The following is a 44,106-nucleotide window of genomic DNA, read 5'->3' as shown; positions in this document are numbered from 1 at the left end:
AACCGGCCTCCCCGCTCCCAAGCAGCCCATGTGGCGCAACGCGGAAGCGGCCGAGTAAGAAACGTGGTTGGTCGGGAGGCACTCCAGCTGGGTGCCTTCCGCTTTCCTGTTGAAGAACATTCAGGGCGGCACGGAACCGACCCTGCACAAGACATGAGGGCCTGATGGCAAATCCGATCTTCCGGGAGAAGCTGCGCGCGGGCAAGTTCTTTGCCGTTCCCGGCGTTCAGGACATGATTGCGGCCGTGATTGCCGACAAGGTCGGCTTCGACCTCGTCTACGGCACCGGCTACTGGCTGACCGCTTCGGCCTGGGGCCTCCCCGATGCCGGGATCGCCACCTACACCGAGATGAAGAACCGGATGGAGACGCTGGTTCGCACGAGCAAGGCCGGGGTCATCGCCGATGGCGATACCGGATACGGCGGCCTGCTCAACGTACACCACACGGTCAAGGGCTACGAGGAGGCGGGCGTCACCGCCATCCAGCTCGAGGACCAGGAATTTCCCAAGAAGTGCGGTCACACCCCGCACAAGCGGATCATCGCGGCCGAGGACATGGTCGAGAAGATCAAGGTCGCGGTCGACGCGCGTCAGGACGAGAACTTCGTCATCATCGCACGCACCGATGCCTACCAGTCCGAGGGCATGGACGGGGTCATGCGCCGCATGGAGGCCTATGCCTCGGCGGGGGCCGATGTCCTCTTCCCCGAGGCGCTGGCCAACAACGATGAAATCCGCATCGCCTGCCGTGACCTGCCCCTGCCGGTCATGGCCAACATGTCGAACAGCTCGGGCGAACCCATGCCCTCTGCCGAAACGCTGGCCGAACTCGGCCTTGCCTATGCCATCTACCCCTCGCTGATGGCGCTCGCCGCCTGCAGCGCGATGGAGAACGCGTTGCGCGGGCTCAAGGAACAGGGCACGGCGAACCCGGACGGGCTGTTCAGTTTCAAGGAATTTTCCTCGTTGATCGGTTTCGACGAGGTCACTGCATTCGAGAAGAAGTGGGCGCAGATCTGATGAGCAAGGAAACCCCTGTCATGAACCGCCGCATTGCCGCTGCCGTGCTTTCAAGCTCGGGCGGCCACGCAAAGCCCTACGCGGAAAGCGCGCCGCTGGACGTGAAGCCGATCGACCTCGCCGACCCCAAGCCCGGCGAAGTTCTCGTCCGCATTGATGCCGCGGGCATCTGCCACTCCGACCTCTCGGTCGTGAACGGCGACCGCCCGCGTCCGATGCCGATGGCGCTGGGCCACGAGGCCGCGGCCACCGTCCTTGCCCTTGGTGATCCCGAGGAGCCGGGCCTCGCCGTGGGCGACCGCTGCGTGCTCGTGTTCCTGCCCTCGTGCGGCCAGTGCGAGGAATGCCTTTCGGGCGAGGGATACCTGTGCAGCGTCGGCGCAGCGGCCAACGGCAAGGGCGAACTCCTGCGCGGCGGCTCGCGCCTGTCCTGCGATGGCGAGACGATCCACCATCACCTGGGCTGCTCGGCCTTTGCCACGCAGGCTGTGGTTGACCGCCGTTCGCTGGTGAAGATCGATTCCGACATCTCGCCCGAAACCGCCGCCCTCTTCGGCTGCGCGGTCCTGACGGGCGTGGGCGCGGTGATGAACACAGCCCAGGTCCGACCGGGCGAAAGTGTCACGATCTACGGTCTGGGCGGCGTTGGCCTATCGGCCCTGCTCGGTGCGCTTGCCGCCGGTGCACAGCCGGTCCACGCCATTGACCCCTCACCCGCCAAGCGCGCTCTGGCGCTCGAACTGGGCGCGGCCACGGCGAGCGCTCCTGGCGAAGACGAAGCCGCCATGGGCAGCGATGTCGTGATCGAGACGGTCGGCAAGGCCGCTGTCCTTGCCGCGGCCTACAATTCGGCACGGCGTGGTGGGCGTATCGTCACCGTTGGCCTTCCCAACCCCGACGAGGATCTCTCGATCAAGGCCGTCTCGCTCGTCGCCGACGGCAAGACCCTCATGGGCAGCTACATGGGCTCGGCCATCCCGGCCCGTGACATTCCGCGCTACATCAAGCTGTGGCGCGCAGGCCGTCTGCCCATCGAGAAGCTCCTCACATCGGTGGGGCCACTCGAGGAGATCAACGAATCGATGGACAAGTTGGCCTCGGGCGAGGCTATCCGACAGGTGATCGTGCCGGCCTGGTAAGGCTGCGCGATCATTGATCCAACTCAAGTTCGCGGAAATTCATGCCGGTAGGCGGATATCGTATCCGCCTACCGGATAAAAACTTGATCTTTGCGGCCATCTGTAATGGAATGGTCATTCTCCGGTTATCGCACGAACCGATCAGGGAGTTTGACCGTTGGAAAAAGGTGTCCCCATCCGCTCTATCACGCGTTCGATTTCGGCGCTGAAGGCGATCAACCGTCATGGGTCGCTCTCCATGATGGAAATCGCGAAGGCCGCGGACGTACCCTACCCCACTGCCTGCCGCATCGTGCAGACCCTTCTCTATGAAGGTCTGATCGAACAGGAGCCGTCGCGCAAGCGCTATCGCCCGACCGCACTGGTGCAGACGCTGGCCACCGGCTTCCAGCACGACGACGAGTTGGTCCGCATCGCACGCCCGCACATCGTCGGGCTGACCAAGCGCATTGGCTGGCCGGTCTCGATCGCCATTCGCGTGGGCCGCGAGATGATGCTGCGCGACAGCACGCACTCGAACTCGTCGCTTACCTTCGAGCACTACTATCCCGGCTTCACGCTCCCGATTCTGGACAGCGCATCGGGCAAGGTGTCCATGGCTTACGCGCCCGACGAAGAGCGCGAGATGATCCTGCGCTTCATGCGCGTCTCGCAGGACATCGACCTCAACTACCTCGCGACCGCCGAAGTCAGCCTCGATGTCGAGCGTATCCGGGCTGAAGGTTATGCGGTCCAGGGCCGCAACCACTTCAACCTGACACCGGGCAAGACCTCCTCGGTCTCGGTGCCGATCTTCCGCAACGGGCACTATGAAGCCGCGCTGACCATGGTGTTCTTCGTGGCCGCCATGCGCCTTTCGCAGGCTCTCGAACTCTACCTCGACGACCTCAAGGGCACGGCGCAGGCAATCAGCCACGACCTGTCGAACCCGGTTCCGGGCGGCAACGCTTAAGGTCACCCCATTCCCTTTGATCGGATAGAAAAAGGGCCGGGAAAGCAGATCGCTTTCCCGGCCCTTTCTTGTTGGGTTCGCCCAATCTGCCAAGCCCCTTAGAGGCGCGCAGTGACCGCCTTGGTCTCGAGGTAGGCGTCGAGGCCTTCGTTGCCGAACTCGCGGCCCCATCCGGATTCGCCATAGCCGCCGAAGGGGATGTTGGTGCCAACGGCGCCGTGGCAGTTGATCGAGACGTGGCCCGAACGGATGCGCTTAACAAGGCGGTGCGCGGTCGAGAGATCCTTGGTCCACACGCTGCCCGACAGGCCGTAGGGCGTGTCGTTGGCGAGTGCGGCCAGCTCGTCGAGATCAGTGGTCGCGACCTTCTGGATCGCCATCACCGGGCCGAAGATCTCCTCGCGCGTCACGGCCATGTCAGGCGTGCAGTCGGTGAAGATCGTGGGGCGGATGAAGTTGCCCGGACGGTCAAGCTTCTCGCCGCCCGCCACGAGCGTTGCACCCGCCGCCTTCGCGCCCTCGATGTAGCTCATGACCTTGGCGCTGTGCGCGTCCGAGATCATCGGCCCCTGCATCGAGCCCATGTCGAGACCGTGGCCCAGCGTCATGGAGTTCGCGAAACCGGCCAGCCCCTCGACCAACTGGTCGTGGATGCTCTCATGCACGAAGATGCGCGTGCCGGCCATGCAGTTCTGGCCCTGGAGGAAGAAGGTCGCCATCGAGACGCCGGGAATGGCCAGCTCGAGGTCCGCATCGGGCATGACCATGACCGGGCTCTTGCCGCCCAGCTCCAGGCTCACGCGCTTGAGGTTCCCCATCGAGGCCGCGATGATCCGCTTGCCGGTCACGGTCGAGCCGGTGAACGAGATCTTGTCGACGCCCGGATGCTCCGACAATGCGGCACCGGCATCGGCGCCAAGGCCGTTGACGATGTTGACCACGCCTTCGGGGAAGCCCGCGTCGCAGATCATCTGGCCAAGAGCCAGGACCGAAAGCGGGGTCATTTCCGAAGGCTTGACCACGACGGTGCAGCCCGCGGCCAGCGCGGGGGCCATCTTGAGGATCGCGGTCGAGAGCGGGACGTTCCACGGCACAATCTGACCGGCGACGCCCACGGGTTCGCGCAGGGTGTAGGTCAGCGCCTCGGTCTCGTCGGCGATGTGGCGCGGCGGGGCGATGGTGGTGCCCTCGATGCGCATGATCGCACCGGCATAGTAGTCGATCATCTCAACCACGTTCGAGGTGGTGAGCCCGGCGATGAAGCGCGGCATGCCGTTGTCGAGAATGTCGAGCTCGGTAAGGAGCGTCGCGTTCTCTTCCATGATCCGGGCCAACTTGTGCAGGATCGCGGTGCGTGCGGCAACCGTCATGCGGCCCCAGGTGCCGTCGAATGCCTTGCGCGCGGCGGCAACCGCCTTGTCGACCTCGGCCTTGCCGCCGGTCTGGAAGGTGGTGAGCGCCAGACCCGTAGCCGGGTCGAGCGTCTCCATTTCACCGCTGCCCTCGACCCACTCGCCGCCGATCAGCAGCTTGTGGGTCTGGCCGAGGAAAGCCTCGGTTTGGGGCGCAATGGCGTGACCGTCGAAACGGGTTGCCTGGGTCATCAGACCTCCACCGTGCGCGGATCGTACTCGAACAGGCCGAGCGATTCCTCGTCCTTCATCTCGCCAAGGCCGAACAGCGAAGTGTCCTGGCCCTGCATGCGATCCGCGTTGTTGTTCGATTCGCCCTGAATGAAGGTGGCGCGTTCATGGCGCGCATCCTGGTAGCGCTTGAGGCCTTCGGCAATGGTGTTCGATGCCTTGAGCGCACGGGCGAGAACAACCGCATCCTCGATGCCGCAAGCCGCGCCGTGGCCGAGGAACGGCGTCATGGCGTGGGCCGCATCACCGATCAGGGTGACATTGTCGTCGATGATCCAGCTGTCGAGCGCGGTGCGCGCGTTGAGCGCCCACTTGTACATCGGCTGCTGGCAGGCCGCATCGATCAGGCGCTGCGCGTCGCCGCACCAGCCCTGGTAGACCTTGCGGATTTCTTCGGGGTCGACCGGCGTCGTCCAGCCATCATCCGTCCAGCCTTCCTGGCGCGCGAAGAACACGAGGTTCATCGCCTCGTAGTTGCGGATGTTGTAGCGCGTGATCATCGCGCCCGGACCGATGATGATGCCCGGGAAGTCCGAGAGGTCCTTGATGTCCTCGGTCACGGGCACCAGCGTGCGCCACGCGACGTGGCCGGTGAAGTGCGGCTCCTTGGGATCGAAGCGCTCGCGGATGACCGACTTCACGCCGTCCGCGCCGATAAGGAGGTCACCGCTGACGGTCGACCCGTCAGCGAGCGTGACGGTGGTGCCCTCGCTCGAGACGACAGGCGCGCCGCAGCGCAGGTCCACGCCCGACGTGCGGGCTGCTTCGGTCAGGACCTCGTGAAGGTCGGCACGGTGGATGGTGAGGTACGGCGCACCGTACTTGTCCATCTGGCCGGTGCGGTCCTTCTCGACGAGCGTGCGCCCGTCTTCCCAGTGCTGGATGCGCTGGCGGGCCGGCTCGACACCGGCCTTGGTCGCCGCCTCGCAGGCCCCGATGAAATCGAGGCCCTTCATGGCGTTGGGCGAAAGCGTCACGCCCGCGCCGATTTCACCGAACTCGGGCGCGCTTTCGAGCAGCGTCACCGCGAAGCCCTGCTGGGCAATCGCGGCGGCCGCGGTCATGCCAGCGATACCACCGCCGACAATCAGGATCTTCTCAGGACGGCTCATGGGTCTTCTTACCCTTCCAGCTGGCCGGGGATGTGGCTCTCGTGATTTTCGAGATACCACGCGGCGATTTCCTCACGGGTGGCCCACCAGACGCCCGGAAGCGACTTGGCGTGCTCGATGAATTCGCGCAGTGCGCGCACGCGGTGGGCGCGGCCCGAGACGTGCGGGTGCAGGCCCAGGTTCATGATGCGGCCGGTCTTCTCACCTTCGGCGTAGAGCACGTCGAGTTCCTCGATGAGCGCATCGCGGTACTGGTCGGTGGTGAAGTTCTTGCGCGTGATGAAGGTGAAGTCGTTGATCTCGTTCGAGTAGGGAACCGAGACGATCGGACCGTTGGGCGTGCGCAGCAGGTAGGGCTGATCATCGTTCATGATGTCGCAGTAGAACGTGCAGCCCTGCTCGGCGAGGATGTCGGCGGTCTGCAGCGTGCCGCGCAGCGAGGAGGACAGCCAGCCCTTGGACTTGCGGCCGGTGTACTTCTCGAACTGGGCGAGGCTGCGCAAGATGATATCACGCTCGGTCTCGGGATCGTGGGCGAAGTTGGTGAGCAGCTCGCCCTGCTCCCAGTTGTGGGTGAGGAGTTCCCAGCCACGCTCGAGAACGGCGTCGGTCATCGCCTTGCGGCGCTCGAAGGTAACGGCGTTGGTGGTGCAGCTGGCGGGGACGCCCAGTTCGTCGAACAGGTCGAACAGGCGCCAGATGCCGACGCGCTGGCCGTATTCACGCCAGGAGAAGTTGGGGAAGTCGGGGGTATTGCCCGGCAGGATGTCGGGAAGGATCGCCGGACCGCCCGCGTAATACGGCTTGTCGGTGTCTTTGGTGAGATCCCAGGTTTCCAGATTGAACGTCAGGATCAGGGCCACGCGCGCGCCGTTGGGCCACTTGAGTGGCTTGCGCTGCGGAAGGGGGACGTAATCATATTCCATGGGGCTAATCTCACTTGCAACGTGTTGAGGGACAGGGACCATATTTCAGGGCCCCTCCCCCACTCTTTCCGAACGAATGTCCGACTTACGGATAGGCGTGATCGCCTGCCGGTCAGACTCCGAGAACTTCGAGCACCGCCCTTTCGGCACTTTCCATCGCGCCTTCAAGGCCGCGCGCGCTCGTGGCGAGGTGTTCACCACAGAAGTGCATGTTGCCTGCGGGCTGCGCCATGTCGTTGACCCAGGTCGACTGGCCAGGTGCGAGGTACGAGACATCGCCGCCGTTGAAGCGCTCCTTGGCCCACGAGAAATAGGTGTGCGCCTTGACCTTGCCCTTCGCGGCAGGGCGCAGTTCCTCGATGCGCCTGACGATCATCTGCTTGACCGCCTCGGGGTCCATGCGATCCCAGTAGAGCGCGAGGTTGCCGCGGGCCTGGACGATGAAGCCGGTAATCTCGTTGGGATCCTCGCCGTAGCGCTGGGGCATGACGTTACCGAGGAGACCATCGGTCCACATGCCCGGAGCCAGGCCGTCCTCTTCCCAGAACGGGCTCTCGGCGGTGATGAAGGCCATCGAGATGGGCTGGTAGCCCAGCTGCGCGACCGCTTCGGCCTGCACGCCGTTCAGCGCCGGGTCGATCTTGACGTTGCGCAGAGCCGAGAGCGGCAGCGAGCAGATGACCTTGGGTGCGGTAAAGCGCGAGCCATCGGCACAGAAGACCGTGGTGCCGGCATCTTCCTGCACGATGCCAAGAACCTCGCGGCCCAGCAGGATATCGCCCTTGATCTGCTCGGCGAGCGCGATCGGAAGCTTCTGGTTACCGCCCTTCACCGCCAGCGATTCCATGCCGGCCGCCATCATCGTCTTGATGAAGCCGTCGTTGAATTCCATCATCAGCGACGAGGTGCCGTAAGCATTGATGCCATAGTACGGCGCCAGATCGTTCGCGAGGTGGATCGCGGCGTCCGAGAGGCCCTGGCCCTTGAGGAATTCGTGCAGCGAAACGTCGAGCGCGGCGTTGGCCGGATCGCTCCAGCGCGTCCAGTCCTCAAGCCTGCCGTTCTGCGCCACAAGCATGCCGACGAGTTCGCCGGGCATCACGCTCTTGTACTGCTCGGGGAAGGGATTGCCCGGGAAACGGGCCCATTCCTCGCGGGTCATCGCGGTATTCCCGATATAGACCTGCGAAGGCGGGCCGATACGGTAGCGGGCTCCGACCTCCTGCAGTTCGACACCAGCGCGCTGGGCTGCATCGATGCCACGGCCATAGCCTGCCGCCATCGAATTGAAGCCCATCTCCGGATAACCGGGCTGATCCATCAGAGTGAGAATACGGCCACCCACGCGCTCGCGCGCTTCAAGGATGGTCACCTTCATGCCCATTTCCTCAAGGAGATGCGCCGAGTGGAGGCCGGAGATACCCGCGCCCAGGATGAGCACATCGGGCTGTCCGGCCGAAGCGGAGGCTTTCATGGTCGGAGCCGCCTGCGCGAAGCGTGCTCCCGTCATGGCGCCAAGGCCCAGGGCCGAGGCCCCCAGCGTGAACTTGCGGCGATCAAATCCCATGAGAACCCCATACTCCTTGTCTGTCTCGACGTGCCGGGCCCTGATGCGGGCAGGCGTCACTTATGGACTCCTTCCTAATGCGCTCGAGCACGGCTCGAAAGCACGTCCATTGGCTCACCACCTGTCGGATAAGTTTTCGAGATCGTGCGTTGCGAAAGGCCCCCACGATAGGCATGCCGGGACACGAAATCCCGTCGACAAGCCGAGGAAGCTCCCACGATGCCGCGTATTTCCCGCAAGCTCTCCCTTCTCGTCGCGCTCGCCTGCTCGGTGGCTGGCGCTGGTCTTTCCGCGACGCCCGCCGCCGCGCAGATTCTCTCCGCGCCCAAGGATCTCTCGAAGTACCCCTTCCTGAAGGTCAAGGAGCTGCGCAAGATGTATGGCGATGCGCAAAGCCGCTATGTGAAGATCGGCGACCTCACCATCCACTACAAGGACGAAGGCCCGCGCGATGCGCCGGTCCTTCTGATGGTGCATGGCTCGGAAAGCTCGATGCGCACCTACGACCGCGAAACCGAGCTCCTCAAGGACCGTTATCGCATCGTGCGTATCGACCTGCCGAGCTATGGCCTCTCCGATGGCCCCACCGACAAATCCCTGGAAACGCTGCAGCCGACCGACATCCCGATCGGGGTGCTTGATGAACTGGGCATCACCAAGGTGACCTACGTGGGCGTCTCCAGCGGCGGCACCATGGGCATGTATCTGGCGGCGCGCCGTCCCGACATGGTCGAGCGCCTGATCTTGTCGAACACACCGTCGGATCCTGTCGACGTCAGCCACCTGGAGATGTCGCAGGAATTCCTCGACGCGGTCGCCAAGGCGCAGGAAACCGGTTGGCGCGGACCCGATTTCTGGGACCTGTTCCTGACCTACTTCGCCGGTGATGGTTCGCGGATTTCCGAGCAGACGAAGAAGGAATACTTCGACTTCTACCGCCGCTTCCCGGAGAAGCACCTCGTTGGCCTCATTGCCCGTATCGGTGATGGCAAGCAGGCCGCCGTCGAGATGGCCAAGGTGAAAACACCTACGCTCCTCATCTGGGGCACAGCCGACCCGCTGCTGCCGGAATCGGCCGCGGACGCGATCGCGCGCTACCTCAAGAACGCGCAGATCTCGCGCGTGCTGATGCCCGATGTCGGCCACTATCCGCCGCTGGAGGTTCCCGACCGCTTTGCCCAGCTCGTCGCCGCCTACGTCGAGGCCGGAACGCCGCTACTGCCGACGCAGGCGATCGCGCAAGATACGGAAGCCGCGCCCCAGCCCTGACCGTCCTGCGGAAGCGCAGGCGCTTGCCGCTTGCCTTCGCGCCTTCTCCCGATACGCCCACGAGGCCAGCGCGGATCGTTCGACAGGTCCCGCACCCACGCCTCGAACAGAACAAGGATTGCCCCCATGAGCAGCGACGAAGACCTCCTCGCCAACTACAAGAAGGCCTACGACAACAAGGTCGGCTTCGGTCAGCGCCCCGCGCTTCTCCTGATCGACTTCTGTCAGGCCTACTTCGAGCCGGGCAACATGCTCTACTCCGAGGTCGAGGACGCGATTGCATCGGCGCTGCGCGTGCGCGCCGCCGCGCGCGAGGCTGGTATCCCGGTCATTCTCACGAACGTCGTCTACCACCCCTCGGGCTTCAACGGCGGGCGCTTCTTCGAGAAGGCGATGCCGCTCCAGAACTTCACGCAAGGCAACCCGATGGGCGCCTGGGGCCCGGGTCTAGAACCCTTCGAGGACGAACTGATCGTCTCCAAGCAGTACCCGAGCGCCTTCTTCGGCACCTCGCTCGCCTCGACCCTGACGGCGGCCGGATGCGACAGCGTGATCCTGACCGGCCTTACAACGTCGGGCTGTGTGCGCGCGAGCTGCGTCGATTCGATGAGCCATGGCTTCCGCACGGCCGTCGTCGCCGAAGCCTGCGGCGACCGCCACGCGGGGCCCCACGACGCCAACCTCTTCGACATGAACGCGAAGTACGCCGATGTCGTCAGCGAAGCCGAAACCATTGCCTATCTCGAAGGCCTGAAGACGTCCTGATCGACTTCTCCAGGCGGCCCCGGCGAAACGCGCTCAGGCCGCCTGGAAGAATTCGAACCGGGCGCCCCATGGGGTCATGCACGCAAGAGCGCGCATCAGCCCATGGGGCCGCCACTCAAGCGATACGGGCTGCGAAAGCGTACAGCCTTCCCCCGCCATGCGGGCCGCAATCGCATCGATATCCGTGACCGCAAAGCGCAGCCCCGCCCAGCCTCTTCCGGGCCGGGGTACCCCACGAAAATCGCGCCCACCGCAGTCGAACGCGATCACCTCGACCGAGCCCTCCATGCGCCCATGGGGATGATAGATGCCGATCTTCATCGGGATCTTCGGCGCCAGACCCGGCGGAAAGCCCATACAGTTCGCGCCGTCCTGTGCGGCGGCATACCCTTGCGTTTCCTGAACCGGCAACCATCCCAGCGCATCGACGAAGAGATGCCGGGCCGCCTCGAAATCAGGGACGATCTGCGTAGAATTGAAGATCCAGGACGTTGCCCCGCCAATACCGGCATAACCTTCGAGCGGCGGATACACTCTTTGCATGGCTGCAACACAGATCCCGTCCGCGTCCCGCTCAACCACTTCGCGAACCGCCAGCGCGCCGAAGTCCCAGTCCGTGACCGGGGCCGGACACTGAAAGCCCTGCGCTCCAAAGGCCGCGTGCACGGCATCGAGATCATCGAAGGCGCGTATGTTGACGTCGAAAATTCCGCCGTGGTCCCAGGCTTGCGCTCCCTCACGATCAAGAGGAAGCGGAGGGCCATCCAGAGACAGAAAGCGCACGGCTCCCCGCTCCGAATCCGGGTGTCGGACGAGCACTTCACGGCCCGAAATGGCTGAGCCCACCCCCAGGAATTGCAGGACCTGTGGTGAGGCAGTGCCCTGAAATACTTCGATATAACCCGTGACAGCACAGAATCGCGTCGCACTTACCGAGGCATCGCTTACAAGCCCCAAGGCTTCCTGGAATCCATTGTCGCAAGAAATCATGCGCCAAAGCCTGACGCAGTTTCCGGATCGACCACCTGATCCACGCCGCCGTCACCACCTGTCGGATAGAGATGCCGATACGCGATGGCACGAAGCCAAGGTCGAATACCTGTATGCCCATGCACAGCACGCCCCCCGCCTGCTCTCGCATTCACCTCGGCACCGGCGCGACACCTGACGCGACCGTCCGCTGGAGTGATGGGATGAGCCCGCTACCGCACTTTGCGGCAGCCCCGGAAGCGGTGGTGGGCGTAATGTTTGCGAGCTGGCTCGAACCCGACAATGTTGTCACCTCAGAGCGCGGCCCGATATCGGCAGTTCGCTCAGGGGTGAAGCAAGCGTCTTCGCACTCGAGAACGCCAGTATGGCACAGCCATCGTCCACTAAGAGGACGTTGCGCAAACTCGCTCACGCAGCAGATTCTTGATAAGTGTACGAAATTATCTTGCCTGACAGACGTCCAACCATCCGACAGGCGAATAGCAAACAGAATTGACAACCATCTAACCAAGGTCGCGGCCAATCTCTCCACTGCATACGACGCATAGGTAAAACACCCGAAGCGTAGAGGCCTCCCAAAGAGAAGCCGGTATGCACAAGAGAACACAAGATCACCCGAAAACCGGATGCTGAGAGTTCAGGGACTATCGAGGCGTATGCACGTGCATTCGCCTCCCTTCGGTTAGCGAAAAACTGAATCCCGGTCGCTGGATACCGGGACCGTTACTTCAAACGCCTCCCCATGGGGCGCATCAAAGATCTAATATTGAGGGGTCTTCTATGAATCGTACTGCAAACACCATGCGGCTCGCCTCGACGCTGTCGACGCTCGCCGTTGCCGGGAGCCTGCTTTACGCAGCGCCTGCCTTCGCCCAGGAAGCCGCTCCGGCATCCGTTCCCGGCGAAATCGTCGTCACCGCACGTAAGACCGGTGAAGACATCCTGAAGACCCCGGTCACCGTCGACGCCGTCACCTCCGAGGAACTCGACGTTCGCGGCATCGTCTCGATGAACGACGTTGCGGCAGCTTCGCCGGGCATCAACATCAACAACTCGTCCTCGGGCCACGCCGACCGCTCGTTCCAGCAGGTCGTGCTGCGCGGCTTCACCCCCTCGACGACGCTGGCAACCACGGTTTCCTCGTTCATCGACGGCGTTCCCGTGTCCTCGCCCTCGCAGATCAACAACGTCTCGAGCCCCGCGCGCGTCGAGATCCTGAAGGGTCCGCAGAGCGCCTACTTCGGCCGTAACACCTTTGCCGGCGCCGTGAACGTCGTCACCCAGACCCCGGACGGCTACTGGGGCGGCGAAATGATGGGCATGATCGGTACGCGCGACAACTGGCGTCTGCGCGGCGCGGTCGAAGGTCCGATCATCGAAGACCTCATCGCCTTCCGCGTCACCGGCGAGAAGTACTCGAAGGGCGGTTCCTACGAGAACCAGAACGGCGTCACCCTCGGCGATCAGTCGAGCGTCATCGGCACCGCGACCCTTTCGATCACCCCGTCGGCTGACGTGTCGATCAAGCTGTTCGGCATGATGAGCGAAGACAAGGACGGCCCGGCCGCCCAGACCCGCCTCTACGCCTACGACGTCTTCGACGCGGACGGCAACCAGGTCCTCCAGGGCCAGGCCAACGGCGTGACCGACGCCGGAAACCCCTGGTTCTTCGGCACCGTGCCCAGCATTGCCAACCCGGTGACCGCCAACGTCCAGAACACCAACCAGATCCGCCAGTTCCTGGCGATCGACACCAACCGCGTCGTTGATGCCAACGATGGCGTCCAGGGCTACGGTCTGCGCCGCAAGACCACGCACTTCCACGGCACGGCTGACTGGGACATCGTCGACGGCGTGACCGCGACTGTCCTTGGTGGCTACAACAAGGAAACCTGGTCGACCATGATCGACCTGGACGGCTACGACACCAGCTCGCTTGGTTTCGACTTCCCGTACCTCATCGAGCGCAAGGTCGAGGACTGGTCGATCGAAGGTCGTCTCGCCTATGAGACCGATCGCTTCCAGGGCCTCGTTGGCGTCAGCTACCTGCAGTCGGACCTGTACCAGGGCCTTGGTGGCGGCTTCAACCTGACCGAGAGCGGCCTGAACCCGGGCGGCAAGAGCCGTTCGAAGACTGTCGGCATGTTCTTCGGCGCGACCTACGAACTGACCGACACCGTTTCGATCAGCGCAGAAGGCCGTTACCAGATCGACAGGCTCGAAGCCTATGCGGACGAAGACGGTGTCACCATCGTGGGCGACGGCAACGGCTACAACCCGTACCTCACCCCCGGCTACTACGGCCCGAACTCGCTGCTCGCGAACTCGAAGTACAAGAACTTCACGCCGCGCATCATCGTCGACTGGGACGTGACGCCGGACATGATGGTCTACGCTTCGTGGGCGAAGGGTGTGAACCCGGCGCAGTTCAACACCGCGATCCTCAACAACACCTACGCCATCCAGCTGGCCGCGTCCGAGGCCGGTGGCGAACTCGCGATCGAACCGGAAAAGGTCACGAACTACGAAGTGGGCCTCAAGGGCCGCAACCTCGACGGTTCGTTCCGCTACCAGTTCGCCGCCTACTACGCCCAGTGGCGCAACCAGATCAACACCGTCCAGATCGTCGTTCCCGACGAGACGGAATCGACCGGTTACTCGTTCGTGAACACCGCGGCGAACTCCGGCTCGGCTGATCTCTATGGCCTCGAAGGCAACGTGACCTGGCGTCCGCTGGACTTCCTGACCATCGATGCGGCTGGCGCCTACAACGAGAGCGACATCAAGGACTTCACCAGCCCGACCGTGACCGCCCTCACCGGCATCACGGACTTCAACGGCAACGATCTGAAGAACACCTCGAAGTACTCGGCCAACGTCGGCGTCACCTTCGCGGGCGACATTGCCGAGTGGGACAACGGCTCCTGGTTCGTGCGCGGTGACTGGAACTTCAAGTCGGGCGTCTACAGCAACGAGGCGAACCTCGCCAAGCTGCCCGACCTGCACCTGTTCAACGCACGTGCAGGCGTGACCCACGGCAACATCTCGGTCGATGTCTTCGTGAACAACATCTTCAACAACCACACCCCGGTGTCGGTCTCGGACAACTACACGTTCACGCCGAACTTCGCCTACACCGGCACCTTCTCCGCGCTCATGCTGGGTCTCAACGACCTGCGCACCGCGGGCCTGCAGGCTTCGATCAAGTTCTGATCCAGGCCGTCCGCAGGACGAACGAAAACGGCCCGGGAGCAGCAATGCTCCCGGGCCTTTTCGTGTGTGCAGGCCTGGCAAACGCTCATGGCCCCGGCCGATAGTTATTCAGGTATCAAAAAAGCCCGGTGCGATCCGCGTGGTCGCACCGGGCTTTTGGCTATCGGGACGTGTGAGCGCCTCAGTCCTGCGGCAGCTCTCGCGCAACGCGAAAGCCCAGATGATCGTTACGCGCGCCCGGCGGATCGCCAATGCGCTGGGCAGCGCGAACGCTCCAGCCCTGGAGGCTCCACCCGCCGCCGCGCACATTGCGCAGTTCGCACGGGCCCGTCAGCCAGGCCGAGCCATCATCGGGCGCTCCAACATAGCTGTCGTGGTGGCAATCCTGCGTCCACTCCGCGACATTGCCGATGACATCGTGCAGGCCGAAACCGTTGGGCGCGTAGCTTCCCACCGGCGTTGTGCGGTCGAGCACCTGCGCCGCGTTGGCCTTGTCAGCCGACAGGGCATTGCCGAACGGATACCAGGTCTGCGTGCCACCGCGGGCAGCATAGGCCCATTCGGCTTCGCTCAGCAGACGGTAGCTCGCGCCGGTCTTTGCGCTCAGCCATGCCACATAACTCTGCACATCGGCAAAGTTCACATTGATGACCGGACGGCGGCCACGCCCCCACCCTGCGTCATCCGGCCGGTAGCCGTTGCAGCCGCCATCGGCGACGCAGGCGTCCCACTGCGCGAACGTCACCTCGTAGCGACTGACGGCATAGCGGTAGCCGATGGTGACGCGGTGGCGCGGTTCTTCCATCGTGTCGAACATGGCAAGAACGCCCAGGGCGCGGCGTTCCTCCTCGCTCGATCCCATGATGAAGTTGCCGGGCGGCACCACGACCATCTCGGGACAATCGCGGCATTCGGCAAAGGCGCTGCCGGCCACGCGCGGCGGAAACACCGGCGCAGGCGCAGGGACCTTGGCGGGCACGTGTCCATTGGGTTCGGGCGGCGCTGCGCCGACAGGCGATGCGAGCGCACTTGCCCCAAGGGCAAGCGCAAGAACCGACTTCACTGCGGCCTATCCGCCAGCGGGGGATCAATCGCGTCCGCCGCCGAGTTCGCGCGCGCCGAGGCTTTCACCCGGTCGATCAACGCGATGAGACGCGCGGCATCGCGCCCCGTGGGCAGGCGATGCGGCTTGCCGCGCACGGCGGCGTGCATTTCGGAAAGCTGGTCTGCGAAGTAGTGCCCCAGCGTGCGCCCGCCCATGCGGCGCGGATCGATGAGCACGCCTTCGGGCGGATGGACCAGTTCCTCGCCGTTCCAGCGCAGGATCTCGCCATGCTCGATCTCGAGCACGCCCTTGTCGAAGTGCAGCACCTTGCGATCAAGGACGGCAGGCTGGTTGTAGGAGATGTGGACGCTCGCAAGGCGGCGGCCGGGATAGGCCAGCAGCACCATGGCCTCGTCCTCGCCCTGCCAGCCCGATTGGTGGCGCGCGGCCTCGGCATGGACGCGCACCGGATCATCCTCGCCCATGATGAGCTGCACGAAATCGAGCGAGTGCGGCGCGAAGAGCGAAAGGATCAACCCTTCCTCGGGCGTGCGCGTCGCCCACCAGGGTGCCTGGGGTCCGTCCCAGAACACGCAGGACGATACTTCAAGCGAACGGAATTTCCCGAAGTCGCCCCAGTGATCGACGATGTAGCGCACCGCATCGTTGTGGCGGAAGGTGTGGCCTACGGCGAAGACGAGGCCCTTCTCGGCCGCCAGGTTCGCCAGCGCCAGCGCGTCTTCTCCGGTCTCGGCAGCGGGCTTCTCGACCAGCACGTGCTTGCCCGCCTGCAGAGCAGCCATCGATTGGGCTGCGTGGAGGCTGTTTGGCGTCGCGATGAGCACGGCTTCCACCTCGGGCATGGCGAGCACGTCCTCGAAGTGAACGCATGCTACCGCCCCGAAAGGCTCGGCAGCCGCCTGTGCCTGCGCGGCATCGATGTCATGGGTTGCGACGATGCGTACGGCTTCGGGTCGCGCTTTCGCGGCGTTGAAGTGGGCACCGGAAATGCGCCCGCACCCGATGACGGCAAGGTTGAGCGGCGCGTGCGGCGCGGTCTGTTCGTTCATTTCAGGCATGCGCGGGCGTGGCCCCTCCCTGCGAGTTGGACGGATGTTCGTGGACGTAGCGCCAGATCATCACAGCCGCGACGAGCTTGGCGATGCCGGGCACGGTCGAATAGCTGACGATGATGCCGGCCAGAGCGCGCGGCGATTGCGGCATACCTGCGCTCGCCGCCGCCGCGTCAAAACCGAAGGCCGAGAGGATCAGGCCGACGATCAGCGTCCCGCCCATCGCAATGCCCGCCTTCTCGATGATCGACCAGATTGCCGAGTAGGACCCGGCGCGGTTCTCGCCGTACTCCTCGCGCGCGGCCGCAATGCTGTCGGAAAGCAGCGAGAGGACGATCGTGCCCCACCCCGCGTTGCAGGCAGCCATCAACCCGGCGAGGACATAGGCGACCTCGATCGGGGCATCGGGCAGGTAGCCCCAGACCAGCGTCACCAGGCCGTGCCCTGCCGCCGCGAGCACATAGGTCAGCTTCTTGCCGAGGCGCTTGGAGACCATCACCCAGAGCGGCGATCCGCCCATGACCGCAAAGGCCATGATTGCGGACATCACGCCGATGTCGTGCAAGGGTTCCTCGCGCGCCATCGCGTACTTCACGAAGAAGGGGAAGCTGGCGTAGCTGATGCCCGCCGCCACCGTCATGACGATGGCCGAAAGGCACAGGATCATGAAACGGCGGTCCGTGAAGGCGCGGGGCAGGTCGCGAGCGGCAAGCGGCGTTGCCACTTCGGCCGGTTCGGGAATGCGCGCGGCAAAGCGCCAGGCGACCAGAAGGCAGACAAGGCAGATGACCCCGATCGAGCTCATCGTGATGAGATAGGCCGGGCGGTCGGTGCCCAGCGCGTTGACCGCCATGGGCGCGACCGAGGAGGACATGAGTACGCCAAGCCCCGTGAAGGCATGCTTCCAGCCCATGAGCTCAGTGCGCTCGGCCGGGTCGGACGACATCTCCGAGAACTGCGCGAGATAGGGCACCGAGAAGGTCGAGTAGACCGCCATGTAGGCGCTGAAGGTCACGAAGACCCAGGCCACCTGGAAGGTCATCGAGGCTTCGGGCACGGCGAACACGCCCAGCATCGCGAACGGCGCGGCAAGCCCGCCGACCAGCAGCCAGCGCCGCCGGGGAAAGCGCGGCGCAAGCCGGTCCGAGGCCACGCCGATCCACAAGTCGAAGACAAGGCTGAAGAAGACCTTGGGCACGAAGATCGCGGTCCCCGCAATCGCGGGCGCCACGCCCATCACGTTCGTCAGGTAGAACATGAGGAGGAGCGAGGGCGCATCGCGGAAAAGCTGGCCCGCCACCTGCCCCACGCCGAAACCGGCCTTCGTCGAGGTCGCCAGGCGGCCCGGCAACTTCGCTGCAACAGTATTCATGTACGACTCCCCGCAGGCCCGGCTGATCGGACCGCCTTTGCCCGGAAGGTGCCCAGAGCGTCCTCCACAGACCCGAACTCGTGCGGTTTTACCCGCGCATCGGATAATCGTACAACGGATAACGAGGATAGCGCCCTCGCCCGCACGCGACCGGCGGGCCAAGCACCTTGGTCGAAATTTTCGTTCCTTCAAAGAGAGACCGCATGGCAACCACGGCAAACGACACGACGATCATCGGCGCTCTGGAAAAGGCGCTCGGCCCGGATGCCGTCATCAGCACCGGCGAGAAGCTCGAGTACTTCGCCAACGATGTTTACCGCACCGGCGAAAAGCCGCTGGCCGTTGTGCGTCCCGCGACGGTCGAGCTCCTGCAGGAGGCCGTCAAGCTGTGCGGCGAAGCGGGCATCGCGATGGTCCCGCGCGGCGGCGGCGCGTCCTACACCGACGGCTACGTGCGCCAGGAAGGTGGTCACGTGCTGTTCGACACCGGCGCGATCGACACCATCGAGATCGATGAGCGCAACGCCGTCGTGACCTGCGGCGCGGGCGTGACCTGGGCCAACCTCAAGACCGCGCTCGACGCCAAGGGCCTGCGTACCCCGTTCTGGGGCCCCTTCTCCGGTATCGCCGCGACGGTCGGCGGCAGCGTCAGCCAGAACACGCTGAGCCACGGCACCACCATTCACGGCATCTCGGCGCAGTCGGTGGTCTCGATGGACGTGGTCCTTGCCAGTGGCGCGCTCCTTTCGACGAGCTCGTCGAAGGCCACCCGCTTCTATGGCCCTGACCTCACCGGCCTGTTCACCGGCGACTGCGGCGTGTTCGGCGTCAAGGCACGCATTCGCCTGCCGCTCCTGCCCGTGCTTCCCAAGTTCGAATGCCTGAGCTTCGCCTTCGACAGCTTTGCCGACTACCACGCCGCCTCGCGCAAGGCCGCCGCAGCCCGTCTCGACGACAGCCACTTCGGCCTCGACCTTGCGCTCTCGCAGGGTCAGATCGGCCGCCAGGAAGGCATGGGCGCGCGCATCAAGATTGCTGCGGACATCCTGCGCAAGGCCCCCAACAAGCTGAAGGGCGTCGCCCAGCTGGTGAAAATGGCCTTCGCCGGTGAGAACCCGATGCGTGCTGGCGCCTACATGTGCCACTTCATCGTGGAAGGCGCAGACGACGACGAGGCCGCCCTCAAGGCCAAGCAGCTGCGCCGCCTGCTCGATGGTCTGGGCCGCGAGATCGCCAACTCGATCCCGACCTTCGTCCACTCGGTGCCCTTCGCGCCGCTCTTCAACGTGCTTGGCCCCGGCGGCGAGCGCTGGGTTCCGATCCACGGTGTCCTCGCCCACGACGAGGCCGTGGCCTTTGACGAGAGCTTCAAGGCGCTCATCAAGAGCTACCAGGCCAGGATGGACAAGCTGGGCATCTGGATCGGCACGATGTTCTCCCCCGTCGGCTCGACCGGCTTCCTTTACGAAGTCGCGCTCTACTGGCCCGAGGACCGGACAGCCTACCACACGACCACGCTGGGTGAGGAATACCTCTCCCAGCAGCCCCAGTTCGCCGCCAACCCGGACGCCAGCGCACTGGCCGACGAATTGAAGGAAGCCATCGTTGCGACCTTCCAGAAGCACGGCGCCGGGCACTTCCAGCTGGGCCGCGCCTATCCCTACCAGCAGCGTCTCTCGGCCGAGGCCAAGTCGCTGCTGGGCGCGATCAAGACCGAGCTGGATCCCAAGGGCCTGATGAACCCGGGCGCGCTGGGTTTCTGATCCGCGCGATCACGTACTAACAAAAAGAAAGCGGCCTCCCCGGATGCGGGCGGGGCCGCTTTTCTTTTGTAACTATTGCCCGCAACGCACTGTGAACGCACAAAAAAGGCCGGAAGCAGAACTCCCGACCCTTTCCTGTTTACGATGCCATCAGACCGTCGGCCTTACTGGCCGCCCCGCTGCAGAGGCTGCGGCGCAGCGGGTGCCTTGGGCGGCTCCCAACCTTCGGGCACCGGCGCGGGCTCATGGTCGTGGATGTAGTTCTCGATGCTCGAGAGCGAGGGACCGTAATCGCTCTCGGGCGCGTGCAGCCACTTCTCACCCATGTTGCGCGCGGCTGCCACGAGATCATCGGGCAGGCCGGCAATGCCGTCTTCAGCGGTGGTGAAGTTGTTGAAGTAGTTGATGTGGCCCTCGGCCTGACCCATGAGCATCCAGGGCAGCCACGGGGTGACACGGCTCCAGGCACCCACGTGCTGGATGTGCGTCACATTGGGGTTCAGCACATCCTTGCGGTTCACCGTGTAAATGAAATGCTCCGAAACGCGGTTGAACGCGCCCGAGGACTCGCGCACCCACTTATCGGGCGTGAGGCCGTTGGGGTACATCATGTCGATGTCCGAACGCAGGATCAGCGTGTCGTTCGGGCCCTCTTCCCATTCCATCAGGAAGGGCTTGCGCGGCGGCTTGTCCTTGTTGAGGCCACCGTACGAGGGCGGCTCGGGCGCCCACTGGCTGATCGTGAAGTTGAACGGATCATTGGCGATCGGCACCACATCGACGGTCTCGTCGGTGTAGGGGTTGTACCACTTGTCGATCAGCTTGCCGGTCTCGATGTCGCGGTAGAACACGATCTCGCGCAGCAGACGGCGGTAGGAGCCGTCTTCCTGGCGGACCGAGCGCACGACGCTGAAGCCCTCATTGATGAAGAGCTGGCGCACCGGCTCATTGGGGCGCACGCCATAGACCTTGCCCTTGAGCCAGCCCACCTTCTCCTTGGTGGGATCGATGTCGGCGTCGATGCGCACGTAGGTGTCGCGGTTCCACTCCGGATCCTTGAAATCGATCTTCGTCTTGAAGGCCGGGGTCTTGGGGCTGGGACCCTTGGCGCCGGTCGCGGCCTGCGCCAGCGAGGGCGCGGCGACGAGGCCCGAGGCAAGCCCTGCGCCAAGTCCGGCCATTCCCAGGCTCTGGCGACGGCTGAATTTCATATCATCCATGGTATGGTTCCCTTTAGGGGGCTGGAGAAATCGGGCGAGACCGGAATCGGCCCCGTCAATTGATCTAGACTTATACTTTTTGTGCTTTCCTTGATCCAGCGCATCGCGATAGGATTGCATGATCGCCAAGCGGATAGCGGACCGGGGCGACTATGCCGCTCCACGCACGGTCCGCAAGAAAACCGCAAGAGCCCGATGAACAGAGGAGTCGCATCATGCTCAATACCTTTCAGCAAGCCGACCATCCGATTCTGCCCAAGGCGACGGCGGATGAGGCTTCCCGCGAAGAGTTCGCCAAGAGCTTCAAGGGCTTCATCCAGTCCACTCTGCTGCCCGGGCTGACCCCGATCTACGAGACCCGCGTGTCCAAGGCGTTCGAGAAGGCCAACGGCCGTCTCCCCGAGAACCGCCGCGACATCCGCTCGGTCATGATCCACGACCTCTACTTCCAGCACTACGCCATGGCAAACCGCACGGCGCAGGAACTGCTGTGGGAATCGGTCAATGTCTCGATCGACCGCCAGCTGCCCGACCTCATCGAGAAGGCCAAGGAGCTGTCCGCGACCAACAAGGGCGAGCTGGTCATTCCCGAGGGCTTCGAGCCCCCGCGTTACGTTACCGCGCTCGACATCCACTGCATGCCCGGTGGCTACTGCTCGGAAGTGACCGAGGACGACGTTTCGGTCGGCGCGCTCTACGACCGCGGTGTGTACCTCTACTCGATGGGCTACACCGGCCCCAACAACGACGACATGGGCCGCTCGGTGGTGAACTACCTCAAGCGCAACATGCCCGACTTCAAGCCCAAGCGCATTCTCGACATGGGCTGCACAGTCGGCCACTCGACCCTGCCCTACAAGGAGCTGTTCCCCGAAGCCGAGGTCTGGGGCATCGATGTGGGCGGTCCCTGCGTCCGCTATGCGCACGCACGTGCGGCGGGCATGGGTCTCGACGTCAACTTCGCGCAGATGAACGCCGAGGAAACCACCTTCGGTGACGAGGAATTCGATCTCGTCGTCAGCCACATCCTGCTCCACGAGACCAGCGGCAAGGCCATGCCGCGCGTGTTCAACGAGGCCTTCCGCGTGCTCAAGCCGGGTGGCCTGATGATCCACGCCGACCTTCCGCCCTTCGATCTGATGGACCCCTTCACCCAGTTCATCCTCGACAACGAGACCTGGTACAACAACGAGCCGTTCTGGGGCGCGATGCGCGACATGGACCAGATCGGCCTCGCCGAGAAGGCCGGATTCGATCGTGACGCCGTGCGCTTCGACACTGCCCCGATGGCGGTGATGGAGTTCGCCGCAGCCGCGTCGGGCTACAGCCAGGAATCCTCCGAGCACGTCGCCGAACGTGACTTCACCGCAGGCGAATTCGCACCCGGCGGTGGCTGGGAAGTGCTCATCGCCAAGAAGGGCGAAAAGCAGGCCATCGCGGCCTGAGGCGCAAGCAAGGACAGATATACGATGGACAACACCACCCAAGAGCGCCCGCACGTCATTCGCCACGCCAAGGGCAAGCGCCCCGAGTTCTATGAGACCCCGGGCGTCGATGCCGCGATGTCGATGATCATGGTTCTTGCCAGCGAGCTTTCGGTCGTGCGCGACCGTCTCGACAGCGCCGAGCGCGTGGCCAAGGCCAATGGCCTTGACCTTGCCGCCGGTATCGAGGCTCTCGAACTCGACCAGGACGCCCTGGAAGAGCGCGAGGCACGCCGTCAGGACTTCATGCAGCGCCTGTTCTACCTGCAACTGAAGGACGCTGACGAAGCGGCCCAGGCCCAGACCTCGGAAGGCTTCGAGGCGACGATCCACGAGATCGCCCAGCCCTGATCGGGCGAAGGGGCCTACCGCCCCTTCCCCTCCAGACAACAAGAAAGGCCCGGCGGTCATCCCGCCGGGCCTTTCTTGTTGTCTGGGCCTTACGCGACCGAACTAGATCGCGTTGCCAAGGCGTCGCAGCTCCGGGCCGATCTCGGTCCCGATGCGGTGCGCATCGGGGAGCCAATCAAAGCCCGTGACAAGGAAGTTGTCGATCCCGACCTCGCGGTAGCGCAGCAGCGCCTGAACCAGCGTTTCGGGTGAGCCGACAAGGCACATGACCTGAAGGCGCCCTTGCGTCGCCTTGGTGAGCCCGGTCCACAGGCACGGATCCTCCGAGGCCGCATCGGCCTCGGCTGCGCCCTTTGCCGTGTCCTGCGCCGCCTTGCCGAGATCCCGGCCCAGCAGGCCATGCACGGCCTGGCGCGCTTCGACCGTGCGCAGGATCTGTGTCGCGCGCTCCCATGCGGCTTCATCGGTATCGGCGACCACGAGGCGCATCGACATCGAGCAACGCGGATTGCGCCCGTGTTTGGCCGCTTCGGTCCGCACCCGCGCAACCTGCGCCCCCACTTGCGCGACACTGCCTGGCCCGAAGGCGTAGACGTCGGCAAGCTCGGAGCCGAATTTTACCGCGAGCTCCGAATTGCCCGCCCAGAACACCGGGACCGACCCAGCCACCGGATGGACCTCGCTCCCCGCTTCGTCGAAACGGTACCAATCGCCCTCATGGTTGCACGGCGCCTCGCCCGACCAGATGCGGCGCAGGATGCGCACGTATTCGTTGGAGCGGCGGTAACGCTCGTCCTTGGTATGATAGTCACCGTCGCAGCGTGTCTCGATGTCCGAGAAAGCGGTGATGATATGCACGCCTGCACGCCCACCGGAAAACTGGTCAAGCGTCGCAAAGGCCCGCGCGGCCATGGTCGGGGCAATGAAGCCGGGACGATGCGCCACCATGAGCTTGAGCCGCGTGGTCGCCGCCGCCACCCAGGTCGCGGTGACAAGACTGTCGGCCGAGCGGGCGTTCTGCCCGATCAGGACACGGTCGTAACCGGCCGCTTCATAGCCCTTCGCGGCTTCGGCCACAAAGCTGGCATCATAGGCAGGCGGCGCTTCGCTCGCTTCGGACGCCCGGTAGGGGGCGACAAGCCCGACGAGTTCGATTTCGTGGCCGGACATGGCTCAGTCTTCCTTCTCGATACGGCGCGTCTCGAGCGCCTCCAGCATGGCCGGATCGAGACGGTAGAACAGCATGGCAACGATAGCCGCGAGCATCGCGGCGGCGGGAATGGCGGATTCGCACAGAAGAATGGCAAGCCGGGCGCTATCACTCTGCGCCGCGGCCTCCCCGCTCGAGGACGAGACATAGCCCATCATGCTGAGGAACCCGCCCATCGCGGCCAGCGCGGCAGCCGACGAGAGCTTGTCGAAGAGCGTGGTGAAACCGGCAAAGGCCCCTTCCCGCCGCTCGCCACTGGTGATGAAGTCGTAGCGCACCGCATCGGAGAGAAGCGAATAGGCGCACAGGATCATGCCGCCGCCCGCAAGACCGCTCAGGATACCGCGTGCGCTCACCAGGATCATGCTCTCCCCCGGGCCTGCGAGGAGCCAGCTCAGCTGCACAGCGGCAAACATCGCGAGCGCGGCGATGTAGCTCTCCTTCTTGCCGATGCGATTGGAAAGCCAGACCCAGGGCGTCATGCCCACCAGCATCGCGCCGGTTGCCATGGCAAAGTAGGTGCCGAGCGCAGAGTCCGGGAGGTCGAGGAAGGTGCGCGTGAAGTAGGCCAGACCCGCAGAACCGATAGCTGTTCCAAAGAGCAGGAAGACGTGGGCGATGGCAAGGATTCGGAACGGCACGTTGTGCCAGGCCAGGCGCACTTGGTGGGCAAGACTGCGCAGCGGGTGCGGCGCCTTGGCGAGATCGGCTGCGCGCGGCGTGGTACGCGGCGCCTCGCGCAGCAGCCAGACCGCGATCACGGTCGCGGTGAAGACCACCGCGCCCACAGCAAGGGCCACCAACAGATGGCTCTCGCGCGACGGGCCAAGCGCGCCCAGGATCCAGGCCGGAAGCGTGGAGCCGAGCAGTGTTCCCACCGCGTTGCCATAGGTGCGCCAGGCCATGAGCCGGGTGCGCTCCTTGGGGTCGGTGGAGCTTTCCACCAGCATGGCAAAGCCGGGAATGGTGAGCAGCGTATACCCGGTGGCGTGGATCATCAGAGCCAAGAGAACGAAAGCCTGGGCCAGCAGGATCGAACCGAAATCGGGCGCACCGAACAGAAGCGCGAGCCCCACCGGCATGGCAAGGCCACCTGCAAAGAGAAACGGGAGACGACGCCCCCAGCGCGTCTGCGCACGGTCGCTCCAGGCGCCGACCGCCGGATCGGTGATACCGTCGTAGATCTTCATCAGCGCAAACATGAGGCCCGCCGCCCCTGCGGAAATCGCGAGGCTGTCGGTCATGAAACGAAGGCCAAGGACGGTGACGAGGTTCTGGCCCGCAGCATGGCCCATCGGGATCATTGCCGAGCCGAAACGGATCTTCCAGGTGGCGCCGGGCGCGCTCGGCACCACGGCAAACTGCGGCTCGCCCACGGGCAAGGCCGCGTCGGCGGCCATCTGCGTTTCACTCGTCACACGCTTCTCCTCGCCCGTCTGTCGCATCGCGGGTTCGAGGCGGAGTGTGCAACCAAGCCGCCCCTCCCGGAGCGGCATCGCGGCTCTGTCCGATACGCGGACAGGCAGGGTCGAAATTTCCTGCAGGAAACCGGACTTCCAAACAATCGGGGCGCAGAACCAATCTGGTCCTGCGCCCCGCTAGCAATCTGTTGGAACGCCTCGCGGCGTCCGGCTCAGACGATTTCGGAAGCCTGCTTGAGGCTCTGGTACATCGACTGGCGCAGCATGTAGGCGCGGCGCTTTTCGTCGTCGTCGCGGATCGCCTGAAGGTTGCGGCGACGCTCCTCGTGGCCGTCTTCCTTGGCCCCGTTGATCATCGACATGTTGGCCTTGGTCTGCGTCTGCGTGAAGGTGTGGGTCACCTCGCGCCGCTGGCGGTCGAACAGCGAAAGGTTCGCGTCGGCCGCAGCCTTGCCCTTGAGCACCGGCTCGAGCTTCTCGAACAGGTTGAAGGCGTCATGGATGCCCGAGTTCATGCCGAAGCCGCCCAGCGGGTTGTTGAGGTGCGCGGCATCGCCGATCAGCATGATGCGGCCCTCACGGAACGACTTCGCGACACGCTGGTGCACGCGGTAGAGCGTACGGTGCTCGGTCTCGACGTCCGCGCCGCGGCCGATCAGGCGCTCGAAGATCGCGTTCTTGTTTTCTTCGGAACGCAGCTGGTTTTCATCGACCAGGCCATTGACCGGGACCAGAACACGCCACACCGAAGGAACGCGCAGCAGAACCAGCCACTCCTTGGGATCGCTGACGTAGTTCACGTAAGCGAGGTTGGGGAGGTAGTCGGCCAGTTCCACCTTGGTCGAGAGCGTCAGGAAGCGCTCGGGGTAGGTAAAGCCGTCGAATTCGATGCCCAGCCACTTGCGCACGACCGAGTTCGCGCCGTCAGCACCGATCAGGTAGTCGGCGCGGATGCGGTCGATGCCGGTCATGGTCTCGACCGAGAGATCGACGCCGGTGTCATCCTGGGCGACGTGGAGCAGGCGGCTGTTGAAGCGCAGGTCCGCGTTCGTGTAGCTGTCCAGACCATCGGCCAGCGCGCGGCTGAGGTGGTACTGCTCGCACTGGATGCGGAAGGGATAGCGGGTCACGTCCGAGATCTCGGAGAGATCGAACTCGATCGCCTCACCCGAGGCGCGGTCGCGCCAGTGGAACAGCGGCGCCTTGAGCCCGCGCTCGAGCAGCATCGAGGTGATGCCGATCTCGTCGAGCATCTCGAGCGTCGGGGGATGGAAGGTGGAGGCGCGCAGATCCTGCGCACAGTCCGGGCCGGCCTCGATCAGGACGACGGACACGCCGGCCTTGGCCAAAAGGGTCGCCATGACGGTGCCGACAGGACCGGCGCCGGCGATTGCGACTTCGCAACGCTCAACAGCTGACATTATACGAGAAAACTCCAAAGTACGTGGCACCCGGCCTATGGCGTGACTACGCGCCATGCTGGACCAGTGCGGATTGTATCCGACGCTCGGAACTGAGAGCGCGGGTGCCGATCAGGCGGTGGGGGCGGCCTCCTGTGCCGTATCCTCAGGCTCCGGCTCCGCTTTGCGCGGGGCCGTTGCCGTCTCGAGCCAGGTCTTGAGATCGCCACCGAACTTCTCCGGGTTCTCCCACATGGGGAAGTGACCGAGGTCCGGGTATTCGATCATCTTCACCTCGGTGTTGGTGAAGCGGTCGACAGAGGCGTTGGCCCCTTGCGAAATCACATCGTCGTAGGTGCACCACTGGATGAGCACGGGCACGGTCACCGCTTCGGCAACAGCGCCCACATCCTGCGTCTGGAACAGCTTGACGTTGGCCTGGATATACTGGGCCTGCCGCGCGAGCGCGCCGGGCCGGTTGTTCATGTCGTAGATCTGGTCGACCATGCGCTCGGTCGGCTCGAAGCCGGGGGGCGTCGTGTCTTCCAGCACAAGGCGCCAGAACGCGTGCGAGCGCCAATTGGGCAGCACCGCGTTGTGGAACTGGAGCATCCACTTGAGACGCCAGTCGACCTTTCGGGTCTGGCTGGGACGCTCGAGCGGAAGGATCGAGAACGCCATGGCCGTGGTGTGGCCGGGATAGGCGCGGTTGAATTCGAGCCCGACGTTGGCGCCGTTCGATGTCGCCACGACCGCGAACTTGTCATGGCCCAGCTGCTTCATCAGCTTGTCCATGAGTTCGGCCGAACGTGGCGTCGAGTAGACACCGCTCGGGTCCACACCGGTCATCCCGTAGGGAGACCAGTCGAAGCGCACGACGCGGAAGCTCTTTGCCAGGATCGGGGCCACATCGTCCCACTCGTGCAGGTTGACGATCGAACCGTGCAGGAGGACGACGACCGGCGCGTCCTCGGGACCTTCCTCGCGCACGTGCATGCGCACGCCGTCAACCTCGACGAAGCGCGAGGGGCCATCGACCCACTTCGCCTCAAGCTCGGCCGGGTCGGGTTCGCCCGCCCCCAGGCGAAGGGCAGCGACGCTGCCCCCCGCAAGGAGTGCGGCCGCGCCCAGCGCGCCGAAGATCAGGCGCCCAGTCTTCACGCTTCGGCCCGTTCGTAGGCCGGAAGGCCCAGCGTCGAGCGCAGCGTGGTGCCCGGATATTCGGTGCGGTAGCGGCCCTTCTGCTGAAGGATCGGAATGACGCCTTCGACGAAGTCCTCAAGGCCGCCCGGCATGTAGCTGGGCTGCAGCGTGAAACCGTCGCACGCGCCGGCATCGCGCCATTCGATCATCATGTCGGCCATCTGCTCGGGCGTGCCGATGAAGACATTGTGGCCGCGCGGGTTGAGCATGAAGTTCATCGCGAAGTCGCGAAGGCTCGTGCCCTTCTCACCGGCAGGCGTGACCATGCGGCCGACATCGGCCGTGGGAAGCAGGGTCTTTTCGAGGATCGCCTCGACCGGCAGCTTGGCGTTGGGGTCGAACGAGGTGAGGTCGCAGCACAGCGATTCCGAAAGGTACTCGATGGCGAGCTCAACGCTGGCCATGTCCATGATCGCCTTGTGGTTGGCCTTGGCCTCTTCCTCGGTGCCACCAAGGACGCACGACAGACCGGGCATGACGCGCGTACCATCGGGGTTGCGGCCCACGCCCGAGATGCGGCTGCGCATGTCGTTGCGGAAGTCGATGCCTGCCTCGATCGAGGGCGCCGGGCAGAAGATGGCCTCGGCGGTGCGCGCCGCGAACTCGCGGCCCGCCGGCGACTGGCCGGCCTGAACGAGGACCGGACGGCCCTGGTTCAGGTGCGGACCTGCACGGTCCATGGCGGCCCACAGCTCGCAAGCCTTGTCGACGACGTCGGCGGCGTTGCTGTAGCGCGTTTCCTTGGGCGGCATCTCGTCGAGACCGAAGTTGCCCGCGGTGTCGGGGTGGACCGAGGTCACGATGTTCCAGCCTGCACGGCCGCCCGTGATGCGCTCCATGGTGCCGAAGCGCTCGGCCAGCATCTCGGGTGTGTTGAAGGTGGTCGAGATGGTCGCGACGAGGCCGACGTGGTCGGTGACGGCGGCCATCGCGGTCAGCAGCGTCATCGGATCGAGCGTGGGCATCGCCATGCGCTCGGGCGTACGGCCACCGGCGCCGCGCGACTGCAGCTGGTCACCGAAGACGATGGCGTCGAAGCGGCCCTTTTCGGCCAGCTTGGCGACGTAGCTGTAGTAGTCCATCGAGAACACGCCTTCGGGGCGCGCACGCTCGTGCATCCAACCGGTGGGGTAGAAGCCGATGCCCTGCAGGAAGGCCCAGAGGTGGATTTGCTTGCTCATCATGCGATCTCCGGGATCTTGGCGCCGTCAGGCTGGTTCGAGGCAGTGGACGGAAGCGGCAGGCCGAGGCGTGCGCGCAGGTCGCCCTCCCCGCCCGGATTGGCGGCGACCAGCTCGGCGAAGAGCGCGGCCAGCTTGGGCAGCTCGGCCAACGGATCGGAGAGGCTCATGTGCACGCCCTCGATCTTGCCCTCGGCGAAGAGTGCAGCGACGTCCTCGACCTTGGTGTCGAGAGTGACCTTGAGCAGGCTCTTGGTCGCACCGGCGTCGGCCGTCGGCTCGGAGACAAGCGCGATGTCGGCGTCCTTGATCGCGATCGGCGCCGCATCGTCGAGCACGAGCACGGGCTGGCCGAGCAGCGGGCGCATCGCGTTGACGGGACCGGTCACCTTGAAGACGGGGCCTTCGTAGTTCGAGGCCTTGACCTTGCTCGCATCGAGATAACGGCCCGAGGCCTTGTCGAGGATCAGCGTGTCACTGCCCCAACCGTCCCACAGCGAACGCGCCGCGCCCACCATGTCCTCGGCCGTGCCTTCTGCGGCACCCTCGGGGATCACCGACCAGCCCGTGCGGCCTGCGCTCAGGAAATCGACGGCCGAGAGCGCGCGGGCCACGTGAAAGGGGTGCGCGTTCGAAGCAGGCACGGTCGCAACGAGGCCGACACGCTGCGAGCGCGGCGCGGCCCAGGCAACGAGGACCTGTGCGTCGAACGGGCGGCCACCGGCCTCGCCGAAGAGCAGCAGGTCGAGGCCTGCCTCGTCGGCCGCAGTAAGATACGTGGCAGCCGTTTCGGGAACGGCCAGTTCCGGATCCGCAATCGCGGCGGACAGGATGAAAGGTCTGGTCATACGACAATCACCGGTTCGTGTAAGGGATGGATGGGTTCGCAACCGTCTTCGGTAATCAGGACAAGGTCCTCGCAATGGGCCGAGCCACCGATGCCGGTGTCGAGAGTGGGGCAGTCGACCGACAGGATCATGCCGGGCTGCAAGATGAGGTCGGGCTTGCGCCAGAAGCCGCCGTGGACTTCGCCAGGCTCGTCGGTATGGGCCAGGCCACAGCTGTGCGGACCAAAGCCGACGAGCGCGGTGTGACCTGCCGCCTTGAGCGCCTCTTCCCCGGTCCTGACGATCTCGGAGAAACGCATGCCCGGGCGCAGCTTTTCGCGCACGGCCTGCCACCCGAAGGCCGAAGCCTTTGCGGCCGCTTGCGCCTCGCGGGTCGGATCGCCGACGAAGACGGTGCGAGCGAAGTCGCCGTGGTAGCCCATGAACTGGCTAACGCCATCGATCATGAGGGTCTGGCCATCAGCAATCGTCGCGCGCGAAAGGTCCGAGGACACGCGGTCAACGTTTAGGAAGACCGCACCGTTGCCGCGCTTGGCCGCCTCGAGGCGGAACAGCGCCATCAGTTCGTGATGAACCGCGCCCGCTCGCACGGCCTGACCGACCGCGTTCAGCGCATCGACGTTGGCCTTCGCGGCGCGTGCCATCAGGGCCTGCTCAAGTGGCGACTTGATGAGACGGATTTCACGCAGGATGTTGTCGGCCTGAACCATGGCGCCCGGATGGTCGTGGCGCGCAGCGACTTCGGCAATGACGCTGTGATCGAAGCCGACACGGCCCTGCCACAGGCCCATGCCGCGCATCGCCGCAACGATTGCCGCGCCCGCATCGCCAGTGGCCGTGTTGGCACCCGCCTCGCGCGCGGAGGCCCGCGCCCGGTGGCCTTCGACCTGGGTGAGCGGTGCACTTTCGCGCTGCGGAAGGACGGGGCCCGGCGGGACGACGGCAAGCGTCTCGTCGCCCTCGTCGCCCAGAGCGGTGTAGAGCCAGCAGTGGACGTCCGAACGCTCGCGCCCGTCGGCCCAGGTGTAGTGATGGAGGAAGCGACTGGTCACGAGGCCGAATTCCTCGGGCTTCGCACGGGTGATGACCGCGAAGGTACCCGGAGGCTGCGCCATACGCGTGCGGCCGATCTGGGGCCAGTGGCCGAGCGCGTGGAAGACGTTGACCGGTTCGCCCAGGACCAGGCCTTCCAGGTCATGACGCTCCATGATCTCCACGGCGCGCGCCATGTTCATGGGGCCGGACTTCTCGAGCCAGGCAAGAAGTTCGGCGTCAGTGTATGTTGTTATCGCCATGACCCAAGCATGCCTATTGTCCCCCCTTGCCGTACCCCTGTTCGGATGATCTTGTCCGCCTGCCGGTTATTGCGCCCCTGACGGGCTCGGCTTTCACCCCGCCCACGATAGGCTTTAGCCATGACAGACACGCCCCCTGCTTCGGATAGCACGCAAGCCACCCAGATCGAACGCGCCTTCGTGCGCCTCGAGGAAGGCCAGCTCCACCTGCGCCGCCTGCCCGCCGCACGCGCGGGCGAAGTGCCGGTTCTGCTCCTCCACGCCTCGCCCGCCTCGTCCTGGTTCATGCAGGACCTGATGCACGCCCTGCGCAAGGCCGGGTGCCTTGGTGAGATCATCGCGCCCGACACGCTGGGCAACGGCGATTCCGTTGCGCCAAGCCCCGAAGAGCCCGACATTGCCTATTTCGCAGGCTCCATGGAGCGCCTGTGCGCGGCCCTTGGTTACGACAAGGTCGATGCCTACGGCACCCACACCGGTGCGCGCATCGCGTGCGAGCTGGCCGCGGCCTACCCGGCGCGTGTGCGCAAGCTCGTTCTTGACGGCATCACCGAGTACCCCGACGACCTGCGCGAAGCGGTGATCGCCAACTACGCGCCCGTCGTCGAGCCGGACGAATATGGCCGGCACCTCATCTGGGCCTTCAACTTCTGCCGGGACCAGGCGCTGTTCTTCCCGCACTTCATGAAGGAGCCGGAACGGCGCCTCGCGGTCGGCATGCCGCCGCCGCAGGTCCTGCACCGCATTACGCTGGACGTTTTGAAGACGCTCGACACCTACCCCAAGCCCTACATTGCCGCGTTCCGCTACAAGGCGTTCGAACGCATGGGCCTGGTCTCGGCGCCGACGCTCCTGCTCAAGCCCGAAACCGAACTGGCGCTGCTCAACGAGTCGGTGAGCAGAGCACTTGAATTGCTCGACAACGGCAAAGCCGTGTCGACGGCGGGGTCGCCCGCCGCAAAGGCCGACGCGATCGGCGCGTTCCTTGGAGAAGCGGACACATGACAACTTCTGCACCTGCACAGCAGGGCGAGACCGGACACGCCCGGCTCAGCACAAAGCTGTGCCTGGGCTTCAGCGTCGGCACCATCGGCGTGTCGATCATGCTCAACGCCGTCTCGACCTATTTCCCGCTCATGATGTCGACGGTGCTGGGCCAATCGCCCCAGATCGCTGGCTATCTCCTGATGATCTCGAAGCTCGCCGACGCGGTGATCGACCTTGCCGTCGGCTCACTCTCGGACCGGGCCCGCACGCGCTGGGGCCGCCGCAAGCCGTTTCTGGCCGCTGGCGCCCTTTTCTCCGTCATCGCGTTCCTGATGCTCTTTGCCCCGCCGGTCCTGACCGACACCTGGCTGATCATCTGGATGAGCGCGGGCCTGCTGATCTATTCGCTGGCCTATTCGCTCTTCAACGTGCCCTACATGGCGCTTCCGGCCGAACTGACCGAGGGTTTCCATGAACGCACCCGCCTCATCAGCTTCCGCACCGTGTTCGTCTCCATCGGCCAGTTGCTCGCGCTGGCTGGCACGGGCTGGCTGATCGAGGCTGGCGGCGGCGACCGTTCGGGCTTTGCCACGATGGGCCTTGTCATGGCGCTCATCATCGGCGGCGCGATGACCGCGACCGCGCTCTCGATGCCCACGCACAAGCACAAGGAATCGAGCACCGGCACCCACCTGCCCGGACTGAAGGAAATTCGGGCCATAGCCCGCAACCGCCCCTTCATGATGCTGCTTGGCGCCAAGATCTTCCAGTTCCTCTCGTTCGCCTCGGTCGCCTCGACGATGGCGCTCTATATGCTCAACGTCCTGAACGTGGGCTACTCGGGCCTCATCGTCTTTGCGGTCACGCAGAACATCGCGACGGCCTGCGCCATGCCGCTCTGGGTGCGTACGGGGCGCACCATGGGCAAGCGCCAGACTTACCTCATGGGCGTGATCATCTTCTGTCTGGTGACGCTGAGCTGGCTCTTTGCGGACAACACCATCACCAACACCGGCATCATCATTCGCGGTGCCTTTGGCGGCGTGGGGTCGGGCGCGATCATCCTCATGGCGATCTCGATGCTGGGCGACACGCAGTCCTATGACCGCCTCGTCACAGGCGAAGCCCGCGAGGGACTTCTGGCCAGTGCCATCGCCGTCATCGAGAAGGTAAGCTACGCGCTTGGCGTCGCGGTCCTGGGCATCTTCCTGGAGGCCCTGCACTACGTCCCGACCACCGGCGGCAAGATTGTCGAGCAGCCCGAGAGCGCCATTCTGGCCCTCACCCTGGGCTTCGCGGTGATTCCCGCAATCATGTTCGGCATCAACGGCCTCTTCCTGTGGGCCTACGATCTGGACGAGGACAAGCTCGCGGCGGCCCGCATGGCCACCACGGAGGGCACCGGAGCGACATTGACCTGAGGGCGTGACATTTTTGCTACGCCGCGCTTTTTCGCGTGTTCGGAGGCTCCCATCACACGATGGGGGCCTCTTTTTTTGTTTTATTTTCAATACAAAAGAAGCTTCGATCCAGTGAGGATCATTTGGCAGAGTCAAGTAGCCAAATGTCCAAACTCCACGGACAATCGCCCAAATTCATCCGACAGGCGAATACTGCATCGCAGCCTTAATTTCTATTTTCCCATTGCAACCAATCCTGACGTCCGTGGACCTGCAATGATGAGTCGTCTCAAGGGGAGCGACGAGGCAGGTACCGCAAGGCGCTGCGGAGTGGTCCTGCTTGGGGGTACGGACCACCCGCCGCAAGAGACCGGCGCCTTGCCCACATAACAGTTCTCCGCGTCCGAGGGCGCGCACGGCACCAACGACCGACGCGAAGAGGCGTGAGAGAACATACAAGCGGGGAAGAAAGTTCAATGAACACTCGACTTCAGACCAAGCTTTCGGGCGCATCCATGATGGTTGTCAGTGCGCTTCTGGGAATGGGCGTTGCCGCCCCGGCCCAGGCGCAGTCCGAAACCGCCCGGTCGGAGGGCCTTGCCGGCTCCTCGATCGTCGTGACCGCGCGCAAGCGCGAGGAATCGCTGCTCGAAACGCCGATCGCGATTACCGCCCTTTCCTCCGACCAGATCGAGAAGCAGGGGATCCGCTCGATCAACGACGTCGTGCTCAACACGCCCGGCATCAACGTCTCGAACGTCAACTCGGGCCGCAACGACCGCTCGTTCCAGCAGATCACGCTGCGCGGCATGACACCCTCGACCACCAACTCGACGCTCACCGCCAGCTTCATCGACGGTGTGCCGGTCGCCTCGGCCACCGCGCTCATGGGGATCACCGACCCCGAACGCATCGAGATCCTGAAGGGCCCGCAGAACGCCTACTTCGGCCGCAACGCCTTTGCCGGTGCCATCAATGTCGTCACCAAGACGCCCGCCAACAGCTTCGGCGGCAACGTGCGCGCGATGGTCGGCACGCGGGACAACTTCGACGTGCAGGGCTCGCTTGAAGGCCAACTCGTTCCGGGCATCCTGGGCTTCCGCCTGACCGGCCGCTCGATGAGCAAGTCGGGCTCCTACACCAACGGCGCGAACCCGAACCAGACGCTGGGCGACCAGTCGAGCGACATCGGCACGCTGCAGCTCGAGTTCACGCCCACCTCGCAGCTCACCGTCAAGGCCTTCGGCATGTACAGCCGCGACAAGGACGGTCCCTCGGCGCAGGGCATGGCCTCGGCCTACGAAGTGCGCTCGAACAACGGCTCGCCCAACATCCCCTATTTCTCGGGATCGAACGCGGGTGAGGTCGTGATCCCCGGTATGGCAAACTGCACGCTTGCCGGACGCCCCTGGATCTGCGGCGCGGTACCCAAGATCGACAGCCGTTACAGCCCGGCCCAGAACACCACCGAGGACGCGCTCCTTGCCGGTATCCTGGGTGACGACACCAACCGCATCACTTCGCACGGCAAGGGTGTGGACGGCTACGGCCTCAGCCGCGAGTACTACCACCTCCACATGAACGTGGACTACGAGCTGGGCGACACCGGCCTCACCCTGTCCTCGCTCACCGGCTACAACAACGAGTTCTACTCGGAAGTCGCCGACCTCGACAACTACGACAGCAGCGCGTTCACCAACTTCGCGGCGACGCCTGCGAACGGCCTGCGCACCTACTGGTCGTTCCCCTACCTCGTCGAGCGCCGCAACAAGGACTTTTCGCAGGAGCTGCGCCTGTCCTTCGATGATGGCGGTCCGCTCCAGGCGATGCTGGGTGCCAGCTACCTCTACACCTCGGCGACGCCTGGCCTGGTCAGTGTCTCGAACTTCGAGCAGTACGGCATCCCGGCGCCCGCCAGCGCCCGCCAGCCTCCGCAGAAGGCGCGCACCTACGGCATCTTCGGCAGCCTCAGCTACGAGATCACCGATGCGCTATCGATCAACCTTGAAGGCCGCTACCAGCGCGACAAGATCTACGCGTTCGCAGGCGGTGCAGGCACCAACATCTCGCCCGATGCGGCCGAGATCTACGGCCTTCCCGCGGGCAGCTTCCCGCCGCTGGAATCCTTCTACAACCAGACCTTCAACAACTTCCTGCCGCGTATCATCATCAACTACGACCTGACGCCGGACATGATGGTCTACGCCTCCTGGTCGAAGGCCGCGAACGTCAGCCTCAGCTCGTTCAACACCAGCTTCATCTCCGGCACGCAGGCCGAAGTCGAAGCGGGCGAGTCGATCGGTCTTGGCGTCATCGTCCAGCCTGAGAAGCTCGACAACTACGAAGTCGGCTTCAAGGGCAGCTTCCTCAACGGACGCCTCGTGGTCACCTCGGCGGCCTACTACGCGACCTGGAAGGACCAGCACAACGACCGCAGCGTGATCTTCGCATCGGGCGGGCAGCCGCTGATCGTCCGCGGTGTCGCGAACTCCGGCAAGAGCAACGTCTACGGCATCGAGCTCGACGTCATGGCCGAGCCCATCGACGGCTTCTCGATCACCGCCTCGGGCGCCTGGAATGGCAGCTCGGTGCGCTCGTTCGACAACCCGGCCGTCACCCTGCGCACCGGCTTTGAGGGCGATGACTTCAAGGGCAACACCCTGCCGCTGACTTCGGAGTACTCGGGCAACCTCGCGCTCATGTACACCGGCGAAGTGGCCGACTGGGACGACTTCAGCTACTTCGCCCGCGGCGATCTCAGCTACAAGTCGAAGCAGTATGTCGATCCGGCCAACCAGACCTGGATCAAGGGCCGCGCCCAGGTGAACGCCCGCATCGGCTTCACCAAGGGGGACTTCACGCTCGAAGGGTTCGTCACGAACCTCTTCAACAACAAGCAGTACACCTCGATCGCGCAGAACAACCTGCTCGAGCCCTCGTACCTGCTCGCGAGCCAGTCCTACGCCTACCTCAACCTCGCGCTGCCCGAGCTGCGCACCTGGGGTCTCCAGGCCAGCTACAACTTCTGATCCTGGCATCATGCGTCCCTGCCGGCCTCGTGCCGGCAGGGCATCCCCGAAGGGCCGCTGCACTGCGCAGCGGCCCTTCTTGCATCCCGGCTTCCTGCCCTGGTACCGACATGCAAATCACCGCTGTGCGAACAAATTTGCGCGCGCTTGCAAAGCAGGAACGATATCGCGCACAGTGATTTCCATGCACAAGAGCTCCCGGATACGTCGTGGATATACATCCTGCCGCTTCGGCCATCTGCATTATCGCAGCTGCGGCTCCGCGGCCCCGGATCGTACTCCGGTCGTTCTCCTGCACCAGAACCCGTCGTCCTCCTACGAATACGAGGCACTGATCGAGGCTCTGGGACGTGACCGCCTTGTCTACGCCTTCGACACGCCCGGCTACGGGATGTCGGATGCACCCCCGGCCCCACCGGGAATGGCAGGTTACGCGCAGGCGTTTTCGGATGGGCTCGATGCCCTTGCCGAAAGCGGCGAACTGACCGGCAAGGTCGATCTCTACGGGTTTCACACCGGGACGCTTCTTGCCTGCGAACTCGCTCTGGCCCGGCCTGACCGGGTCCGTTCGGTGGCGCTGACAGGCATCCCGATGTTCGACGAGGCAACGCTTGCCGACAAGCTTGCCTACGCCGAGACCTTCCCCACGCCCGACGAGGACGGCACGGTCATCATCGACCTGCTTTCCAATTTGTGGAAGTACGTGGTGGGAGCTCGTGACCCCAGGGTCCCGCTGGAAAAGGCCGTCTTCAACTTTGCCGACAAGGCGAATGCGCTGGATCGTTTCACATGGGCATACAAGGGCGTCTGGTCCTATGACTACGCCCGCCTCGAAATGGTCGAACAGCCCGCCTTTCTTCTGCAGCCTGCCGAACAGATCCGCGAACCGAGCCTGAGGGCCGCCGCACGGATGCAGCGCTGCACTGTCACGGAAATGCCCGATCTCGACCGGGACATTTTCGATATTGCACCGGAACGTATAGCAAATGAACTCTGCAACTTCTTCGATCAACACGGACCTTCCGACCGCTGAGGTCTCGCACTCGGTCCTGCACCCCGACTTCATCGCGCGCGAAGTGGCCCGCCGCTTCCCGATCGAGGGTGAGCTGACCTGCTTCCTGCTCTATCGCGGCATGAACGATGTCTACCTCGTCCAGGACGAGAAGACCAAGTACGCGCTTCGCGTGTGGCGCAAGACCTACCGCGACGTTGACGATGTCGCCTACGAGCTGAACTTCCTCGACTACCTGCGCGAGATCGGCTTCCCGGCCTCGGTCGCGGTGCCCCAGCACGACGGCGCACTCTACTTCAAGGTCAACTCGCCCGAGGGTGAGCGCGCGATCGCGATGTACGACTGGGCCGACGGCGTGAAGTTCGGTGAGCGTCTCTCCGAGGAAACCGCCTTCCGCATCGGTGCGGCCATGGCGCAGATGCACCTCCACGGCAACGACTGGGCGGGCAAGGACCACGTGTTCTCGACCGACACGGCCAAGGACTACAACATCTGCATGCCCGCGCTGATCGACTTCGTGTACGATCGTCCCGACGACCTGCGCGACTACCCGATCATCGCCGCCAACCTCGACAAGCGCCTCGACGAGCTGGCCGCTTCGGGCAAGGTTCCGCTGGGCGTGTGCCACCGCGACTTCCACCCCAGCAACGTCCACGTCGACGAGAACGGCAAGATCACGCTGCTCGACTTCGACGCTGCGGGCGAAGACTTCATGATGCAGGACGTCCAGAACTTCGTCTGGGGCAACCTGTTCTACGGCTTCGACCCCAAGATCGGCGAAGCCTTCGAGAACGGCTACGAGAGCGTCCGCCCCTTCACTCAGGAGGAAAAGGACAACAAGGAGCTCTTCCTGATGGCCAAGTGCTTCCGCCTGATCGCAGGGATGGCGCACAGCTCGACCGCGGTTGGCCGTGGCACGCTGCGCTTCCGCAACCTCGATTGGCTGGGTGATTACGTGAAGACCCGCGCACGCGCCGCCGGCCTTCTCTGATCATGACGGATCCCGTTTCCTCGACTTCGACCGGAGCCGCTTCTGCGGCTCCGGTTTTCACCGCGTCCGCGCCCCGCCCCTCACCGGCTCAGGGCTGGGTCATGGTGGGCATGCTGTTCCTGGCCGGGATCCTCTCGGTCATCGACCGCGCCGCTCTCAACATCCTGGTCGACCCGGTCCGTGGGGACCTTGGCATCAGCGATGAACAGATCGGCCTTCTTCAGGGCCTCGCCTTCGGCCTGTTCTATGCCTTCATGGGTCTGCCCATGGGCCTTCTCGCCGACCGCATCTCGCGCCGCAACCTGATCGCAGGCGGCATCGCGCTGTGGAGCGTGGCGACCATCGGCAGCGGCCTGGCGCAAAGCTTTGGCTGGCTGTTCGGCGCCCGCCTTCTGGTCGGTCTGGGTGAAGCGGCCCTCGGCCCGGCGGCGATCTCGCTCATCGCCGATCTCTTCGCGCCCGAACGGCGCGGGCGTCCGATCTCGGTCTACATGATGGGCCAGGGCCTCGCCAATGGCATCGCCATCTCGGTGACGGGCCTGCTCGTTGCGGCTGCGGCCGCCGGCACCTTCGACGGCCTGCCCCTCGTCGGCCACCTCGTGCCCTGGCGCATGGTCTTCGTGATCTTCGGCGCTATCGGGCTCCTCGTTTCGGCGACGATGCTCTTCCTGACGCGCGAACCGCCCCGCCAGGACGTCGCGGCCCAAGGCGTGCCCCGTGCTCCCGGCGCAGCGGAAGCCGCCTATCTGTGGCGCAACCGCGCAATCCTGATGCCGCTCTACCTTGCCTTCGCGCTGGTCTTCACCGTGGCCTACGGCTCGATGTCCTGGGCGCCCACGATGCTGATCCGCAGCTACGGCGCAGATGCTGGCTTCATGGCGAGCTTCCTGGGCCCGGTCTCGATCGTCTTCTCGGCTTTCGGTCCGCTTCTGGGCGGCACCTTGCTCGACCGCTCGATGCGCTCGGGCAACACGATGGCGCGCTTTGCGATCCTCTCGCTGGCCCCCTTCTTCGCCCTGCCCTCGATCTTCGCCGTGATCTCGACCGACCTTCACGTGGCTTCGGTCATGGTCGCGTCCTCGAACGCGGTGTTCTCGGTGATCGGCACGGTCATGTTCGCGACGCTCCAGTCGGTCGTCCCTCCGCGCATGCGCGGCAGTTCGATCTCGCTGACGCTGGTCCTGAACACGATCCTGGGCGCCAGCCTCGGGCCGCTTCTGGTCGCGACCTTCACCCAGCGCGTCCTTCAGGACGAGAGCCAGGTGGGCTGGTCAATCGCCTGGGTCTGCCTGCCCTTCCTGCTGATTTCGGCAGGGCTCTACGCCCTCTCCTGGCGCGCGATGCGAAAAGCGCGCGCGAACGGGGGCAGCGAATGCGCTGCCCTCATCGATGGAGAGCTAGCCTGACAACATTGCGGGGCGGGTGCCGGAAAGGCACCCGCCCCGTTTCATTTTCAAGCACCACAAATTTCCGGGGGGAACGATTTGATGAGGGGTCTTTTGAAGGGGCTGGCAATTGCGCTGGTCGCCGTGATCGTGCTGGCAGGCGGGGTCCTGCTGACGATGCGTCTGGGCTGGTGGAACCCATCTTATGAGGAGGTCAAGGCCGCGCAGGCAACGCCCCCTTCCACCTTCGAGCAATACGGCACCGCCAACATCCACATGCGCGATGAAGGCCCCCGCGACGGGCCGGTCGTCATCATGCTGCACAGCTCGATGACGAACCTGCGCGAATGGGACGCCTGGACCGACCAGCTCAAGGATAGCTACCGCGTCATCCGCTTCGACTGGCCACCCTATGGCCTCTCCACCGACACGGCGCCTTCGCGCGGCATGCCCGGCATCGTCGAGCTCCTCGAGAAGATCGTGGAGCGCAAGGGCCTCAAGAGCTTCGTCCTCGTGGGCACCTCGAGCGGGTCGACCATCTCCACCCTCTACACCGCCAAGCACCCTGAGAAGGTCCGTGCGCTCGCGCTTTCCACCCTGCCCTTGAAGGCACCGCCGCCGCCCGAGTTCAGCCGTCTCCTGTGGTCGATGGTCTGGATTCACGAGAACCTCGTGCCCAACTACTACCCGCCCTACTACTACCGCGTCTCGCTCTCCGAACTTTACGGCAAGCCCGAGCGCCTGACCGACGAAACGGTCGAGTGGTACTACCAGACCAACAACATTCCCGGCGGCTTCGACAACGTGCGCCAGTACTACGCCGCGAACCAGAAGGCGGTCTGGGCCAAGGGCGCGGGCGATGAGGCGGGACAGATCCGCGTGCCGATCCTGCTGCAATGGGGCGATGCCGACCCGGTGCTCCCCAAGTACCTTTCCGATGATGCGGTCAAGCAGTTCAGCAACGCGCCTGTCGATGTGATCCACTACCCCGACGTCAGCCACTACCCGATGCTGGAACTGCCCGAGAAGACAGGCGCGGACCTGCGCGCCTGGCTCGACGCGACGCTGGGCGACGAGCCGGCAGCCACTGACACGAAGGACACCCGATGATGCAAATGGCCCGCCCTCTTCTGGCGCTTGGCTCGGCCCTGGCTCTCAGTGCGACGGGAGCCCTCGCCGCCCCCGCCGCGCCCGACTTTCCGAGCGACGACGCGCTGCGCGCCAGCTACGCACTGCCCAACTCGCAGTTTGCCACGATCGAAGGCGAGCCCGTCCACTTCGTCGATGAAGGCAAGGGCCCAGCCATTCTGCTCGTCCACGGCTCCTTTGCCAGCCTGCGCCAGTGGGACAACTGGGCCGCGGAACTGGCCAAGAGCTACCGTGTCATCCGCTACGACAAGGCGCCCGCCGGTCTCTCCGGCCCGAACCCGCAAGGGGACTATTCCACCGAGCACCAGATCGGGGTCATCGATGCCCTGATGACCAGGCTGGGCATCGAACGCTTCACCCTCGTCGGCACGTCGAGCGCGGGCACGCCGACGGCGGCCTACGCGGCAGCACACCCCGAACGGCTCGATGGCCTCGTCCTCTCGAACATCGCGGCCGGGCCCATCCATCTCGACGTCGCGACATTGCCCGAGGAGTTCCGCACAGTGCTGGCCGAAGACGCCACGCACCCGGGCTGGCACCGCCCGGAATACTGGCGCCAGATCCTTCTCGCCAATGTGGTTGACGACAGCAAAATTACGCCTGAACTGGTCACCCGCTGGACCGGGCTCAACCACCGCATGCTGCGCGATCCCGAAGTCCCCAAGCAGGTCTTTGCCGCCATGGATCACGACCGTACGCCCGCTGATCTCGCGCAGATCACGGTCCCGACCCTGCTCCTGTGGTCGGACCAGGATCACGAGACCAAGCTGGAAACCCACGGCATCAAGGCCTTCAGCGCGCTCAAGACCCACGACAAGACCCTGGCGGTGGTGCCCGAATGCGGCCACATGATGCCGCTCGACTGTCCGACACGTGCGCTGGAAAAGGCCCTGCCCTTCTTCGCGCGCGTGGCCACGAAGTGAGCGGCATCAATCGCCGCGCCGCGCTGGGTACACTGGGATTGGGTTTCGCCGCCAGCGCGCTTCCCTTCCCAGCGCGCGCTGCCGAGACTTCGGGCGAGGACCCCGCGCTGGAGCCCGAGCTCGAGATAGTCGACCCGCACTTCCACCTGCGCGATTTTTCCGATCCCGAAGCACCGGGCGAGCGCTATCTGGCGCAGGACTTCACGGACGACATCGCCCGTTCGGGACACCGCATCACGGGCAGCGTCTTCATCGAATGCGGGATCATGTACGATACCCCGGGCAAGGACGCCGAGCGCTCGCTGGGGGAGACCCGATACGTCGGTGAAATCGCCGAGGCCCATAGCGCGACCGGCCTCGCCGCTGGCATCGTCGCCAAGGTGGATCTGACCCGTCCAGAAGGTCTCGAGACCTTGCTCGCCCGCCACGAAGAGGCTGCAAAGGGCCATCTTCGCGGCGTGCGCAACTCGATCGCGACCGCTCCATTCCCGCCGCTTTCGGGGATCCGGAACGATCCCAAGCTATTGCAGGACGCGGCCCTTCGCGAAGGCGTCACCCTGCTCGGACGCAAGGGTCTGGTGTTCGAATCCTGGCTGTTTCATCCGCAGATGGACGAGTTGGTAGCCCTCGCGAAAGCCTGTCCGGACACGACCATCGTGCTGGAACACCTGGGCTGCCCGCTGGGGCTAGGGCCCTATGCGGGTAAGCTCGATACGACCTTCGCCGAGTGGCGCCCGGCAATGGCGCGCCTCGCGCAGTGTCCCAACGTGGTTGCCAAGATCGGTGGGCTCGGGCCCTTCATGGGGCAGATGGCGACACCCGAGACGACATCGGTTTCGCTTGCGCGCGACTGGAAACCCTGGATCGAGACGGCCATCGAGCTGTTCGGCCCCCAGCGCTGCATGTTTGAGAGCAACTGGCCAGCCAACCGCCCTGCCTCGACCTACGGCCAGATCTGGAACGCCTTCAAGCTCGTCACCCGCGGACTGTCCCAAAGCGAACGGGCCGCGCTGTTTTCCAGCACGGCCCGCTCCATCTATCGCATCTGAGGTCTTCGGCGGCCTTACTTGGTCGCCGAACACGCGTACCAGCTGCCGAGCAGCGCGCGCCCCTCAGGGTGGCCTTCGGTGAAGAAGTCCGTGCGGTCAGGCTTCAGGCAGGTCGTGCCCTTGCGGTACCCGACGTGGACGTTCTCTACGTCAAAGCCGGCATCGGTCGCCACCTTGACCCAATCGGTCCGGGCAAGCGAGGTCATGAACGGCTCGTTGTTGTAGTGGCTCTCGAAGTCGCAGCGCATCTGGTCCCACAGGGCCATGTGCTCATGGCGCGGCGGCACGTCGACGTGGCACATCACGCCGCCCTTGCGCAGGAGGCGGAAGCACTCCTTGAACACACCGCGCATGCCCTTGGCCGAGGTTTCGTGCAGCACGGCCGAGGAGCAGACGAGATCAAAGCTCTCGTCCTCGAAATTGGTGTGCTCGGCGTCCTGCTGGCTGAAATGGATGGGGACGCCCATCGATTCCGCACGGGCATGGCCGTAGCGCAGCATCGGCGCACCGACATCGAGCGCGAAGACCTCCGCATCCGGAAACGCCTCGGCAATCGCCAGTGTCGAGTGGCCGACCGAGCAACCCAGGTCCAAAATGCGCTTGGGCTTCAGGTCAGGATGGAAGTCCTGCACGTGGCTCGCGAGCGTGTGCCCGCGCCCGTCGTTCTTCCAACCGCCGTTGAGATTGCGCAGGTAGGTGGAGGCGAAGCGGTCGTAA

35 protein-coding genes (1 of these 35 cut by a window edge) are annotated in these 44,106 nt (G+C 64.7%); 18 read left to right on the top strand and 17 right to left on the bottom strand.

All coding sequences use genetic code 11. The annotated features are described in order from the left end of the window. Positions 1 to 164: 164 nt before the first annotated feature. The 3 genes from MTR65_RS14620 to MTR65_RS14610 all read left to right on the top strand — a co-directional run bounded on the left by MTR65_RS14620 (position 165) and on the right by MTR65_RS14610 (position 3,113). Positions 165 to 1,022, top strand: coding sequence for an isocitrate lyase/PEP mutase family protein (locus MTR65_RS14620; RefSeq protein ID WP_243801462.1), 858 nt, complete (start codon positions 165 to 167; stop codon positions 1,020 to 1,022). Then, positions 1,022 to 2,161: an alcohol dehydrogenase catalytic domain-containing protein gene (locus tag MTR65_RS14615; RefSeq protein WP_243801459.1), complete on the top strand. Its 1,140-nt coding sequence runs from the start codon at positions 1,022 to 1,024 to the stop codon at positions 2,159 to 2,161. Before MTR65_RS14620 ends, MTR65_RS14615 begins: the two co-directional genes overlap by 1 nt. A gap of 157 nt (positions 2,162 to 2,318) precedes the next feature. Next, the gene (locus tag MTR65_RS14610) at positions 2,319 to 3,113 is read left to right on the top strand and encodes an IclR family transcriptional regulator domain-containing protein (RefSeq protein WP_039393567.1); all 795 of its coding nucleotides are present in this window, start codon (positions 2,319 to 2,321) and stop codon (positions 3,111 to 3,113) included. 98 nt (positions 3,114 to 3,211) lie between these two features. Here MTR65_RS14610 and MTR65_RS14605 read toward each other — a convergent pair whose 3' ends face one another. From MTR65_RS14605 to MTR65_RS14590, 4 genes are all read right to left on the bottom strand, one after another. Beyond that, the gene (locus tag MTR65_RS14605) at positions 3,212 to 4,717 is read right to left on the bottom strand and encodes an aldehyde dehydrogenase family protein (protein ID WP_243801457.1); all 1,506 of its coding nucleotides are present in this window, start codon (positions 4,715 to 4,717) and stop codon (positions 3,212 to 3,214) included. Further along, the gene (locus tag MTR65_RS14600) at positions 4,717 to 5,868 is read right to left on the bottom strand and encodes an FAD-dependent monooxygenase (RefSeq protein WP_243801454.1); all 1,152 of its coding nucleotides are present in this window, start codon (positions 5,866 to 5,868) and stop codon (positions 4,717 to 4,719) included. The genes MTR65_RS14605 and MTR65_RS14600 overlap by 1 nt, the downstream gene beginning before the upstream one ends. A gap of 8 nt (positions 5,869 to 5,876) precedes the next feature. Further along, on the bottom strand, positions 5,877 to 6,794 hold the full coding sequence (locus MTR65_RS14595; RefSeq protein WP_243801452.1) for a polysaccharide deacetylase family protein: 918 nt from the start codon (positions 6,792 to 6,794) through the stop codon (positions 5,877 to 5,879). A gap of 112 nt (positions 6,795 to 6,906) precedes the next feature. Then, entirely contained in the window at positions 6,907 to 8,361 is a 1,455-nt protein-coding gene (locus MTR65_RS14590) for a flavin monoamine oxidase family protein (protein WP_243801450.1), read from the bottom strand. 219 nt (positions 8,362 to 8,580) lie between these two features. Here MTR65_RS14590 and MTR65_RS14585 point away from each other — a divergent pair, with 219 nt between their 5' ends. Then, positions 8,581 to 9,630 (top strand): alpha/beta fold hydrolase, encoded by a 1,050-nt coding sequence (locus MTR65_RS14585; protein WP_243801448.1) that lies wholly within the window; start codon positions 8,581 to 8,583, stop codon positions 9,628 to 9,630. A gap of 126 nt (positions 9,631 to 9,756) precedes the next feature. Beyond that, the gene (locus tag MTR65_RS14580; RefSeq protein ID WP_243801446.1) at positions 9,757 to 10,395 is read left to right on the top strand and encodes an isochorismatase family protein; all 639 of its coding nucleotides are present in this window, start codon (positions 9,757 to 9,759) and stop codon (positions 10,393 to 10,395) included. Between the two features lie 33 nt (positions 10,396 to 10,428). Here MTR65_RS14580 and MTR65_RS14575 read toward each other — a convergent pair whose 3' ends face one another. Continuing rightward, on the bottom strand, positions 10,429 to 11,385 hold the full coding sequence (locus MTR65_RS14575; protein ID WP_243801443.1) for a VOC family protein: 957 nt from the start codon (positions 11,383 to 11,385) through the stop codon (positions 10,429 to 10,431). Between the two features lie 780 nt (positions 11,386 to 12,165). On the opposite strand from MTR65_RS14575, the gene MTR65_RS14570 reads away from it, so the two are divergent. Then, positions 12,166 to 14,598 (top strand): TonB-dependent receptor, encoded by a 2,433-nt coding sequence (locus MTR65_RS14570; protein ID WP_243801441.1) that lies wholly within the window; start codon positions 12,166 to 12,168, stop codon positions 14,596 to 14,598. A 181-nt stretch (positions 14,599 to 14,779) separates the two neighbouring features. Here MTR65_RS14570 and MTR65_RS14565 read toward each other — a convergent pair whose 3' ends face one another. Genes MTR65_RS14565 through MTR65_RS14555 form a run of 3 tightly spaced genes read right to left on the bottom strand, consistent with a single transcriptional unit; the run spans position 14,780 to position 18,088 of the window. Then, positions 14,780 to 15,661 (bottom strand): formylglycine-generating enzyme family protein, encoded by an 882-nt coding sequence (locus MTR65_RS14565; RefSeq protein WP_243801439.1) that lies wholly within the window; start codon positions 15,659 to 15,661, stop codon positions 14,780 to 14,782. Beyond that, the gene (locus MTR65_RS14560; protein ID WP_243801437.1) at positions 15,658 to 16,722 is read right to left on the bottom strand and encodes a Gfo/Idh/MocA family protein; all 1,065 of its coding nucleotides are present in this window, start codon (positions 16,720 to 16,722) and stop codon (positions 15,658 to 15,660) included. Before MTR65_RS14560 ends, MTR65_RS14565 begins: the two co-directional genes overlap by 4 nt. Next, on the bottom strand, positions 16,715 to 18,088 hold the full coding sequence (locus MTR65_RS14555; protein ID WP_243801435.1) for an MFS transporter: 1,374 nt from the start codon (positions 18,086 to 18,088) through the stop codon (positions 16,715 to 16,717). Before MTR65_RS14555 ends, MTR65_RS14560 begins: the two co-directional genes overlap by 8 nt. A gap of 203 nt (positions 18,089 to 18,291) precedes the next feature. On the opposite strand from MTR65_RS14555, the gene MTR65_RS14550 reads away from it, so the two are divergent. Next, positions 18,292 to 19,851, top strand: coding sequence for an FAD-binding oxidoreductase (locus MTR65_RS14550; RefSeq protein WP_243801432.1), 1,560 nt, complete (start codon positions 18,292 to 18,294; stop codon positions 19,849 to 19,851). Between the two features lie 164 nt (positions 19,852 to 20,015). Here MTR65_RS14550 and MTR65_RS14545 read toward each other — a convergent pair whose 3' ends face one another. Continuing rightward, positions 20,016 to 21,071, bottom strand: a complete 1,056-nt coding sequence (locus MTR65_RS14545; protein WP_226638510.1) for a DUF1838 family protein — start codon at positions 21,069 to 21,071, stop codon at positions 20,016 to 20,018. Positions 21,072 to 21,286: 215 nt separating this feature from the next. Here MTR65_RS14545 and MTR65_RS14540 point away from each other — a divergent pair, with 215 nt between their 5' ends. Beyond that, the gene (locus tag MTR65_RS14540; RefSeq protein ID WP_243801430.1) at positions 21,287 to 22,516 is read left to right on the top strand and encodes a class I SAM-dependent methyltransferase; all 1,230 of its coding nucleotides are present in this window, start codon (positions 21,287 to 21,289) and stop codon (positions 22,514 to 22,516) included. Positions 22,517 to 22,540: 24 nt separating this feature from the next. Further along, positions 22,541 to 22,906 carry a hypothetical protein gene (locus MTR65_RS14535; protein WP_226638508.1) on the top strand — a complete coding sequence of 122 codons (366 nt, stop codon included), beginning with the start codon at positions 22,541 to 22,543 and terminating at the stop codon, positions 22,904 to 22,906. Positions 22,907 to 23,008: 102 nt separating this feature from the next. Here MTR65_RS14535 and MTR65_RS14530 read toward each other — a convergent pair whose 3' ends face one another. From MTR65_RS14530 to MTR65_RS14500, 7 genes are all read right to left on the bottom strand, one after another. Next, the gene (locus MTR65_RS14530; RefSeq protein WP_243801428.1) at positions 23,009 to 24,076 is read right to left on the bottom strand and encodes an LLM class flavin-dependent oxidoreductase; all 1,068 of its coding nucleotides are present in this window, start codon (positions 24,074 to 24,076) and stop codon (positions 23,009 to 23,011) included. Positions 24,077 to 24,079: 3 nt separating this feature from the next. Next, positions 24,080 to 25,534 carry an MFS transporter gene (locus tag MTR65_RS14525; protein WP_243801426.1) on the bottom strand — a complete coding sequence of 485 codons (1,455 nt, stop codon included), beginning with the start codon at positions 25,532 to 25,534 and terminating at the stop codon, positions 24,080 to 24,082. 215 nt (positions 25,535 to 25,749) lie between these two features. Then, positions 25,750 to 26,958 carry an FAD-dependent oxidoreductase gene (locus MTR65_RS14520; protein ID WP_226638505.1) on the bottom strand — a complete coding sequence of 403 codons (1,209 nt, stop codon included), beginning with the start codon at positions 26,956 to 26,958 and terminating at the stop codon, positions 25,750 to 25,752. 111 nt (positions 26,959 to 27,069) lie between these two features. Further along, positions 27,070 to 28,098 carry an alpha/beta fold hydrolase gene (locus MTR65_RS14515; protein ID WP_243801424.1) on the bottom strand — a complete coding sequence of 343 codons (1,029 nt, stop codon included), beginning with the start codon at positions 28,096 to 28,098 and terminating at the stop codon, positions 27,070 to 27,072. Then, the gene (locus MTR65_RS14510; protein WP_243801422.1) at positions 28,095 to 29,324 is read right to left on the bottom strand and encodes an LLM class flavin-dependent oxidoreductase; all 1,230 of its coding nucleotides are present in this window, start codon (positions 29,322 to 29,324) and stop codon (positions 28,095 to 28,097) included. The genes MTR65_RS14515 and MTR65_RS14510 overlap by 4 nt, the downstream gene beginning before the upstream one ends. Then, on the bottom strand, positions 29,321 to 30,169 hold the full coding sequence (locus MTR65_RS14505) for an LLM class flavin-dependent oxidoreductase (RefSeq protein ID WP_243801420.1): 849 nt from the start codon (positions 30,167 to 30,169) through the stop codon (positions 29,321 to 29,323). The genes MTR65_RS14510 and MTR65_RS14505 overlap by 4 nt, the downstream gene beginning before the upstream one ends. Beyond that, on the bottom strand, positions 30,166 to 31,464 hold the full coding sequence (locus tag MTR65_RS14500) for a M24 family metallopeptidase (RefSeq protein ID WP_243801417.1): 1,299 nt from the start codon (positions 31,462 to 31,464) through the stop codon (positions 30,166 to 30,168). Before MTR65_RS14500 ends, MTR65_RS14505 begins: the two co-directional genes overlap by 4 nt. Positions 31,465 to 31,584: 120 nt before the next feature. Here MTR65_RS14500 and MTR65_RS14495 point away from each other — a divergent pair, with 120 nt between their 5' ends. The 9 genes from MTR65_RS14495 (at position 31,585) to MTR65_RS14455 (ending at position 43,389) form a co-directional block, all read left to right on the top strand. Beyond that, the gene (locus MTR65_RS14495; RefSeq protein WP_243801415.1) at positions 31,585 to 32,469 is read left to right on the top strand and encodes an alpha/beta fold hydrolase; all 885 of its coding nucleotides are present in this window, start codon (positions 31,585 to 31,587) and stop codon (positions 32,467 to 32,469) included. Beyond that, positions 32,466 to 33,872 carry an MFS transporter gene (locus MTR65_RS14490; RefSeq protein WP_052322528.1) on the top strand — a complete coding sequence of 469 codons (1,407 nt, stop codon included), beginning with the start codon at positions 32,466 to 32,468 and terminating at the stop codon, positions 33,870 to 33,872. The genes MTR65_RS14495 and MTR65_RS14490 overlap by 4 nt, the downstream gene beginning before the upstream one ends. Positions 33,873 to 34,327: 455 nt before the next feature. Next, positions 34,328 to 36,880: a TonB-dependent receptor gene (locus MTR65_RS14485; RefSeq protein WP_243801413.1), complete on the top strand. Its 2,553-nt coding sequence runs from the start codon at positions 34,328 to 34,330 to the stop codon at positions 36,878 to 36,880. Positions 36,881 to 37,064: 184 nt separating this feature from the next. Continuing rightward, on the top strand, positions 37,065 to 37,913 hold the full coding sequence (locus tag MTR65_RS14480; RefSeq protein WP_243801410.1) for an alpha/beta fold hydrolase: 849 nt from the start codon (positions 37,065 to 37,067) through the stop codon (positions 37,911 to 37,913). Next, positions 37,867 to 38,883, top strand: a complete 1,017-nt coding sequence (locus tag MTR65_RS14475) for a phosphotransferase enzyme family protein (RefSeq protein WP_243801408.1) — start codon at positions 37,867 to 37,869, stop codon at positions 38,881 to 38,883. Before MTR65_RS14480 ends, MTR65_RS14475 begins: the two co-directional genes overlap by 47 nt. A 2-nt stretch (positions 38,884 to 38,885) precedes the next feature. Continuing rightward, positions 38,886 to 40,289, top strand: a complete 1,404-nt coding sequence (locus MTR65_RS14470) for an MFS transporter (protein WP_243801406.1) — start codon at positions 38,886 to 38,888, stop codon at positions 40,287 to 40,289. Between the two features lie 81 nt (positions 40,290 to 40,370). Then, positions 40,371 to 41,378: an alpha/beta fold hydrolase gene (locus MTR65_RS14465; protein ID WP_243801404.1), complete on the top strand. Its 1,008-nt coding sequence runs from the start codon at positions 40,371 to 40,373 to the stop codon at positions 41,376 to 41,378. Between the two features lie 5 nt (positions 41,379 to 41,383). After that, positions 41,384 to 42,340 carry an alpha/beta fold hydrolase gene (locus MTR65_RS14460; protein ID WP_243801402.1) on the top strand — a complete coding sequence of 319 codons (957 nt, stop codon included), beginning with the start codon at positions 41,384 to 41,386 and terminating at the stop codon, positions 42,338 to 42,340. Beyond that, positions 42,337 to 43,389: an amidohydrolase family protein gene (locus tag MTR65_RS14455; protein ID WP_243801400.1), complete on the top strand. Its 1,053-nt coding sequence runs from the start codon at positions 42,337 to 42,339 to the stop codon at positions 43,387 to 43,389. Before MTR65_RS14460 ends, MTR65_RS14455 begins: the two co-directional genes overlap by 4 nt. A gap of 14 nt (positions 43,390 to 43,403) precedes the next feature. On the opposite strand, the gene MTR65_RS14450 is transcribed toward MTR65_RS14455, so the two are convergent. Next, on the bottom strand, positions 43,404 to 44,106 hold the 3' portion of the coding sequence (locus tag MTR65_RS14450) for a class I SAM-dependent methyltransferase (protein ID WP_243801398.1). 482 nt of this gene lie beyond the right edge of the window; the window shows 703 of its 1,185 coding nt (coding positions 483–1,185); its start codon lies off the right edge, out of view — the gene reads right to left on this strand; the stop codon is at positions 43,404 to 43,406.

The sequence above is a fragment of the Novosphingobium mangrovi genome (genome assembly GCF_022818885.1).
Lineage (GTDB): Bacteria > Pseudomonadota > Alphaproteobacteria > Sphingomonadales > Sphingomonadaceae > Novosphingobium > Novosphingobium mangrovi.
Note: the sequence above shows the minus strand (reverse complement) of the source record. Positions and strands in the feature narration are given on the sequence as shown.

Bases quoted from the DNA above. Each gene is read 5' to 3' on its own strand.
- MTR65_RS14620 (WP_243801462.1), top strand. From the start codon at position 165: ATGGCAAATCCGATCTTCCGGGAGAAGCTGCGCGCGGGCAAGTTCTTT.
- MTR65_RS14615 (WP_243801459.1), top strand. From the start codon at position 1,022: ATGAGCAAGGAAACCCCTGTCATGAACCGCCGCATTGCCGCTGCCGTG.
- MTR65_RS14605 (WP_243801457.1), bottom strand. From the start codon at position 4,717: ATGACCCAGGCAACCCGTTTCGACGGTCACGCCATTGCGCCCCAAACC.
- MTR65_RS14600 (WP_243801454.1), bottom strand. From the start codon at position 5,868: ATGAGCCGTCCTGAGAAGATCCTGATTGTCGGCGGTGGTATCGCTGGC.
- MTR65_RS14595 (WP_243801452.1), bottom strand. From the start codon at position 6,794: ATGGAATATGATTACGTCCCCCTTCCGCAGCGCAAGCCACTCAAGTGG.
- MTR65_RS14590 (WP_243801450.1), bottom strand. From the start codon at position 8,361: ATGGGATTTGATCGCCGCAAGTTCACGCTGGGGGCCTCGGCCCTGGGC.
- MTR65_RS14585 (WP_243801448.1), top strand. From the start codon at position 8,581: ATGCCGCGTATTTCCCGCAAGCTCTCCCTTCTCGTCGCGCTCGCCTGC.
- MTR65_RS14580 (WP_243801446.1), top strand. From the start codon at position 9,757: ATGAGCAGCGACGAAGACCTCCTCGCCAACTACAAGAAGGCCTACGAC.
- MTR65_RS14575 (WP_243801443.1), bottom strand. From the start codon at position 11,385: ATGATTTCTTGCGACAATGGATTCCAGGAAGCCTTGGGGCTTGTAAGC.
- MTR65_RS14570 (WP_243801441.1), top strand. From the start codon at position 12,166: ATGAATCGTACTGCAAACACCATGCGGCTCGCCTCGACGCTGTCGACG.
- MTR65_RS14560 (WP_243801437.1), bottom strand. From the start codon at position 16,722: ATGCCTGAAATGAACGAACAGACCGCGCCGCACGCGCCGCTCAACCTT.
- MTR65_RS14555 (WP_243801435.1), bottom strand. From the start codon at position 18,088: ATGAATACTGTTGCAGCGAAGTTGCCGGGCCGCCTGGCGACCTCGACG.
- MTR65_RS14550 (WP_243801432.1), top strand. From the start codon at position 18,292: ATGGCAACCACGGCAAACGACACGACGATCATCGGCGCTCTGGAAAAG.
- MTR65_RS14545 (WP_226638510.1), bottom strand. From the start codon at position 21,071: ATGGATGATATGAAATTCAGCCGTCGCCAGAGCCTGGGAATGGCCGGA.
- MTR65_RS14540 (WP_243801430.1), top strand. From the start codon at position 21,287: ATGCTCAATACCTTTCAGCAAGCCGACCATCCGATTCTGCCCAAGGCG.
- MTR65_RS14535 (WP_226638508.1), top strand. From the start codon at position 22,541: ATGGACAACACCACCCAAGAGCGCCCGCACGTCATTCGCCACGCCAAG.
- MTR65_RS14530 (WP_243801428.1), bottom strand. From the start codon at position 24,076: ATGTCCGGCCACGAAATCGAACTCGTCGGGCTTGTCGCCCCCTACCGG.
- MTR65_RS14520 (WP_226638505.1), bottom strand. From the start codon at position 26,958: ATGTCAGCTGTTGAGCGTTGCGAAGTCGCAATCGCCGGCGCCGGTCCT.
- MTR65_RS14510 (WP_243801422.1), bottom strand. From the start codon at position 29,324: ATGATGAGCAAGCAAATCCACCTCTGGGCCTTCCTGCAGGGCATCGGC.
- MTR65_RS14505 (WP_243801420.1), bottom strand. From the start codon at position 30,169: ATGACCAGACCTTTCATCCTGTCCGCCGCGATTGCGGATCCGGAACTG.
- MTR65_RS14500 (WP_243801417.1), bottom strand. From the start codon at position 31,464: ATGGCGATAACAACATACACTGACGCCGAACTTCTTGCCTGGCTCGAG.
- MTR65_RS14495 (WP_243801415.1), top strand. From the start codon at position 31,585: ATGACAGACACGCCCCCTGCTTCGGATAGCACGCAAGCCACCCAGATC.
- MTR65_RS14490 (WP_052322528.1), top strand. From the start codon at position 32,466: ATGACAACTTCTGCACCTGCACAGCAGGGCGAGACCGGACACGCCCGG.
- MTR65_RS14485 (WP_243801413.1), top strand. From the start codon at position 34,328: ATGAACACTCGACTTCAGACCAAGCTTTCGGGCGCATCCATGATGGTT.
- MTR65_RS14480 (WP_243801410.1), top strand. From the start codon at position 37,065: ATGCACAAGAGCTCCCGGATACGTCGTGGATATACATCCTGCCGCTTC.
- MTR65_RS14475 (WP_243801408.1), top strand. From the start codon at position 37,867: ATGAACTCTGCAACTTCTTCGATCAACACGGACCTTCCGACCGCTGAG.
- MTR65_RS14470 (WP_243801406.1), top strand. From the start codon at position 38,886: ATGACGGATCCCGTTTCCTCGACTTCGACCGGAGCCGCTTCTGCGGCT.
- MTR65_RS14465 (WP_243801404.1), top strand. From the start codon at position 40,371: ATGAGGGGTCTTTTGAAGGGGCTGGCAATTGCGCTGGTCGCCGTGATC.
- MTR65_RS14460 (WP_243801402.1), top strand. From the start codon at position 41,384: ATGGCCCGCCCTCTTCTGGCGCTTGGCTCGGCCCTGGCTCTCAGTGCG.